The sequence below is a fragment of the Burkholderia sp. IO2 genome, from assembly GCF_029522185.1.
Lineage (GTDB): Bacteria > Pseudomonadota > Gammaproteobacteria > Burkholderiales > Burkholderiaceae > Burkholderia > Burkholderia cenocepacia.
This window is the reverse complement of the sequence record NZ_JAKWFH010000020.1, coordinates 1-54,809: the sequence shown is the minus strand read 5'-3', so window position 1 is coordinate 54,809 and position 54,809 is coordinate 1. Positions and strand designations below refer to the sequence as shown.

Here is a 54,809-nt window from a genome sequence, read left to right as displayed (position 1 = left end):
CGCGCGCGACAGCCGGCTGTTGTCCGCCGCGGAGGCGGCGGAAGCCGATGCGGATGCAACGGCCTGGGACGCCGAATCGTCGTTGACGATCGTGGCCGGTTGCACGGCCGACGCAGCGGACGCGCCGTTCTGCGCGACCTGCGCGGCGGCGCCGCTGGCCGGCGCGGCCTTGTCCGGCGCAGCCGCCGCGGGTGCCGTCGCGGCCGCGACGACCGCGGGCTGCTCGCCCGACGACTGCTGCATGCGCCACGCGCCCCAGCCGCCGACGGCCACGACCAACGCCACGACCGCGGCGATCGGCGCCTTCAGCGAACGGCGCGGCGGCTCGGCGGGCGGCGTGACACGCCCTTCCAGATCCGCGAGAATGCGCGACTGCCGTGGCCCTCCCTCGCCCGCCGGTTTAGTATCGGACAGCAGGCTGGGCGGAGTTTTCGAATTTGAATTTTCCGGCGCACTCATTCAGCGTCTCATTGAATCCTGGTTTAATTCACCGCGATAATATAGCCCGGCCTCTCGAAGCAGCCTGATTCTAAGAGCAAGCATTGCAAAACACAATCAATTCCAATTTCCGGGGATATCGTTGATTGCCGTCGCACTCGTCGCCTATTTCGCCCTTGCCGTCGCCGTTGCGGCACTGTTGCTTTTACCGGGTATCCGCGCGACCGTTTTCGAATCCGTTGCCCAGTTTCACGGCCGTCTTACCCGCCGTGCGAACGATCGCGCCGCGCGCACGCGGAGTCAGATTGTTAAATCGGCAAGCGTTACGCGCGGCGCATTAAACGATGTGCAAAATTTACTGGTTCGGCGGCGCTTGATGATTATGGTATCGGCAGGTATTCTTGCGACGCCGCCATTGGTCGCCATTGCGTTACGCGGCCGGCAATTGTTCCAGTACGACGACACGGCGCGCGTGCCCGACGAGAAGATCGCCGCGCTGCTGCAGGGCGAGCAACTCGTGCCGCCCCCGCCGCTGCCGCCGGAAGTCTTCGCCACCAAGGAAGTCGAACAGGTCCGCCCGGCGCTGAAGGATGCGAGCCGCGACTGGAACCTGCTGGATCCGGATTTCCGTACGCGTTTGCTGCTGGTCTACAAGATCATGCACGAACAGCACGGTTATGAAATGGCGTTGCTGGAAGGTTACCGGAGCCCGGAACGGCAGAACCGGCTGGCGCAGATGGGCAGCAACGTGACCAACGCGGCAGCCTTCCAGAGTTATCACCAATTCGGGCTGGCGGCCGATAACGCATTCCTGCGCGACGGCAAGCTGGTCATTTCCGAGAAAGATCCGTGGGCGATGCGCGGCTACCAGTTGTACGGCCAGGTCGCCGAACAAGTCGGCCTGATCTGGGGCGGCCGATGGAAAATGATGGATCTCGGGCACGTGGAATACCATAAACCCGGTTTTAAACTGGGACGCGGCAGCTAGCCAGGGCTGCCGGACAGGAAATAATGAGGGCGGCATGGGGCTTTTTAATATCCCGGCAGGAAACGATATGGGCGACGCAGAAAATCGGGCATTCCGGTGCGCGATTTTTTCCGGCCGCCGCTTCCGTTTTAAATCTCACAGCGTCCTTTCGTTAATGCGCGCGCCTTCTCCGATGCCGCGGGCGCATTGATGCCAGCCCCCTTCATCCCGTTTGACAGCATGGCGACACATCGCGGCGCCACCCTTGCCGCTCGACGCGCCTGCGTCGCCTCACCGAATCGCACCGGAACCTGAACGTCCTATGCAACGCATCCTCAACGTGCTGACTCATCCGCGTACGCTCTCGATCGTCGGGATCGTCGCGCTAGCGGCCATTCTGTTCATCGTCGCCGACATGTTGCAGCTGCCGCTCCTGTGGGCGGCGACCGCGTTCGCGGCGATCCTCGCGCTGTGGCTCGTGGTCGCGCTGTGGCGCCGCTGGCGCGTGAAGCGTGCGAACCAGCAGCTCGGCCAGGTGCTGGAAGAGCAGGCGGAAACCGGCAAGATCGCCGCGCCGGCCGCTGCCGCGCTCGCACCGGACGCGAAGACCGCCGACCTCGACGTGCTGCGCACGCGCCTGTCGGATGCGGTGAAGACGATCAAGACGTCGAAGATCGGCCAGGTGTCGGGCGGCTCCGCGCTGTACGAACTGCCGTGGTACATCGTGATTGGCAACCCGGCCGCGGGCAAGAGCAGCGCCGTGCTCAATTCCGGCCTGCAGTTCCCGTTCGCGGACAAGAACAGCGCCGTGATCCACGGCATCGGCGGTACGCGCAACTGCGACTGGTTCTTCACGACCGAAGGGATCCTGCTCGACACGGCCGGCCGCTATTCGGTGCACGAGGAAGACCGCAGCGAGTGGCTCGGCTTCCTCGGGCTGCTCAAGCGCTACCGTCCGAAGGCGCCGATCAACGGCATCATCGTCACGGCCAGCATCGCCGAACTCACCGGCAATCGCCCCGAATTCGCGATCAACCTCGCGAAGAACCTCCGTCAGCGCGTTCAGGAGCTGACGGAAAAGCTGGAAGTGTTCGCGCCGGTCTACGTGATGTTCACGAAGGCCGACCTGATCACCGGCTTCACCGAATTCTTCAGCAGCAGCGACAAGCACGAGTACGACCGCGTGTGGGGCGCCACCCTGCCCTACGAGCCCGACGACAAGCGCGACGTCGTCGCGCAGTTCGACACGCACTTCGAGGAACTCTACGAAGGGCTGAAGGAAATCAGCGTCGCGCAACTGTCGCTGTCGCGCGGCAACCAGCTGTCGCCGGGCCAGTTGAGCTTCCCGCTCGAATTCTCGACGATCAAGCCGTCGCTGCGCGCGTTCCTCGCGACGCTGTTCGAGAACAACCCGTTCCAGTACAAGCCGATCTTCCGCGGCTTCTACTTCACCAGCGCGCTGCAGGAAGGCGAAACCAACAGCGCGGCCGCGCAGCGCATCGCGCACCGCTTCGGCCTCGACGGGAATGCGCTGCCGAAACCGCACAGTGCGTTCTCGAAGAACGGCTTCTTCCTGCGTGACCTGTTCTCGAAGGTGATCTTCGCGGACCGCCAGACGGTGCGCCAGTTCGCGAGCCCGACCAAGACGCGGCTGCGCTACGCGACCTTCTTCGGCTTCGTCGCGGCGCTCGCGCTCGCGCTGGGCGGCTGGACCTGGTCGACGATCGGCAACCAGCAGCTGGTCGCGAACGTGCAGGCCGACCTCGACAACGTCACGCGCCTGCAGCAGGGCCGCAACGACCTGCAGTCGCGCCTGCAGGCGATGGACATCCTCGAGGACCGGATCGAGCAGCTCGAACAGTTCCGCCGCGACAAGCCGATGTCGGTGTCGCTCGGCCTGTACCAGGGCGACCGGCTCGAGCAGCATCTGCTGACCGAGTACTACAACGGCGTGCGCCAGATCCTGCTCGCGCCGGTCTCGCAAAACCTCGCGTCGTTCATGAAGGACGTGAACGCGCACCCCGAGCAGCTCGTGCCGATGACGCGCCCGCCCGAATCGGGCGCCGTGCAGGGCGGCACGATACCGGTCTCGACGAACGCGGCAGGCGCCGCCCCGCAGGCGGGCGCCGCGCCGGCCGCGTCCGGCACCGCGCCGGCCACCGCACCGCAACAGGCGGCCGCCCCGCAAGGCGGCCTCTACAGCGACGCGTCGCCAACCAACGTGCAGGATGCGTACAACGCGCTCAAGACGTACCTGATGCTGTCCGACAAGCGTCACGTCGAACAGGCGCACCTGACCGACCAGCTCGCCCGCTTCTGGCGCGGCTGGCTCGAGACGAATCGCGGCAACATGCCGCGCGACGAGATGATCCGGAGCGCCGAGCGGATGATCTCGTTCTACCTGTCCCGCGTGAACGACAACGACTGGCCGATGATCGACGCGAACCTCGCGCTCGTCGACCAGACGCGCGAGAACCTGCGCCGCGTGGTGCGCGGCATGCCGGCCCGCCAGCGCGTCTACGAGGAAATCAAGGCCCGCGCGTCGACCCGCTTCGCGCCGATGACCATCGCACGCATCGTCGGCGACGGCAACCAGGGGCTCGTGGCAGGCAGCTACGCGATTCCGGGCACGTTCACGCGTGAAGCGTGGTTCGACTACGTGCAGCCGGCGATCCGCGATGCGGCGACCAAGGAGCTGCAGGCGAAGGACTGGGTGCTCAACACGTCGACGCAGGACGACCTGACGCTCGAGGGCAGCCCCGAGCAGATCCAGAAGACGCTCGTCGGCATGTACAAGACCGAGTACGCGCAGCACTGGCAGAAGTTCATGCAGGGCATCGCGGTACAGGGCTTCACCAGCTTCGGCCAGGCCGTCGACGGGATGAACCGCCTCGGCGACCCGCAGGATTCGCCGATCCGCAAGATCCTCGAGACCGCGTACGACCAGACGTCGTGGGACAACCCGTCGCTCGCGAACGTGACGATCAAGAAGGCGCAGACGGGCGTCGTGAACTGGGTCAAGCAGCTGTTCTCGCGCTCGCAGGCCGGCCAGGTGGCGGCAGCCAACATCGACATCAACGGCAATCCGGCCGAGGTGCCGATGGGTCCGATCGGCCAGGAGTTCGTCGGGCTCGCGCGGATCGTCGCGACGCACGACGGCACGTCGATGCTGAAGGGCTACATGGAGTCGCTGTCGAAGGTCCGCACGCGCTTCAACGTGATCAAGAACCAGGGCGACCCGGGGCCGGGCGCGCGCCAGCTGATGCAGCAGACGCTCGACGGCAGCGGTTCGGAACTCGCCGATTCGCTGAAGCTCGTCGACGAGCAGATGCTGACGGGCCTGACCGATTCGCAACGCAAGTCGCTGCGTCCGCTGCTGGTGCGGCCGCTGATGCAGGCGTTCGCGGTCGTGATCCAGCCGGCCAGCGCCGAAGTCAACAAGGTGTGGAACGCGCAGGTCTACCAGCCGTTCCAGAGCTCGCTCGCGACGAAGTACCCGTTCGCCGCGAACGCGAAGGTCGAGGCCGGCGCCGGCGAGATCGCGCAGGTGTTCGGTCCGGACGGCTCGATCGCGAAGTTCGTCGGCACGACGCTCGGGCCGCTCGCGGTGCGCCGCGGCGACACGCTCGCCGCCCGCACGTGGGGCGACATGGGCATCGGACTCACGCCGGACTTCACCAACGGCTTCGCCCGCTGGGTCGCGCCGCTCGCCGGCGGCGCGGCCGGCAGCGCAGCCGCGTCGGCCGAGCCGCAGACCGTGTTCCAGATCCTGCCGCAACCGAGCACGGGCACGACGGAATACACGATCGCGATCGACGGCCAGCAGCTGCGCTACCGCAACACGCCGCCGCAGTGGACCAACTTCGTGTGGCCGAACCCGCAGGGTTCGCCGGGCGCGACGCTGTCCGCGACGACCTTCGACGGCCGCACGGTGCAGCTCGTCAACGAGCCGGGCCGCTACGGTCTCGAGAAGCTGATCAACTCGGCGCAGCGCAAGCGCCGTCCGGATGGCACCTTCGACCTGACGTGGGCACAGGGCAGCGTGAACGTGTCGGTGACGATGCGCATCATCAGCACGTCGCAACCGTCGGCCGGTGGCGGCGACCAGCCGCAGCAGCAAAGCCTGCGCGGCCTGCAGCTGCCGTCGTCGGTCGCCGACGCGAGCGCGGGCGCCGCGCAGAACGCGACGCAAGCCGGCACCGGCACGCCGGGCGCCGCGCCGGCGGTCGCGGCCGCCAACGCAACGAATGCACAGAGGGCGCAATGACGCAAACCGTACAGGCGCAAATCGCCTACTTCGGCAAGATTCCGTCGCGCGGCGACTTCGTGAAGAGCGCGCACAATCCGCAACTGCTGCAGACGCTCGATCGCTGGATCGCGCAGGCGCTGGAGCTGCTCGCGGAAGATCCGCGCTGGAAGATCGTCTACGAGGATGCGAAGCCGATGCATTTCGCGTTTCTCGGCTCGCGCAGCAAGCTCGCGATCGCGGGCCACATGGTCGCGAGTCACGACGTGTCGATGCGCCGCTTCCCGTTCCTCGGCGCCACCGCGCTGGAGGTCGACCGGCCGGTCGCGTTCCTCGCGCGCAGCCCGCTCGCGTTCGCGCGGCTGTGGTCGCGCGTCGCCGCGCAGATCCCGCCGCTGCTCGGCAAGGACGAGCCGCCCGGCGCGCTGCAGGCGCTCGGCGACACGCAGGTGCCGATCGACATCGGCGGCCCCGGCACGTCGCATGACGGCACCTTCAACGATTTCGTCGAACACCAGACGCTGCACGGCCTGCAGGAGATGCTGCTCGAAAGCGGTCATCCGGTGCGGCTGCGCGGCGCGATGCTCGCGCTCGGCTCGCTGCTGCGGCCGGTGATGCAGAGCGGTTCGTCGCACATCGAACGCGGCCTCACGCTGCCGCTGCCGGTCGATCCGTTCTACCGCAGCCTCGTCGCCGCGTTCTGGCTCGAGCTGATCGCGCCGTTCGTCGCGCAGGCCGACTTCGAGCTCGCGATCTTCATCGGCACGATCGCCGAACGCGAACGGCTCGTCATCGGCTTCAACGGCGCGTCGGCGAAGACGCTGCTGAGCGTCGTCGACCCGCAGACCTACGCCGCCCACAACATCGACATCGACGATCCCGAGTGGATCGACGCCCATGCGCAAAACGATCACCAGATCAGCAAGCTCGTCAGCTACCTCGACCAACCGCAACTCTCGCTGCGCGTCGCCATCGACGCGTTCCGCGAAGCGTTCATCGGAGGCTGACCGCATGCATCGCACGATTCAGGTCCGGCGCGCACGCTTGTCGGCCGCCGTCTCGCCCGCCCTCGCCGCGCTGTTCGCGGCCGGCCTCGTCGCGAGCGGCGCGGCCTTCGCGCAGAACACCGGTGCGACCGTCACGCCGGTCGGCAACGGCACGGTCGCGACGACCGCGCTGCCGCAGGCCAACCCCAACGCCGGCGGCGCGTCCGGCACGGTGGTGCACGGCACCGCCGGCACGCTCACGCCGCCGCCCGCGAACGCGGCGCCCGGCCAGGTGGTGGTCGGCGGCAAGGTGCCCGACGAGGCGACCAAGGCCGCCGTGCTGCAGAAGCTGCGCGATACCTACGGCGCGACGAACGTCGTCGACCAGATCGAGGTGGGCGACGTCGCGACGCCGCCGAACTGGAGCGCGAACGTGCAGAAACTGCTCGGCGCGCAGCTCAAGCAGATCAGCAAGGGCCAGTTGAAGATCAACGGCACGCAGATCGAGATGAAGGGCGAGGTGCACAACGAGGCGCAGCGCCAGCAGCTCGCGAGCGACATGGCGAACACGCTGAACCCGACGTACACGATCAAGAACGGGCTGCGCGTGTCGGCGTCCGAGCAGGGCGTGCTCGACCAGACGCTCGCGAACCGGACGATCGAGTTCGAGACCGGCAGCGCGACGCTGACGCCGCAGGGCAAGTTGATCCTCGACCAGATGGCGGCCGCGCTCGCGAAGATGCAGAACCGCACGGTCGACATCATCGGCCACACCGACAACTCGGGGAACCGGACGTCGAACATCGCGCTGAGCCAGGCGCGCGCGGATGCGGTGAAGGGCTACCTGATCACGAAGAGCATTCCGCCGCAGCAGATGACGACGACGGGCGTCGGGCCGGATCAGCCGATCGCGCCGAACGATACGGCCGACGGGCGGGCGCGGAACCGGCGGATCGAATTCCGCGTCGGGCAGTAACGGGACCTCGACCGGCCGCCGTCTCCATGACGGAGCGCGGCGGCGGCACGGCATACGACGGGCGGCGGCAGCGATGCACCGCCCGTCTTGCGTTTACGACTGCTCGTCGGGCCGCACGCCCAGCAGTTCGCGAATATGCGACAGCGAGCCGTCGTCCTTCACGACGCTCTCGAGCCACTTGTGCAGCGGCATGTCGGCCCATTCGGCCGCCTTGTCGGCGAGATACGCGACTGGGCTGTGCGGCTCGGTCTGACGGAAATAGCGCGCCACCGCACGCAACTGGTCGACGGCCTGCGCACGGTTCTGGATGCCGGCGATCGTCTGCGTCACCGGAGGACGCGAAGCGGTCTGCTGCTGCACGTGAGTCTCCTCGGTCTGGATCGGTTGGCCGAACACCGGCTCGATGCGCTCGGGCTGGGCCTGCTGCGCCGCCTGCGTGTGCGGCGCGCTGCCGGTATAGCCCTGTTCGCGCGCGAAGCGCTCGGCGAGCCGGTACACGGTCTCGAACGCGTCGCGCGCCTGCCGGAAGCTCGGCGCCGAATCGCCCGCGCGCTCGACGAGCCGCTCCTCGAACGCATCGAGCGCGAATTCGAACGCCTTCAGGTTCGCCAGCAGCGCCGTGTAGAACGCGATCGACGTCACGCGCCGCGACGCGTCGATCTGCTCGATCGACGGCTTGCCGCGCGCGATGTCGTCCGCATGCTCGGGGTCGCGCTTGATCGACTGCGCGACGTGCTGCGCGACTTCCCAGTCGAGCGTGCTGAACGCATTCGATGCACCGTCGGTCAGCGGCACCGCGCGCAGCAGCTCGGCCGTGCGACCGGACAGCCATGCGACGTTGCCGAGCCGGTGCTCGATGTCGTCGTCCTCGGGCAGCGGGTGGAAGGTGTCCCAGAACTCGCGGCACAGACCCTCGAGCAGCGCATAGCCTTCGGTGAGGCCGGTGATGCCGTCCTCGAGCGCGAGCGCCTCGGTCAGCCACACGGCAAGCCGCAGGTCCTTCGTGCGCGTGCGCAGCAGCTCGCCCGCATGGTCGACGACGAAGCCCCAGTCGGCCTCCTTGATCTCGGTCACCCATTCGCCCTGGTCGAGCGTCGGGTCGTCGTAGCGCCGCGCGTCCTGGATCGCGTCGAATTCGTTCGAGAACAGCAGGTCGTCGCCGCTGGGCGACGCCTCGCTGATCGGCGTCAGCAGCTCGGGGAGATTGATCGGCATGGTTCAGTGAATCCGTTGATGCATGAGATGTCGCGTGCGGGGACTCATTCGACGGTGTACGCGAATTCGCCGGCCTCGTCCGCGCGCACCGCGATGCGCGCGATGGCCGCGCCGTCGGCGATCCGGCCCAGCACGTGGCCCGCGATCTCCGGCAGCAGCGTGCCGTTCAGGATGTGGTCGACGTTGCGGGCGCCCGAGTCGACCTCGGTGCAGCGCGCGAGCACCGCGTCGACGAGCGACTCGTCCCACTCGAACGCGGCCTTGTGGTTCGCTTCGATCCGGCGGCGGATGCGTTCGAGCTTCAGCTCGATGATCTCGGCCAGCACGTCGTCGGAAATCGGGTAGTACGGCACGACCTTCATCCGGCCGAGGAACGCCGGCTTGAAGGTCTTGTACAACTGCGGACGCAGCGTCTCGGCGAGCGTGTCCGGGTCGGGCAGTTCCTCGGCCGGCTTGTTCAGGCACGCCTGCATCACCGCGGCCGAGCCGACGTTCGAGGTCAGGATGATCAGCGTGTTGCGAAAGTCGATCTCGCGCCCTTCCGCATCGTCCATCGTGCCCTTGTCGAACACCTGGAAGAACATTTCGAGCACGTCGGGGTGCGCCTTCTCGACTTCGTCGAGCAGCACGACGGAATACGGGTTGCGGCGCACGGCCTCGGTCAGCACGCCGCCTTCGCCGTAACCGACGTAGCCCGGCGGCGAGCCCTTCAGGCCCGACACGCTGTGCGCTTCCTGGTACTCGCTCATGTTGATCGTGACCATCTTGCGCTCGCCGCCGTACAGGATGTCGGCCAGCGCCAGCGCCGTCTCGGTCTTGCCGACCCCCGACGGCCCGACGAACATGAACACGCCGCGCGGCTTGTTCGGATCCTCGAGGTTCGCGGTCGCGGTGCGCACGCGCTGCGCGATCGCCTCCAGCGCATGGTCCTGGCCGATCACGCGCGCGGTCAGCAGCGGCTGCAGGTTCAGCACGGTGTCGATCTCGTCCTTCACCATCCGGCCGAGCGGAATGCCGGTCCACGCGGCGACGATCTCGGCGACCACGTGGCCGTCGACCTGCAGCGGCACCATCGGCTCGCCCCCTTGCAGCGCGTGCAGCGCCGCGACGCGCTCCGCGAGCTTGTCGCGGGTGGCCTGCACGTCGACCGGCTGGCCGTCTTCCGACGGGCCGCGTGCGCGGTCGAGCGCATCGCGCAGCTCGGTGATCTCGGCGACGATCACGCGCTCGGCTTCGTAGCGTTCCTCGTCCTTTGCCAGTTGTTCGAGCGCCGTGTCGCGCGCGCCGCGCAGCTCGCCAAGCCGCTCGTCGTGCGCCGCGCCGCCCGCCGCCTCGCGCTCGAGCGACGCGATTTCCGCATCGATGCGCTCGATGCGCTTCTTGGTGTCGTCGATCGCCGCCGGTGTCGCGCTGTGCGCGAGCGCGACCTTCGCGCATGCGGTGTCGAGCACGCTGATCGCCTTGTCCGGCAGCTGACGGCCGCTGATGTAGCGATGCGACAGGCGCACGGCCTCGGTGATCGCATCGTCGAGGATCCGCACGTTGAAGTGCTTCGCCATCAGGCCCGACATCCCGCGCAGCATCGCGGCCGCGAGCGGCTCGCTCGGCTCCTCGACCTTCACGACCTGGAAGCGCCGCGCGAGCGCCGCATCCTTCTCGAAATACTTCTTGTATTCGCTCCACGTCGTCGCGGCGATCGTGCGCAGCTCGCCGCGCGCGAGCGCCGGCTTCAGCAGGTTCGCCGCGTCGTTCTGGCCGGCCTGGCCGCCCGCGCCGATGATCGTGTGCGCCTCGTCGATGAACAGGATGATCGGATGCGCGCTCTTCTTCACCTCGTCGATCACGCTCTTCAGCCGGTTCTCGAACTCGCCCTTCACGCTCGCGCCGGCCTGCAGCAGCCCCATGTCGAGCACGTGCAGCGCGACGCCGCGCAACGGCGGCGGCACGTCGTCGGCCGCGATCCGCAGCGCGAGCCCTTCGACGACCGCCGTTTTGCCGACGCCGGCCTCGCCGGTCATGATCGGGTTGTTCTGGCGACGGCGCATCAGGATGTCGATCGCCTGGCGGATCTCCGCTTCGCGGCCGATCACCGGATCGATCTTGCCGTCGCGGGCGCGCTGCGTGAGGTTGGTCGTGTACGTGTCGAGCGCGGGCGTCTTCGACGGGCCGGCCGCGGGTGCCATGCCGTCGGCGGCGGGCGCGACGTCGCTGCCCTCGTCGTCCGTCTGGCGCGGCTCGGCTTCGCTCGAACCGGCCATGATTTCGTCGAACTTGTGCTTCAGGTCCGTCACGTTCATTTCCGCGAAGCGCGACGACATCCGTTGCGCGAACTGCGCGAGATCCGGCGCGGTCAGCAGCGCGAGCAGCAGGTGACCCGACCGGATGCGGCCGAGCTGCGAATCGAGCGACGCGATCAGCCACGCCTGCTCGAACAGCGCGATCAGGTGCACGGAGAACACCGGCGTGCGCGTGTTGCCGGTCTTCAGGCGCGTGAGCTCGCGTTCGAGATCGGCGTGCAGCGCATGCGGATCGACGCGGCTCGCGCGCAACGCGAGCGGCAGGTCGCCCGTCGCCTCGTCGAGCAACGCGAGGAACAGGTGTTCCAGATCGACCTCGTAGTGGCCGCGCGCCAGGCACGCGCTCGCCGCCCGCTCGGTCGCGTGGCGGCACAGCGGGTTCAGTTTCGTGATCAGGGTCTTCAGAGGCGTGCTCATGGCGTCGATCTCAGGTTCGATTGCGTGTTGTTGTTAGGGTCTCAGTGAATCACGTGCAGTTCGTAGCGGGCGTCCGAACGGTCCTCGGCCGCGTCGCGCGTGCACAGGAACGCATCCCAGCCGAGCCGCGAGCCCGCGCCGAGCACGCTCGCGCCGACCTCGGTGCGCTTCAGCACGAGCTTCACCTCGTATTCGAGCGTGACGCCGGCGAGCAGCGTCAGCATCCGCTCGAGCGCGACGGCCTGCGCGCCGCCGGGCAGGAACGCCTCGTAGTCGCGCTTGGACAGCGGGCCGACGACGATTCGCGCGCGCATGTCGCGCTGCCACACGCGCTCGCCGACGAGCGCCGTCGCGCCGAGCACCGCATTGACTTCGCCGAGCACGCTCAGCTGATCGGGCGGCACGTCGTACCACTTGCCGACGAACTGGTCGATCTTCACCGGCACGCGGAAGTAATCGGACAGCGTGCGCTGCAGGTAGGCGGCCGACATCGGCCGGTGCCGCGCGGCGAGCGCGTAGCCGGCCACGGCCTCGTCGAGCACGCCGCCCGCGCCGGCCGCGAGGCTGTCGCGCACCTCGTCGCTCGGCACGCCCGCGATCGCGAGCAACAGCGGCAGGTAGCGCTCGTCGCGGTCGAGCTCGTAGTGGAACGGCAGCCGGTATTTCTTCCACGCCGCGTAGAACAGCGCGGTCGCGCGGTTCGAGAACACGTCGAAGAACGCGCGCGCCGCATGGTCGCGCCGCAGATGCTCGCGCGCGACGATCTGCTCGGTGTAGTGCAGCGGCAGCGCGCCCTGCCCGCCGAGCAGCCCGAAGAACGCGGGCGTCAGTTCGACGCGGCCGAGCTCGCCGGCGGCCAGCGCGGCGCCGCGCTGCTCGCCCGAACTCAGCGACGCGCCGTCGTCGTCGAACGAGCGCGCGCCTTCGATCTCGCTCGGCGGAAAGCCGAGCGACAGCGTGTTGCGGAATGCGATGCGCTGCGCGACCACGTCGCCCTGCCGCCACGCGCCGGGCGCATCCGACGCCTGCCGCGCAAACAGCCCTTCGAGCACGCGCACCGCCTGGAAGAACTCGAAGCGGTGCGGCTCGTCGAGCAGCGCGTCGACTACGCCAGGATCGATTCGCCGGTTCGGGGCTTGCATCGAATGATCTCCTCGCCGGTGCGCTTCGACACGACGACCAATTGAACGAAACTGTTGAGGTGGACGTACAGCCCGAAGAAGCTGTCGAGCACGCGCACGAAGGACGCGAGGCTCGCGCCGACGAAGTGTTCCTCGTCGATCGTCAGCCGGATCTCGATGCCGCGCACGAAGGTCGCGAACGGCTTGCCGGGCAGCCACTGCACGGCGCCGCGCTGCTCGACGCCGACCAGGCCGTCGATCTGGCGCATCGACACCGCCGTGCGTCGCAGGTCGTACAGCGTCAGCATTTCCTTCAGCGGTGCGAGGCCGTGCGCGACGAGCGATACGTGGTTGAGCGCGAGGTGCGACACGAGCCGCCAGTGCGCGGCGCGGCCGCGCTCGAAGCGCACGCTCTGCGTCGGGCGACGCAGCAGCGAAATGCCGCTCGTCTGCGCGCCGCCTTCCTGGAACAGGTCGCCGCCTTCGAGGCCGAACGCCAGCATGGCAGGCAGGTCGCGGTTCGTGCAGGTGAGATCGAGGCTCAGCGTGTCGGTCTGCGGCGACGTCGGCTCGAAGTCGATGTCGACGATCGAGATCTCGGTTTCGTAGCCGGGGCTCTTCTGCGCGACCCAGTCGTTGCGCCGCGCGAACCAGTAGTGGCCGATCCGCGCCGCTTCGCCGTGATGCAGCGAATAGAACGGCCGAAACTCGATCACCGATTCCTCGTGCGCCTGCTGCCGGACGAGCTTCACCGAGTCGATCGAGTACACCTCGTACGCGAACGCGCGCCGCGCCTCGGCGATCACCGGATACGACACCGCGCGGTGCGTGATGCGGATCGGCTCGCCGTGCTGGCGGAACAGGTTCACGATCGGCGTGCAGAACAGCCGGAAATGGCTCGCCGTCAGCAATTCGAGCAGGCGCGCGATATGCGAATCGCTGCGCACGTCCTGCAGCACCAGATGCAGCGTCGCGCGCTGGCAGCGGCCCGACGCGCGCGCGATCGCCGCGAGGTCGAAGTCGACGAAATCGAACTTGTCGGGGAACGCGAAGTATTCGGTGAGCAGCCGGTATGCGGGATGCGATTTCGCCGGATAGTCGATCAGCGCGTCGTCCTCGGCGAAGCCGGCCTGCGCGATCGGCAGCTTGCGCAGCGCGGTCCAGCGGCCGTTGCGTTCGGGTTCGACGTACGCGCCGAGCACGTTGACGAACAGGCAGTCGGTGAGCGCGGCGACGAACGACTGCTCGCCGTGCAGGTGCGCGCGCAGCGTCGACAGCTTCAGCGCGCCGAGATCGAGCTGCGCGGCGAGCGATTCGAACGTGATCGAGATCACGCCCGTCGCGTTCGACGGCAGCACCGTCGCGCTCGGCGCGAGCGCGACCGGCGTATAGCGTGCTTCCGAGATGCGGATCGGCGCGAGCGTCACGTCGTAGGCGGTACGGAACCGGCATTGCACGCCGCGGATCGGACGGCTCTTCAGCTCGGTGCCGCGCTCGATCACGACCGGTTCGGTCTGCTGGCCGGGCGAAGCCGGCGTGAACTGCGCGATCGAACACGACGGGAACGGCCGCAGGTAGTGCGGATACAGCACTTCCAGCAGCGCTTCGGTGAATTCGGGGTAGTCGTCGTCGAGCTTCTTGTTGATGCGCGCGCCGAGCAGCGCGAACGACTCGATCATCCGCTCGACGTGCGGATCCTCGCAATGCTCGCCGGACAGCGCGAGGCGCGCGGCGATCTTCGGATAGCGTTCGGCGAAATCTCGCGAATAGCGCCGCAAAAACGATAATTCGCGTTCGTAATACGGCAGCAATTCTTCCATCGACGACCCCGAACCTCAATATTTCCTGCCGGACCTGATTCACCACCGGGCGGTCCGGCCCGCTCGGCGGCTTGATTTACTGCATGCGTGCCGCGCGTGCGCGCGTGACCGAATACTGCAGCGTCGACGGTTGCAGCATCGCGTCGAAACTCACCGGCTCCTCGGCCGGGTGCACGACGAGCAGCGCCTGGATCGCGAAGTACAGCGCGTTGGTGGCCTGCTCGTTCAGCTCGAACGTCACCTGCACCTGCTGCAGGCGCGGCTCGTGGCGCGCGATGGCCTGCTGGATCGACTTGCAGATGAATGCGCGGTCGTAGTGGCTCGCGAGGCTCAGCCCCGCGAAATCGTTCAGCCCGTAGGTCAGCACCGATTTCTGGCATTCCGGCAGCGCGGCCAGCTCGTTCTCGGTATGCGCGATACGGGTGTTGAGGATCGCCTCGACGTCGCGGGCGACCGTGTTCTTGAGCTCGTCCAGCGACAATTGCCGCATCGCGGCCGAGGCCGGCAGATGCGGTTCGTCGTCGAACAGCTTGTCGAGAAAACTGGGTTCGAATCGTTTCATCGGCCGGTGTTGACAGCGAAAACGGCAACGGGACGCCGAGCGCCCCGTTGCCGCAACCGACCTTAGACCGCGTAGGTCTTGTCGTTCTTCGTCAGGCTCCAGGCGCCTTGCGTGTTGCCGCCCTGGTTGCCGCCGATCTTCTGCTGGGTTTGCTTCCACTGCACGGCTGCGTACTTCAGCGAGAACGTCTCGAGGGGCAGACCTTCCTCGCGGACGCTCGGGGCGATGCTCGAGATGATCACGTACTTGAGCTTGACTTCCAGATACTGCACGCGCTTGCCTTCACCGTCCGCGCGCGAGAAATGGACCGTCACTTCGTCGAACGTGGTACCGCCCGAAGCGTGCTGGTACAGCAGCGGGCTCGACGAATCGATTTCCTTCGTGAAGATCATGTCGCCGTGCTCGCAACGCGTCATCGTGTGACCGCCAGCGGTCGATGCGGTTGCCGAACGCGGCTGAACGATCGAGTGATCCCACGATTTCAGTTCGATCCAGCCCTGATGGTCCTTGTCCGCGGATTCGCCCTTCACCGCGGGACTACCAAACTGCAAGTGCATATGTAACATGGCCCTTCGACTCCCCAAAGAGGTGGTTTTAACGTCCTACCCAGGCGGCCCGCCCGGGCGATTTACTCGCTTATGAATTTGCCGGTTTGGGCAGATCAGCGACAAGTCGCAGAGAAATCGAGAGTTCGTCGAGCTGAAAGTGCGGGCGCAGGAACGCGACCGAACGATACGAGCCCGGCTTGCCCGGAATCTCCGACACTTGTATGGATGCCTCGCGCAGCGGGAATTGCGCTTTCTGTTCCTGCGAGGCGTTATCGTCGAGCAGGACGTACTGCGAAATCCACCGGTTGAGGAAAGTCTCCACGTTCTGCGCCGATGCGAAGCTGCCGATCTTGTCCCGCATCATCGCCTTCAGGTAGTGCGCGACGCGCGATACCGAGAAGATGTACTGAAGCTGGGCGGACAGGACGGCGTTCGCATTCGCGCTGTCGGTGCTGTACTTTTTCGGCTTCTGCACCGACTGCGCAGCGAAGAACGCGGCGTAATCTGAGTTCTTGCAATGGACGAGCGGGATGAAGCCGAGGTCGCTCAGCTCCTTCTCGCGGCGATCGGTGATCGCGATTTCGGTCGGGCACTTCAGCGCGACTTCACCGTCGTCGGTCTTGAACGTGTGGGTCGGCAGATCCTCGACGAGGCCACCGCCTTCGACGCCGCGGATCGCCGCGCACCAGCCGAAGTCGTCGAACGCGGCCGTCAGGCGTGCCGCGAAGGCCCATGCCGCGTTGCACCACAGGTACTTGTCGTGGTCGGTGCCGTCGACGTCCTCGACGAAGTTGAAGTTCTCCGCGGTCTGGCCGTCCTTCGGATTGAACGGTAGGCGGCCGAGGAAGCGCGGCAGCGTCAGGCCGACGTAGCGGGAATCCTCGGCGTCGCGGAACGATTTCCACTTCGCGTATTCGACGGTGTCGAACACCTTGCCGAGGTCGCGCGGCTTGCCGAGGTCGGAGAACGACTCGAGGCCGAGCAGCTCCGGCGACGCCGACGCGATGAACGGCGCATGCGCGGCCGCCGCGACGTGCGACATCTGCTCGATGAAATACATGTCTTCCGGCTGGCGCGAGATCTCGTAATCGCCAATCAGCGCACCGAACGGCGAGCCGCCGAACGTGCCGAATTCCTCTTCGTAGACCTTCTTGAACAGCGCGCTCTGGTCGAACTCGCTCGCGCCCTTGAAATCGCGCACGAGGTCGCGCTTCGGCGCGTGCAGCGCCTTGATCTTGATCGTCTGGCCCGTGTTGCTTTCCTTGACCAGATAGTCCAGCCCGCGCCACGTGCTTTCGAGGCGCTGGAATTCCGGCGCGTGCATCACCGCGGAAAGCTGCGTGGAAATCAGGCGGTCGAGTTCCGCGACGCGCGCATCGATCGTGGCCGACAGGTTGTCCGACACGATCACCGTGCCGTCGAGCACCTGGTGCACGAGCTCGCCGATCAGGTCCTTCGCACGCGCATGCTCGGAATCGGATTTCGCGACCTTGCTCTTCTCGACGATGTCGTCGAGCAACGAAGTCCCGGCGGCGTATTCCGCGCCGCTCGCTTGGGCCGCAGCCGTTTGCTGGTTCATCTCAACACTCCGTCGTCATTCGCCGTCTTTGTCGCCGCCGGTGCCCTTCGCGAGCTCCTGCAGCTGCTGCGTGTTCTTCAGCACCTCGGACAGCAGATCCTCGAGCTTGTCGTTGCCGGCGAGCTTGTTGCGCAGGTCGGCGAGCTTCGAGCGCGCCTCGAGCAGGCGGCGCAGCGGCTCGACCTGTTCGACGACTTCGTCCGGGCTGAAATCCGACAGCGAGCGGAACTTCAGGTCGACCGCGAACTTGCCGCCTTCCGGGCTCAGGCGGTTTTCCACCTGGAACGCGGCGCGCGGCTCGATCGCCTTCATCACGTCGTCGAAATTGTCGCGGTCGATATTGACGAACTTGCGGTCGCGCAGCTTCGGCTGCTCGATTTCGGACTGGCCCGCCAGATCGCCGACGACCCCGACGACGAACGGCAGTTCCTTCACCTCGATCGCATCGCCCTTCTCGACCTCGTAGGTCAGCTGGACGCGCGGCGGCCGTATTTTCTGCAAGCTTTTCTGAATGCTTTCTTTCTTGGCCATCTCGACGGCTCCCAGGTTAGTTGTGGTTATCGCGTCAGTTGCGGTTTCAGTTGCGCAGTGCGCCGAACGGATCCGCGCTGCCCTTTTGCGCCGCGGGCGGCGTCGGGGCGGCGCTCGCGGCCGCTTCGGCCGTCGGTGCGGCCGCGGCCTTCGCACGATGGACGACGCGGCGCGGCGGGCGCGGTTTCGCGATCTTGGTTTCTGGCGGAAACAGCGCCGATTCGCCGAGCGTGTCGCGCAACTGCTTCGCGAGCGCCTGCGCGTCGGACTTCGCATCGCCCGCGAGCGATGCATCCTGGCGCAGCTCGCCGAGCGACTGCGTCGCGATCCGCAGGCCGGCGACGGCCAGCACGCTCTTCGCCTGACGATCGGTCGCGTCGCGCTGCAGCGCTTCCTGGGCGGCGACGATCGCCTGCCCGTAATGGTTTTGTGCGAACTGGATTTGCGCGATGCGCGACCACGGTTCCTCGCGCGTCGGGTCCGACTTCGCGAGTTGCTGGTACAGGCCGAGCGCCTTGTCCTGGTCCCCCGCCTTCGCGACGGCGTCTGCATCGGCCAGCGACTTGTTGAACACTTCCGCAGTCGGCGGCGCGGGAGGCTGGCTCGCACAACCGGCGATCACGCCGCAAGCCACCACTACCCCAGACAGTTTTGCGAAGAGACGGTCTTTCATCGTTATATCCACCGGCGCGTGAGTTTTAAATCGTTGAGAATCTGGTTCTTTTGCTTTGCAAGAAGCGCGCGGGTATAGTACCGATCAATTTTTCATAATTCAATCGTCGTGTGAAGAGTAATTCCTTTTAAAACCGGGCGCTACCCCCTCGAATGGCCGCTCGCTGCGGGCTCGCAGCGGTTTTTCTTTCGACCGGAATGCGCAAGTTTTACTGGTTGCACGACGCGCCGCCCGGATGGCGGAAAAAATTTCCGGATGCTCGCCTGACGCGGGCGTGCTTAATAGTTGAACGGTGCAATGTCGGGGATACGCAGCGAACGCGGCAATATCCCGGCAGTTTTGACAGGGATAAAGGCGGCACGCCGGAAAAAACGATGAGATCGTCCATGATTCGCTACGCGCTGCCGCTGCTTGCGTGCGCCCTTCTGGCCGGATGCGCGGCCGCTCCGCTGCTCGGCTCGGCCGCGAGCGCCGTGATGTCCGCGGCCGGCATCGGCAAGCCCGAGGTGCCCGACGCGCAGAAGCCGCCGCGCAACATAGGCCTCACGCTGGCCGCCGCACCGAACCTGAATGCCGCGACCGACAACAAGCCGCTCGCGCTCGTCGTGCGCCTCTATGCGCTGAAAGACCCGACCTCGTTCCAGCAAGCGCCGTTCGACGCATTTACCGACCCGGCCAAGGAAAAAACCGCACTCGGCGCCGATCTGCTGAACGTGCGTGAAATCACGCTGATTCCGGGCCAGCGCTATACGGCAACCGAGAAGGTATCGCGCGAAGCGCAGGCATTCGGCATTGTCGCGCTGTTCCGCGATCCCGCACTGCAACGCTGGAAACTGACGTTCGATCCGGTGAAGTCGGAGAAATCCGGCATAATCATCGGCCTGCATAATTGCGCGATGACGGTCACCGACGGCACGGTCATCGCACCGCAACAGGGTGCGCCTTCGCAACCGCTGAATATGCTGTCTTCGGTCTCCTGCGGTTAAACATGACGCACGAATGTCAATTAACAAGAGTTAACACACTTGGCGATTTAATTCGGGCACGACCAAATCGATTACATCGCAAACGCCACATTAACCGGATTTGACATGAGTTATTCGGCCAAGGTGCTGTGGGGGGAAGGGCTGTTCCTCCGGCCTCAACACTTTCAGCGGCAGGACGCGTACCACGAGGCGCGCCTGTTCGAGTCCATCCAGGCGATCCAGCCATACAACTGGGGCGTGCGCTCGGTGCGCATCGACCGCGACGCGCTCGGCAGCAACGTGCTGCGGGTGGCCGAACTCGCGCTCGTGTTCCCGGACGGCGCGCTGTATGCCGCGCCGCAGGCCGACGACCTGCCGCCGCCGATCGCACTGGATACGTTGCCCGACGGCATCAACGAATTCGTGTTCTATCTCGCGCTGCACCCGCTGCGCGAGAACGGCACCAACTACAGCGACGATCCGGCCGCCGGCTTCATGACGCGGTTCGTCAGCGAGCAGACGAGCGTCGCCGACAACTTCACCGACGCCGCCGAAGCCGACATCACGTTCCTGAAGACGCAGGTCAAGCTGATCGCACACAGCGAGCCGCGCGACCAGTTGCTGTCGGTGCCGCTCGTACGCGTGCGCCGCACCGCGACGTCCGGCTTCGAGATCGACGACAGCTTCGTGCCGCCGTGCCTCGCGATCGAAGCGTCGCCGATCCTGCACCAGCGGCTGCGCCAGCTGGTCGACGCGCTGCAGGCGAAGGTGAACGCGCTGTACGGCTTTCACCGCGAGCCGTCGAAGAACATCATCGAGTTCCGCTCGGGGGACATCGCGTCGTTCTGGCTGCTGCACACGGCGAACGCCGCATTCGCGACGCTCGCGCACCTGCACCAGCATGCGGCGCTGCATCCGGAGCGGCTGTTCCAGGAGCTGCTGCGCCTCGCCGGCCAGTTGATGACGTTCTCGAAGGGCTATACGCTCGCCGACCTGCCCGTGTACCGCCACGACGATCCGGGCCCGAGCTTCGCGCGTCTCGACCTGATGCTGCGCGAACTGCTCGACACCGTGATCTCGACGCGCTATTTCGCGATCACGCTCGACGAGGTGCGCCCGTCGTTCCACCTCGGCCGCCTCGATTCCGGCAAGATCGACGACAAGACCGAGTTCTACCTCGCGGTGTCCGCGGACATGCCGAGCGTCGAGCTCGTCGATGCGGTGCCGGCCCGCTTCAAGGTCGGCGCGCCCGACGACGTCGACAAGCTCGTGCTGTCGGCGATGCCCGGCGTGCGGCTGTCGTACACGCCGCAGGTGCCGCCCGCGATTCCGGTGCGCCCCGGCGCGTGCTACTTCGCGCTCGATTCGCGCAGCCCGCTGTACGAGCGCATGCTGCAGGCCCAGTCCGCGATGATCTACGCGCCGACTGGCATCAATGACCTGAAATTCGAACTGATCGCGGTCACATCATGAGCTACGCGCCTTCCCTGTTCGGCGACAACGCGCCGGCACCGCTGCATACCCCGGCGTCGACGGACTCCGCGTTCCAGGCCCGTTCGCTGCTCGATTTGCTGTACGACGGGTTCTTCATGCTGTTCCTGCTCAAGAACGGACGGGAGCCGGACAGCGCCAGCGAGTTCAGCACGCGGATCCAGGAATTCCTGTCGGATTTCGAGCGCGGCGCGAAGAAGCTGAATATCGCCGCCGAGGACGTGTACGGCGCGAAGTTCGCGTTCTGCGCGGCCATCGACGAGATGGTGCTGTCGTCGCAGTTCAAGATCCGCGCGGACTGGGAACGCCGGCCGCTGCAGCTCGTGTTGTTCGGCGAGCAGCTCGCCGGCGAGAAGTTCTTCCAGTATCTCGAGGAAGGTCGTGCGCAGGGTGCGGCACGGCTGCAGTCGCTCGAGGTGTTCCATATGTGCCTGCTGCTCGGGTTCCAGGGCAAGTACCTGCTCGAAGGGCCGGAAAAGCTCGCGTACCTGACCGCGCGGCTGGGCGACGAGATCGCGCACATGAAGGGCAAGCGCGCGCCGTTCGCGCCGCACTGGCCGCTGCCGGACCAGATCGCGCACCGGTTGAAGCGCGAGGTGCCGGTGTGGGCGATCGGGACCGTGTTCGCGCTGGTGGCGCTGCTCGGGTACCTCGGGCTCAACACGTACCTGAAGGACAAGACGCTGCAAGCGCTCTCGCCGTATTCGCAGGTGATCAAGGTCGGGCCGGAGTCGGCCAACCTGACGATCTCGTTGCCGTAAACAGGCGCGCGTTTTTCGAACGCCGCTTCACGAGAAAAGGACCGCCTGGCGGTCCTTTTCTGCTTTTGCGCGCTTCCTCCGGACAACTGAAAAAGATCGATGGTGTGCCAACGCGTCACGCCATCCAGATGTCTTCATAGCCGGCGTCGTCGATGATGAAGCGTGCGCCGGGCGGCAGCCGCAGATAAGGCAGAACCGACGGCAAATAGGTCGACAGGTGCGCCGCATGCAGCGGCTGATAGAAATCGTCGGCGTCCGAGTATTCGCCGCAGTGGAAGAACCAGCTGACGTTGTCGCCTTCGGACAGCGCGATACGCGTGCCATAAACGGGCATCCGTCGGAGCGTCGACATCGCGACGGCAACCATCTCTTCGGGTTCGACGGCCTGCAGGCCGTAGCGTGCGCAAAGCGCTTCCTGTTGCGTGCGCAATGCTGCCGGATCGTCGGCCATGTTCATTTCCTTTCTGCCGTGCAGCGAGTCAGCCAGGTTGCCAGCATAACCGTGGATCGGCGCCGTGCCGGCGGCGCAGCATCAGAACAGGATAAACGCGTCGTTCTCGACGTAGAAGACAAACGCGTCCAGCAATTGTGCGACGCTCGGCTCGTCGACCTGATCGTGTGCGTTGATCACGATGTCCTCGATCGTCGCGCTGTCGAGCGTGGCTTTCCAGCCGGGTTGGGCCGCGATGGCGGGCGCAACGTCGGCTTCCGCGTCATCGGCGTCTTCGAGGAACGCCCCCTCGGTGTCGAGCGTCCACGGCATCGGCGGCAGGTAAAGCCACCCGGAGAAATCGCCGGGACGTTCGAGAATATGGTGGAGCGACGCTGCGGTCGGGGAGTCGGTCGACATGAGTATTGCGGTGGGATCCGGATTGATGATTGCGTTGCATCGGCCGCGAGCCACCCGCGGCAGGCCGTGATTATGCCAATTCCTCGCCCGCCCGCCTCCCGGCGCGCGTCAGATGACGCATCGCGTCACTCGTTCGCGGTGAAATCGATTGCAATCAGGGCCAATTCGACTTCCGGCGCGGCGCGGTTGCGAGTAGTGTCTACGTGCCCGCATTCCGGCCGGCCCCGGGTCCGACCGATACCCGGCGCTCACCCCACGATACTGAACCCTGGAGATCTGCGATGAAACGTTCGAAGTTCCTGCTGTCGGGCCTCCTGCTCGCGTCGGCCCTCGGCTTCACGGCCGTCGCCGCGCACGCGGACGACCTGCTCGATTCCGTGAAGAAAGCCGGCGTGCTGCGCGTCGGCCTCGAAGGCACGTATCCGCCGTTCAACTCCCGCGGCACGTCCGGCCAGCTCGAGGGCTTCGACGTCGACGTCGCGAACGCCGTTGCCGGCAAGCTCGGCGTGAAGACGCAGTTCATCCCGACCGAATGGAGCGGCATCATCGCCGGGCTGCAGGCCGGCAAGTTCGACGTGATCGTCAACCAGGTCACGATCACGCCGCAGCGCAAGGAAGCGCTCGACTTCAGCGAGCCGTACACGTACTCGGCCGCGCAACTGATTCAGCGCAAGGACGACACGCGCAACTTCAAGTCGCTCGACGATTTCAAGGGCAAGAAGCTCGGCGTGACGCTCGGCACCAACTACGACCAGATGGCGCGCACCGTGCCCGGCATCGAGGTGCAGACGTATCCGGGCGCACCGGAGAAGTTGCGCGACCTCGCCGCGGGCCGGATCGAGGCGACGCTCGACGACCGCCTGATGCTGCCGTACATGATCAAGACGTCGAACCTGCCGCTGCGCGCGGGGGCGGTGCTGAACGGCGGCAAGCAGGAAATGGCGATCCCGTTCCGCAAGGGTAATCCGAAGTTCGAGAAGGCGATCAACGACGCACTCGAGTCGCTGCGCAAGGACGGCACGCTGAAGAAGATCTCGACGCACTGGTTCGGCAGCGACGTGACGGTGCCGGTCGCGCAGTAAGCGGTTCGGCGCGTGTTCAATGCGTCACGTTTTCGCTGCGGCGAAGGCGTGACGCGCAGTTGCAGCGTTCTCCTCGCCTTCTTCCCTTCTTCCCCTTTTCCTTTTTCCTTCAGGCCGCCTCGTCGAAGCGGGCGAGCAGCAACTGGCCGATCGGCGTCAGCGCCGGGCGCGCCGCTATCGCATTCATGCGCACCTGCGCGTCGTCGACCAGCCGCTTTTCGACGAGCACGGCAAAGGCAGGGTTCGCGAGGTCGACACTGTCGGGCGCACGCGCAATGCGCAACAGCATCGAGAATTCATGCGGGCTCAGCATGGTTCGTGTCTCCTGACCGTACGCGATGCAGTTTGATCGACGTCGATCGCGTTTTCGAATGGAATGGATGCGAGGCAGCAGCCAATGCGCTGACGGGAGCGAGATCCCGGGTGAGCCTGCGCGACGCGGGCACGGCGTCGGACGCGGTCACGTACACCCCGATCGCGACAATACTGCCGCGACGGGAGCGTGCAACGTTAGCGGTGCAGCGTGACGCGGGTGTGACGAGAAAAGGGGGATGGGGATGGGGATGGGGATGGGGATGGGGATGGGGATGGGGATGGCGATGGCGCCCGCGCCATCGCGGCGCGCGACTCCATGAACGAAAAAAGGGTTACGGAAAACTCCGTAACCCTTTTTCGGATTTGGTGCCGGCTGCAGGACTCGAACCCGCCACCTGATGATTACAAATCAACTGCTCTACCAGATGAGCTAAGCCGGCGTAGCGCGAGATTCTACCTCATTTCACGATCTTGAGGCGAGGTCTGCTGCCGCCTTTCGAGCCGTCGCCGTCGGTTTTCGGCGGTTCGTCGGCCCCTTCGGACGGCTCCTCGTTCGCACCGCTATCGGCGACCGGCGCCAACGGCGAGACGGACTCGTCACGCTGCGCGTCATCGGCTTGCTCATCGTCGAACGCGCCCGAATCCTCACCTTCGCCCGCGACCGCATCGACCTGGAACGCCATGCCCTGCCCGTTCTCGCGCGCATAGATCGCGAGCACGTTGGCCACCGGAATCTCGATCTTGTGCGCCTTCCCGGAGAACCGGGCCGTGAACTCGATCCACTCGTTGCCCATCTGCAACTGGCTCGTCGCCTCGAAGCTGATGTTGAGCACGATCTCGCCGTCACGCACGAACTGACGCGGCACGCGCGTCGAGTTGTCGACCCTCACCGCGATATGCGGCGTGTAACCGTTATCGGTGCACCACTCGTACAACGCGCGCAGCAGATAAGGCTTCGTTGAAATCTCTTGCATCACAATCCTCGAACCCGGAGCGGGCGCGCGGCACGCCGCGCCACCCGCTCCGTCATGCCTTCATTGCAACATTAACGACGCATGACCTTTTCGGACGGCGTCAGTGCTTCGATGTAGGCCGGACGGCTGAAGATCCGTTCGGCGTACTTCATCAGCGGCGCGGCGTTCTTCGACAACTCGATGCCGTAGTGATCCAGGCGCCACAGCAGCGGTGCGATCGCGACGTCGAGCATCGAGAACTCTTCGCCGAGCATGTACTTGTTCTTCACGAAGATCGGCGCGAGTTGCGTCAGGCGATCGCGGATCGCGAGGCGGGCCTTCTCGTGATTCTTCTCCGCCGCCTTGCCCTTCTCGTTCTCGAGCGTGCTGACGTGGACGAACAGTTCCTTCTCGAAGTTGAGCAGGAACAGGCGCGCACGGGCGCGCTGCACCGGGTCGGCCGGCATCAGTTGCGGATGCGGGAAGCGCTCGTCGATGTACTCGTTGATGATGTTCGATTCGTACAGGATCAGGTCGCGCTCGACCAGGATCGGCACCTGACCGTACGGGTTCATCACCGAAATGTCTTCCGGCTTGTTGAACAGGTCGACGTCGCGGATTTCGAAGTCCATGCCCTTCTCGAACAGCACCAGCCGGCAACGCTGGGAGAACGGGCAAGTTGTGCCGGAATACAGAACCATCATATTTGCGTTTCCTCAAAAAAGCCGAGGGCCGGCACGCGGCGCAACCCCTTTCACGGGTTCCGCCTTGCGCCGGCCCCACGCCGGTCAGGCGTGTTTACTTGATATCTTTCCAGTACGCGGCATTCAGCCGCCAGGCCAGGAAAGTCAGGACACCGAGAAAGATCAGCACCCACACGCCGAGGCGCTTGCGGGTCTGCTGGGCCGGCTCGGACATCCATGTCATATAGGCCACCAGGTCGGCGACCGCAGCATCGTAGTCGGGCGACGAGAGCGTGCCCGGCGTGACCTGCTGGAAGCCGACGAGCACGTGGGCCTTCTCGCCCGTCTCCTCGTCCGTCTTGTCTTCGAATTTGGCAACGCGCTGCCCCTGCAGCTGCCACAACACATGGGGCATGCCGACGTTCTCGAACACCGCGTTGTTCCAGCCGGTCGGCCGCGTATCGTCGCGGTAGAAGCTCCGCAGATACGTGTACAGCCAGTCGCGGCCGCGCGCGCGCTCCTCGACCGACAGGTCGGGCGGCGTGGTGCCGAGCCAGTTCTTCGCGTCGTCGGGCCGCATCGCAACGGACATCGTGTTCCCGACCTTGTCGGTCGTGAACAGGAGATTCGTTTCGATCTCCTTCTGGGATATGCCCAGATCCGTCAGACGGTTGTAGCGCATCAGGTTCGCGCTGTGGCAGTTCAGGCAATAGTTTACAAACAATTGCGCGCCGTGCTGAAGCGAAACGAGATTTTCCGTGTTATCGGGCGCCCGGTCGAGCGGAAAATTACCTTCCGCCCGCACGGCCGGCGCCGCCAGCAGCGCACAGGCGGTCGCCCCGATCAGCGCGAGTGTCGAAAGCAGTTTCTTCATGTCGTTCTCTCCTCGCTCACGTTAATGGGGCTTGAAGCGCACCCGCTCCGGCGGCTGCTTGAACGTGCCAAGCGGCGTCCAGACGGGCATGCCGAGGAAGAACGCGAAGTAGATCAACGCGCAGAACTGCGCGATCAGCGTCGCCGCCGGCGAGGGCGGCCGCGTGCCGAGGAACGCGAGGGTCAGGAACGCCGCGACGAAGATCCCGAGGAACACCTTGTGGAACAGCGGCCGGTAGCGGATCGACTTCACCGGGCTGCGGTCGAGCCACGGCAGGAAGAACAGCGAGATCACCGCCGAGCCCATCACGACGACGCCCCAGAACTTCGACTCCGTCAGGTACATGAACACGACGATCGCGGCCGCCAGCACCGGCAGCCCGACCTTCCACTTGCCGCGCGCGCGGATCAGCGCGAGCACGCCGAGCAGCGCGATCACGATCATCAGCACGATCTTGAACGGGTCGGTGGTCGCGCGCAGCATCGCGTAGAACGCGGTGAAGTACCAGACCGGCGCGATCTCGGGCGGCGTCTGCAGCGGGTTCGCCGGGACGAAGTTGTTCGCCTCGAGGAAGTAGCCGCCCATCTCCGGCGAGAAGAACACGATCAGCGCGAACACCATCAGGAACACGCACACGCCGAGGAAATCGTGGACCGAGTAGTACGGGTGGAACGGGATGCCGTCGAGCGGAATGCCGTTCTCGTCCTTTTTCGCCTTGATCTCGATGCCGTCGGGGTTATTCGACCCCACTTCGTGCAGCGCAACCAGGTGGGCGACGACGAGGCCGACCAGCACCAGCGGAATCGCGATCACGTGGAACGCGAAGAAGCGGTTCAGCGTGACGTCGGACACGACGTAGTCGCCGCGAATCCACAGCGACAGGTCCGGGCCGACGAACGGAATCGCCGAGAACAGGTTCACGATCACCTGCGCGCCCCAGAACGACATCTGGCCCCACGGCAGCAGGTAGCCGAAGAACGCTTCGGCCATCAGGCACAGGAAGATCGCGCAGCCGAAGATCCACACGAGCTCGCGCGGCTTGCGGTACGAACCGTACAGCAGCCCGCGGAACATGTGCAGGTAGACGACCACGAAGAACATCGATGCACCGGTCGAGTGCATGTAGCGGATCAGCCAGCCCCACGGCACCTCGCGCATGATGTACTCGACCGACGCGAACGCGAGCATCGAGTCGGGCTTGTAGTTCATCGTCAGGAAGATGCCCGTGACGATCTGGTTGACGAGCACCAGCAGCGCGAGGGAGCCGAAGAAGTACCAGAAGTTGAAGTTCTTCGGCGCGTAATACTCGGATACGTGCTTCTTCCAGGTGGACGTGAGCGGGAAGCGCTGGTCGATCCAGCCGGTGAAACCTGTGGTGGAGACTTCCTTGTTGTCGGCGGCCATCACGCTTCTCCTTTCTCGTCCTTGCCGATCACGAGGGTCGTCGCCGACGTGAACATGTAGGGCGGGATGTCGAGATTCTGAGGCGCCGGCTTGTTCTTGAACACACGGCCGGCGAGGTCGTAGGTCGAACCGTGGCACGGGCACAGGAAACCGCCCGGCCAGTCGTCCGGCAGGTTCGGCTGCGGACCCGGCGTGAAGCGTTGGCTAGGCGTGCAGCCGAGGTGCGTACACACGGCCATCACGACGAGAATGTTCTTGCGATCGGCCCGCGACCGATATTCGTTGGCGCAATACGCGGGCAACGGCATCGAATACGGGGATTTCGTGGCCGGATCGGCCACTTCCTTGTCGGCCTTGACCACGTCGGCCAGCATCGAATCGGTGCGATTCAGGATCCAGACCGGCTTGCCGCGCCACGGCACGGTGACCATTTCGCCGGGCTTCAGGCCGCTGATGTCGACCTCGACCGGCGCACCGGCCGCTTTCGCTTTCGCGGACGGCGCAAGCGACGCCGCGAAAGGTATGACGGTGGCTACGCCTCCTACGCCACCTGCTACGGATGTCGCAATCAGCCAGGTACGGCGGCCGCTGTCGACGCGTTTCTCTTCCTTGTCTCGCATCACACGCCCCACTTCTGAGTTGGATTTTCCGTCACGACTTTCCATTCCGCCGCTAGTTTGCTCGAATGGAGTCGCCATTTACAAGGCCCGGAGATGAAAATCCCTTCGAAGTGATTGATAGTTAAGGGTTATCCCCCACTATCGGAGCGATTAAATCATTTCACTTTTAAGCGGATGCTACATTGTGAAATTTCGATGCACTGCCGCAAATCCGGCGCTCAGACCGGATTATGAATATCGATAAAAAGGTGTTCGAGATCGAATTCTTCGGACAAGTGGCGCCCAAGCGCCTGGATCCCGTAGCGCTCGGTCGCATGGTGCCCCGCCGCAACGAACGCGACGCCGCTCTCCGCCGCCGCGTGGGTGGTCGACTCGGACACCTCGCCGGTCAGGAACACGTCCGCGCCGGCGTCGATCGCCGCGTCGAAATAGCTCTGCGCGGCGCCCGTGCACCACGCGATGCGGCGCAACTGCGTGTCCGGATCGCCGAGCACGAGCGGCGTGCGGCCCAGCGTGTTCTCGACCTTCGCGACGAAGTGCTCGAGCGTGACGGGCATCGGCAGCGTCGCCATCCAGCCGAGATCGCCTTCGCCGAACCGCTGCTCGCCGATCAGGCCGAGCTTTTCGCCAAGCTGCGCGTTGTTGCCGAATTCGGGATGCGCGTCGAGCGGCAGGTGGAACGCGAACAGGTTCAGGTCGTTCGCGAGCAGCAGCTTCAGGCGCTGATACTTGCGGCCGGTGATCTGCGGCGCCTCGTTGCGCCAGAAATAGCCGTGATGGACGAGCACGGCATCCGCACCCCATTCGAGCGCGGCTTCGAGGAAGGCGACCGACGCCGTCACGCCGGTGGCGATCTTCTCGATCTTGCGGCGCCCCTCGACCTGCAGGCCGTTCGGGCAATAGTCCTTGAAGCGCGCGGTTTCAAGGGTATTGTTCAAGTACAATTCAAGTTCGATCCGATCCATATAAACCTCTAATCCATTCAGATGCTTAGACGCTTCTGGCTGTTCTTCGCGCAGGCGGTGACCGTACTGCTCGCGCTGATGTTCATCGTCGTGACGCTCAAGCCGCAATGGCTGCAACGGCAAGGACAGCTCGGCAAGCAGCTTGCCACGCCGATCGTCGCGCTGCGGGAAGTCGCGCCGGGCATCGGCGGCGCACCGGCGACCACGTCGTATGCCGAAGCCGCGCAGAAGGCGATGCCGGCCGTCGTCAACGTGTTCTCCAGCAAGGACGGCTCGCTGCCGCCCGACCCGCGCGCGAAGGATCCGCTGTTCCGTTACTTCTTCGGCGACCGCAACGCCCGCAAGCAGCAGGACGAGCCGGCCGCCAACCTCGGCTCGGGCGTTATCGTGAGCCCGGAAGGTTACATTCTAACGAACCAGCACGTCGTGGACGGCGCCGACCAGATCGAAGTCGCGCTCGCCGACGGCCGCACGGCCACCGCGAAGGTGATCGGCAGCGATCCCGAAACCGATCTCGCCGTGCTCAAGATCAACATGACGAACCTGCCGACGATCACGCTCGGCCGCTCCGACCAGTCGCGCGTCGGCGACGTCGTGCTCGCGATCGGCAACCCGTTCGGCGTCGGCCAGACGGTCACGATGGGGATCATCAGCGCGCTCGGCCGCAACCACCTCGGCATCAACACGTTCGAGAACTTCATCCAGACCGACGCGCCGATCAACCCCGGCAACTCCGGCGGCGCGCTGGTCGACGTGAACGGCAACCTGCTCGGCATCAACACGGCGATCTACTCGCGCTCCGGCGGCTCGCTCGGCATCGGTTTCGCGATTCCGGTCTCGACCGCGCGCACGGTGCTCGAAAGCATCATCACGACGGGCTCGGTCACGCGCGGCTGGATCGGCGTCGAGCCGCAGGACGTCACGCCGGAGATCGCCGAGTCGTTCGGGCTCCAGCAGAAATCGGGCGCGATCGTCGCGGGCGTGCTGCAGGGCGGCCCGGCCGACAAGGCCGGCATCAAGCCGGGCGACATCCTGGTGAGCGTCAACGGCGAGGACATCACCGACACCACGAAGCTGCTGAACGTCGTCGCGCAGATCAAGCCGGGCACGCCGACCAAGGTGCACGTCGTACGCAAGGGCAAGCAGTTCGACGTGAACGTCGTGATCGGCAAGCGCCCGCCGCCGCCGAAGCAGACGCTCGACGAGCAGGACAGCGATAGCGAATGAGGCTGGGCAGGCGGCGCGCCGCCTGCCGGTTGCGACGCGTCGTGATGCGCCGCGGAAATGGAAAAGGGCAGCCGGCTGGCTGCCCTTTTGCTTTGCTTCAAAACGATGTCGGGTGCCGCGAAGGCGGCGTGGGCACGCGCTGGCCGGAGCCAACCGCAGCAGGTACCGGCCCCTCCAGCTTGACCGGAAAGCCGCCCGGCGCCGCGCCGTCAACCCGCGGCTTCGCCGTTCCCCGCCTCGCCCTCTTCGGCCGGCTTCTTCGGCACGAAGAACCGTGCGGCCAGCAGCCCGATCTCGAACAGCACGACGAGCGGCAGCGCCAGCATCAGTTGCGAAAACACGTCCGGCGGCGTGACGACCGCCGCGACCACGAATGCGCCGACGATCACGTACGGCCGCATCTCCTTCAGCTTCTTCAGGGACAGCACGCCCATCCGGACGAGCAGCACGACGACGATCGGCACCTCGAACGTGACCCCGAACGCGATGAACATCCCGAGCACGAAGCTCAGGTAGTTGTCGATGTCGGTCGTCATCTCGGCCCCGAGCGGCGCGTTGTAGTGCGCCATCACGCGGAAGATCGTCGGGAACACGAGGAAGTACGCGAACGCCATCCCGCACAGGAACAGGAAGTAGCTGCTGCCGACGAGCGGCGCGACGAGCTTCTTCTCGTGCTGGTACAGCCCCGGCGCGACGAACGCCCAGATCTGGTACAGCACGATCGGCAGCGCGATCACGAGCGCGACGAGCATCGTGACCTTCATCGGCACGAAGAACGAGCCGGTGACGTCGGTGACGATCATCTTGCCGTCTTTCGGCAGGTTGTCCATCAGCGGCCGCGCGAGCAGCTTGAAGATGTCCGGCGCCCAGTAGACGAGCCCGAGGAACACGACGATCACGGCCAACCCCGCGCGAATGATGCGATCGCGAAGCTCGACGAGATGGGAAATGAAGGTTTCTTCCGGGGCGTCGCCCGGGTTCTGCTGGGGGTCGCTCACACCGGCCCTCGGTAGGATTGACGAGCGAGCATGCGCTCGACTCAGAAGAAGCGCGTCGGCCGGCGCAGGCTGGCCGGCTGATGACGCGCGACACGCGCGGCGCCCGACTGCACGTGCGTGCGACGGGTCGTCGCGCGCTTGTACCAGACGGGCGCCGCCGCCTGCTTGATGCGCCAGTTGCGGCGCTTCGGCGCAAGCGCGGCCGAACTGCCGCGCCACGACGGCGCCGCGGGCGTATCGGAACCAGCGGAGCCGACGGACCCGGCGTCGCCGGCAGCCCCGTCAAGACCGCCGACCGCGGAATGCCACGTGTCGTTCAGTGCCTTCTCGTGCTCGCGCAAGTTGTCGTGAATCGTCGTCTCGACATTGCGCGCGGCCGATTCGAAATCGGTCTTCATCGTCCGCAGCGCGTCGAGTTCGATTTCGCGCGAGACCTCGGCCTTCACGTCGTTGATGTACCGCTGCGCGCGGCCGAACAGCGCGCCTGCCGTGCGCGCGACGCGCGGCAGGCGCTCGGGGCCGAGCACCACGAGCGCGACGACGCCGATCAGCGCCATCTTCGAAAGACCGAGATCCAGCATCGCGAATGCCTGTCAGCGTGCCGGCGTTACGCCTTGTTCGAATCGGAACGCGTCGTTTCCTTCGCGTTGACGTCGACCGCACCCGAACGCGGCAGTTGCTGCGCATCCGCCGGCGTTTCGCCTTCCTTCATGCCGTCCTTGAAACCCTTCACGGCGCTGCCGAGGTCGTTGCCGATGTTGCGCAGCTTCTTCGTACCGAAAACCAGCGCGACGATCAGCAGCACGATCAGCCAGTGCCAAATGCTCAATCCACCCATGATGAAACCTCTCCTCAACCACGCCGCGTCGCGGCGCAAATCGCCGGCGGCACGCCGGCTTCGACTATCGATGCGGGGAAACGCCCCGCTGCGTCAACCCATTCGCTGCCACGGGCGCGGGCCGGCCAGGATATGCGCGTGCAGGTGGTAGACCTCCTGCCCGCCGCCCGGGCCCGTGTTGATCACCGTACGGAAACCGGTTTCGCCGCCCGTATACGCGACGCCGAGCTGGTCGGCCAGACGCGCGACGAGCAGCATCAGCCGGCCGAGCATCGGCGCATCGGCGTCGCTCGCCGCCGACAGCGTCGGCAGGTGCTGGCGCGGAATCACGAGCACGTGCGTGTCGGCCGCCGGGCGGATGTCGCGGAACGCGACGAATTCGTCGTCCTCGTGCACCTTCGTGCTCGGGATCTCGCCTGCCGCGATCTTGCAGAACAGGCAATTCGGATCGTGACTCATGTTGCTCCTGCAGACGCCCGCGCGCGGCCGGTCAGAACCATGCCTGCGGATCGAGCGCCTTGTTGTCGTTCAGGTACAGCCAACCCTTGATGATACGGTACAGCGTCCAAATCCATGTGACAAACATGATCACGAATCCCACCCCCACGAACAGCAGCGCGATGCCGATCACGTATGCGATCAGCGCGCGCCAGAACGTGCGGATCTGCCACTCGAAGTGATCGGCGTACGGCGTGCCGGCCACGTCGCCGCGCTTCACGTAGTTGATGATGATCGCGATGATGCCCGTGACGCCACCCGTCAGCCAGTGAATCGCATAGAGGCCGTACAGCACGTGGGTCAGCGTGCGCAGCCCGTTCAGGCGTTCGGCATCCGCGGCTCCCGGCACCGCCGGCGTCGGAAACTGGTTCGACGTATCGTTCATGATGCTACCCCCGTTAGATGACAATTCTTACAGCTTACCGCACTGTTGCCACCGCGGCGGGGCGTGCCCGTCACCCGCCGTTTTCCTCGCGCTCGCGACGCTTGCGCAGCGCCTTTTCCTCGATGCCCGACAAGCCTTCGCGACGCTCGAGTTCGGCGATCACGTCGGCCGGGCTCAGGTCGAAATGCGACAGCATCACGAGGCAGTGGAACCACAGGTCGGCCACCTCGCCGACGAGCGCGGTCGGCGCGCCGCCCTGGCGCACGTCCTTCGCGGCCAGCACGACTTCCGTCGCCTCTTCGCCGATCTTCTTCAGCACCGCGTCGTCGCCCTTGTGGAACAGGCGCGACACGTACGATTGGTCGGGGTCGCCGCCCTTGCGGCTATCGATCACGGCCGCGAGGCGCAGCAGCGTGTCTTCGGTCGATTGCGTCATTTGTAGATGTGTTCGGGGTCTTTCAGCACCGGTTCGACCGCGACCCAGTCGCCGCTTTCCACGTTGCCTTCGAATTTCTGGAAGAAGCACGAATGCCGGCCGGTGTGGCATGCGATGCCCGACACCTGCTCGACCTTCAGCAGCACGACGTCCTCGTCGCAGTCGAGCCGCACTTCGTGCACGTGCTGCACGTGGCCCGACTCCTCGCCCTTGAACCACAGGCGCTTGCGCGAACGCGAATAGTAGACCGCGCGCTGCGTCTCGACCGTCTTCGCGAGCGCCTCGCGATTCATCCACGCGAACATCAGCACGTCGTTGGTCGACGCTTCCTGCGCGATCACCGGCACGAGGCCGTTGTCGTCCCAGCGGACCTTGTCGAGCCACGCGGGCAGGGATTTCGTTTCCGTATTCATCACAGCCTCACCGCGATGCCCTGGTCGGACATGAAGCGCTTCGCCTCGCCAACCGTGTGCTCGCCGTAGTGGAAGATGCTGGCGGCCAGCACCGCGTCGGCGCGGCCGTCCTTGATGCCGTCGGCCAGGTGCTGCAGCGAACCGACGCCGCCCGACGCGATCACCGGCACCGGCACCGCATCCGACACGCCGCGCGTGAGCGCGAGGTCGAAGCCCGACTTCGTGCCGTCGCGGTCCATGCTCGTGAGCAGGATCTCGCCGGCGCCGAGTTCGGCCATCTTGCGCGCCCATTCGATCGCGTCGAGGCCCGTGTTCTTGCGGCCGCCGTGCGTGAACACTTCCCAGCGCGGCGCCTCGCCGTCGGCCGACACGCGCTTCGCGTCGATCGCGACGACGATGCACTGCGAGCCGTACTTGTCGGCCGCGTCGCGCACGAGCTGCGGGTTCGCGACCGCCGACGAGTTCATACTGACCTTGTCCGCGCCCGCGTTCAGCAGGCGCCGCACGTCCTCGACAGCGCGCACGCCGCCGCCGACGGTCAGCGGAATGAACACCTGCGACGCGACGGCTTCGATGATCGGCAGGATCAGGTCGCGCTGGTCGGACGTCGCGGTGATGTCGAGGAAGGTCAGTTCGTCGGCACCCTGGTCGTCGTAGCGGCGGGCGATTTCGACGGGGTCGCCGGCATCGCGCAGCTCGACGAAATTGACGCCCTTGACGACACGCCCGGCGGTCACGTCCAGGCAGGGGATGATGCGTTTAGCTAGAGCCATGATGTTGCGCCAAATGCCGCGCTGGGACGGCCGGTTGCGGAAGCCTCGCGCGAGGCTTCCGGTCGGGGCCGCCTGCGGGCAGCCCCGGCGAACGGGACAACCGCGGTTACGCGTTGTCGAGTTCGCCGTTCAGTTCGTCCGCGCGCTTTTGCGCGGCCGCGAAATCGAGATCGCCGGAGTAGATCGCACGGCCGCAGATCACGCCTTCGACGCCGTGCTCTTCCACTTCGCACAGGCTCTCGATGTCCGTGAGGTTCGACAGGCCACCGCTGGCGATCACCGGGATGCCGACCGCCTGCGCGAGCTTCACGGTCGCGTCGATGTTGATGCCCTGCAGCATCCCGTCGCGGCCGATGTCCGTGTAGACGATCGATTCGACGCCGTAATCCTCGAACTTCTTCGCGAGATCGATCACCTCGTGACCGGTCAGCTTGCTCCAGCCGTCGGTCGCGACCTTGCCGTCCTTCGCGTCCAGCCCGACGATGATGCTGCCGGAGAACGCGGTGCACGCGTCCTGCAGGAAGCCCGGGTTCTTCACGGCCGCCGTGCCGATGATCACGTAGGACAGGCCGGCGTCGAGATACTTCTCGATCGTCTCGAGGCTGCGGATGCCGCCGCCGAGCTGGACGGGAATTTCGTCGCCGACTTCGTCGAGGATCGCTTCGATCGCCTCGAGATTCTTCGGCTTGCCGGCGAATGCGCCGTTCAGGTCGACGAGATGGAGCCGCCGGGCGCCGAGATCGACCCACTTGCGGGCCATCGCCGCCGGGTCCTCGGAAAAAATCGTGGCCTGGTCCATATCGCCCTGTTTGAGGCGCACACACTGACCGTCTTTGAGGTCGATGGCCGGAATCAGCAACATAGCAATCGGGTGTCGTCGTGGAAAAAGAAAAGAATCCGGCGCGTACCGGCCAAACCGGTGCCGCGCCGTCTCGCTAGTTTAGTACAACTCTTTCGGCGCTTAGGCGGGCAAGCCCCGTGCGACAGGCCTTTCGGCCAGGGCGACTGTGGCTCGCGCACCACGTTTACGGTTTCCAGTGTACGAAGTTGCGATACAGACGCAACCCGACCTCCGCGCTTTTCTCCGGGTGGAATTGGGTCGCGAAGAGGTTGTCCCGCGCGACCGCGGACGTAAACGGCGCGCCGTAGGCCGTTTCGCCGACCGTGTGCGCCGGGTTGTCCGGCGTCACGTAATAGCTGTGCACGAAGTAGAAATACGCGTCGTCGGGCACGCCGTCCCACAGCGGGTGCGGCTGCGCCTGGCGCACGCGGTTCCAGCCCATCTGCGGCACCTTGAAGCGCGAGCCGTCGTCCTGCACGCGGCCGTCGAGCTCGAAACGCACGACCTTGCCGGGCAGGAGGCCGAGGCCCTTCGTGTCGCCTTCCGCGCTCCAGTCGAACAGCATCTGCTCGCCGACGCATACGCCGAGCAGCGGCTTCGTGCGCGACGCCTCGATCACGGCCTCCTGCAGGCCCGATTCGCCGAGGCAGCGCATGCAGTCCGGCATCGCACCCTGGCCGGGCAGCACGACGCGGTCGGCCGCGCGAATCGCGGCCGGCGTGTCGACGATCGCCACGTCGGCGGCCGGTTCGGCCTTCTTGAGCGCCTGCGCGACCGAGCGCAGGTTGCCCATCCCATAATCCACAATCGCAATCGAAGTTTTCATCTCAGTGCAGGCAGTAGCGCCCTCAGTCCATTGACGATGAATTCCACCGCCAGCGCCGACAGCATCAGACCCATCAGCCGCGTGGCGATGTTGATGCCGGTGCGGCCGATCCAGTTCGCGATCGGCTCGGCGAGCCGCATCGCGACGAAACACAGAAAAGCCAGGACCGCGCCGATCGCGACCAGTCCGGCCCGCTCATACCAGTGATGCGCGTTCGCCGCATAGATGATCACCGTGCTGATCGAGCCGGGGCCCGTGAGCAGCGGAATCGCCAGCGGCACGACCGCGATGTTGTCCTTCAGCTCGGCTTCGTGACGCTCCTCCGGCGTCGATCGGGTGTTGCCGATCTGCGCGTTCAGCATGTTGATCGCCATCAGCAGCATGATGATCCCGCCGCCCACTTCGAGCGATCCGACCGAAATGCCGAAGAAGTTGATGATCTGCTGCCCGAGCAGCGCGGTCACCGTCATCACGCAGAACACCGACACCGATGCGATCCGGATCGTGCGCCGCCGCTCGTGGTCCGTCTGCTGCGCCGTCAGGCTCAGGAAGAACGGCACCGCGCCCACCGGATTGATCAGCGCGAGCAGCGAAATGAACGATTTGAGCAGATCCATCGCAAGCCGGCGCCGCGCGCCGAAGCCGTGAGGTTGTCCCGAGCGCAGTCCGTCCGGACGTTCAGAGGCTGCCTTTCGTCGACGGAATCTGCCCCGCCGCCCGCTCGTCGAGCTCCACCGCCGCGCGCAGCGCCCGGCCGAAGGCCTTGAACACCGTCTCGAGCTGGTGGTGCGCGTTGATCCCGCGCAGGTTGTCGATGTGCAGCGTGACGCCCGCGTGGTTCACGAAACCGCGGAAGAACTCGATCGACAGGTCGACGTCGAACGTGCCGATCCGCGCGCGCGTGAACGGCACGTGGAATTCGAGGCCCGGCCGGCCCGAGAAGTCGATCACGACGCGCGACAGCGCCTCGTCGAGCGGCACGTACGAATGGCCGTAGCGGCGGATGCCCTTGCGGTCGCCGATCGCCTTCGCGACGGCCTGACCGAGTGTGATGCCGACATCCTCGACCGTGTGGTGATCGTCGATATGCGTGTCGCCATGCGCTTCGACCTCGAGATCGACCAGACCGTGTCGCACGATCTGGTCGAGCATATGGTCGAGAAACGGCACGCCGGTGGCCAGCTTCTGCTGGCCGGTGCCGTCGAGATCGAGCTTCACACGGATCTGCGTTTCGCTGGTATTGCGAACGACTTCCGCCACACGCATGGCAATTCCTTGATTGAGTCTGATGTAAATGGGGATTGATCGTCGCGCGCCGCCGCGCCCTGGGCTCAACCGGGCAGCGCGAGTTTCAAGGCGGCCAGCAGGCGGGCGTTTTCGTCGGGAGAACCGACGGTCAGCCGCACGCATTCGGCCAGTAATGGATGCATTTTACTCACGTTTTTGACCAGCACCCGCTCGGTGAGCAGCGCATCGAACACGGCAGCCGCGTCCGGCACACGTACCAGCAGGAAATTGCCGGCGCTCGGGAACACCGTCGCCCCGGGCAGCGCGGCCACCGCCTGCGCGAGGCGCGCGCGCTCCGCACGCAATTCGGCCGCCTGCGCGTCGAGCACGTCGAGGTGATCGAGCAGGAAATCGGCGGTCGCCTGGGTCAGCACGTTGATGTTGTACGGCGGGCGCACCTTGTCGAACTCGTTCAGCCACGCGGGCAAGCCGACGAGATAGCCGAGGCGGATGCCCGCGAGGCCGAGCTTCGACACCGTGCGCATCACGACGACGTTGTCGAACTCGGCGGCGCGCGGCAGCCACGAACGCTCGGCGAACGGCTGGTACGCCTCGTCGATCACGATCAGGCTGTGGCACGCGGCCGCGACGATCCGTTCGATGTCGGCATCGTCGTACAGCGTGCCGGTCGGGTTGTTCGGGTACGCGAGATAGACGATCGCCGGCCGGTGCTCGGCGATCGCCGCGAGCATCGCGTCGACGTCGAGCGTCAGGTCGGCCTGCAGCGGCACGCCGACGAATTCGAGCTGCGCGAACTTCGCCGACAGTTCGTACATCACGAAGCCCGGCACCGGTGCGAGCACCTTCGCGCCCGGCTGCGCGCACGCGACCGAGATCATGCTGATGATTTCGTCGGAACCGTTGCCGAGCAGCACGTCGCAGCCGGCCGGCACGCGCATCGCGTGGCGCAGCTTGTCGAGCAGCGCGGCCGGGCGCGGCGCCGGGTAGCGGTTCAGCGCGACCTGCGCGAGCCGCTCGCCGAGCGCCGCGGCGAGCGGCGCCGGCAGCGGATACGGGTTCTCCATCGCGTCGAGCTTCACGAACCCGCTCGCGTCCGGCACCGGATAGCTGGTCATCGCGAGCACGTCGCGGCGGATGATGTCTTGTGGCGTCGTCATGGTCTCAAGCCGGCGTGCGTCGCGCCGGCGTCAAAGGGTCGGCAGGGCGGCGGCTGCCGCCCTGCACTCGTCTCCTGCCCCGCTCCAAAAATGCGCGGTCAGCCCTTCATCCGGAACTCGGCGCTCCTTGCGTGCGCCTGCAGCCCTTCGCCGTAGGCGAGCTCGGACGCGATCTCGCCGAGCGTCTGCGCGCCTTCCGCGCTGACCTCGATCAGGCTCGAGCGCTTGATGAAGTCGTACACGCCGAGCGGCGACGAGAAGCGCGCGGTGCGCGATGTCGGCAGCACGTGGTTCGGGCCGGCGCAGTAGTCGCCGAGGCTCTCGCTCGTGTAGCGGCCGAGGAAGATCGCGCCCGCGTGGCGGATCTGCTGGCCCCATTGCTGCGGCTCCAGCGCCGAGATTTCGAGGTGTTCCGGCGCGATGTCGTTGGCGATCCGGCACGCCTCGGCCATGTCGCGCACCTTGATCAGTGCGCCGCGGCCCTCGAGCGACGCGCGGATCACGTCCTGGCGCGGCATCGTCGGCAGCAGCTCGTCGATCGCCTTTTCGACGCGATCGAGGAACGCACCGTCCGGGCACAGCAGGATCGACTGCGCGAGTTCGTCGTGCTCGGCCTGCGAGAACAGGTCCATCGCGACCCAGTTCGGATCGGTCGTGCCGTCGCACAGCACGAGGATTTCCGACGGCCCGGCGATCATGTCGATGCCGACCGTGCCGAACACGCGGCGCTTCGCCGACGCGACGTACGCGTTGCCGGGGCCGCAGATCTTGTCGACGGCCGGCACCGTCTCGGTGCCGTATGCGAGCGCGCCGACCGCCTGCGCGCCGCCGATCGTGAACACGCGATCGACGCCGCCGAGCAGCGCTGCGGCCAGCACGAGGTCGTTCTTCACGCCGTCCGGCGTCGGCACGACCATCACGATCTCGCCGACCCCCGCAACGCGCGCGGGAATCGCGTTCATCAGCACCGACGACGGATACGCGGCCTTGCCGCCCGGCACGTACAGGCCGACGCGGTCGAGCGGCGTGACCTTCTGGCCGAGCACCGTGCCGTCGCTTTCCGTGTACTGCCAGCTATGCGTGCCGCACTCGATCTTCTGCTTCTCGTGGTACGCGCGCACCCGCGCCGCGGCCGCTTCCAGCGCCGCGCGCGCCTTCGGCGCGAGGCCGTCGAGCGCCGTCTGCAGCGCGTCCTGCGGCAATTCGAGCGCGGCGACGCTGTTCGCGCTCAGCCGGTCGAAGCGGTTCGTGTACTCGAGCACCGCGGCGTCGCCGCGCGACTTCACGTCGGCGAGGATCTTCGCGACCGATTGCTCGATCGCTTCGTCTTCGCTCGCCTCGAACGCGAGCACGGCGCGCAGCGCGGCGCCGAAGCCTTCGTTCGTCGAATCGAGCTTGCGGATGGTGATGGACATGGGAGTTCCGTTACGGTGATGCGCTCAACCGCCATTCTGCGACGCGCGTTCGAACGCGTCGAGGATCGGCTTGAGCGCCGCGCGCTTCAGCTTCAGCGCGGCCTGGTTCACGACGAGGCGCGACGAGATCGCCATGATCTCCTCGACCTCGACCAGATTGTTCGCCTTCAGCGTGCCGCCCGAGCTGACGAGGTCGACGATCGCGTCGGCCAGCCCGACCAGCGGCGCGAGCTCCATCGAGCCGTACAGCTTGATCAGGTCGACGTGCACGCCCTTCGCGGCAAAGTGTTCGCGCGCCGTTTCGACGTACTTGGTCGCGACCCGCAGGCGCGCGCCCTGGCGCACTGCGTTCGCGTAGTCGAAACCGGCCGGCACGGCCACCGACATCCGGCAGCGCGCAATGTTCAGATCGATCGGCTGGTACAGGCCCGAGCCGCCGTGCTCGACCAGCACGTCCTTGCCGGCCACGCCGAAATCGGCCGCGCCGTATTCGACGTAGGTCGGCACGTCGCTCGCGCGCACGATGATCACGCGCAGGTTCGGATCGGTCGTCGGCAGGATCAGCTTGCGCGACGTTTCCGGGTCCTCGGCCACCTGCACGCCGGCGGCGGCCAGCAGCGGCAGGGTTTCCTCGAAAATCCGGCCCTTCGACAGGGCGAGGGTCAGCGGCGCGGTCATGCTTGGCTCCCGGAAAGGCGGCGCACGTTCGCGCCGACGGCGGTCAGTTTGGCTTCCATGCGGTCGTAACCGCGGTCCAGGTGATAGATGCGGTCGACGAGCGTTTCGCCGTCGGCGCGCAGCCCGGCGATCACGAGGCTCGCCGACGCACGCAGGTCGGTCGCCATCACGTTCGCGCCCGACAGCTTGTCGACGCCCGTCACGAGCGCCGTGTTGCCGTCGATCGTGATGTTCGCGCCGAGCCGGTTCAGCTCCTGCACATGCATGAAGCGGTTCTCGAAAATGGTCTCGACGACCTGCGCGGTGCCCGTCGCGACCGTATTGAGGGCCATGAACTGCGCCTGCATGTCGGTCGGGAACGCCGGGTATTCCGACGTGCGGATCGTCACCGCCGACGGGCGGCGATCCATCTTCACGCGCAGCCAGCTGTCGCCTTCCTCGATCGACACGCCGGCTTCGCGCAGCTTGTCGATCACCGCGTCGAGGATGTGCGGGCGCACGCCCGTCAGCATCACGTCGCCGCCGGCCGCCGCGACCGCGCACAGGAACGTGCCGGCCTCGATCCGGTCGGGGATCACCGCATGACGCGCGCCGTGCAGCCGCTCGACGCCCTGGATCACGAGGCGATCGGTGCCGATGCCGTCGATTTTCGCGCCCATCGCGACCAGCAAGTGTGCGAGATCGCTCACTTCCGGCTCGCGCGCGGCGTTTTCGATCACCGTCTCGCCGTCGGCGAGCGTCGCGGCCATCAGCAGGTTTTCCGTGCCCGTCACCGTGATCATGTCGGTCACGATGCGCGCGCCCTTCAGGCGCTTCGCGCGCGCCTCGATGAAGCCGTGCTCGATGCTGATCTCGGCGCCCATCGCCTGCAGGCCCTTGATGTGCTGGTCGACCGGTCGCGCGCCGATCGCGCAGCCGCCCGGCAGCGACACCTTCGCCTCGCCGAAACGCGCGAGCAGCGGTCCGAGCACGAGGATCGACGCGCGCATCGTCTTCACGAGCTCGTACGGCGCGACGAGGTTGTCGACGCGCGACGCGTCGAGCTGCACGCGGCAGCCGTCGGTCTCGCTCTTCACGCCCATCTGGTTCAGCACCTTCAGCGTCGTGCGCACGTCCTTCAGGTTCGGCACGTTGTCGAGATCGACCGGGTCGGCGGTGAGCAGACCCGCGCACAGGATCGGCAGCGCGGCGTTCTTCGCGCCCGACACGACGATCTCGCCGGACAGGCGGCGACCGCCTTCGATCGCGAGTTTGTCCATCCCCTGTCCCTGCGATTCCCCGTTGGCGGCCGGGTGTGCCGTGGCGACGCTCTGGACGGCGTCGCGCTCGTTGACGGTGACTTGCACTCAGTGATTTCCGTTTATGCGTTCTGCCATTCGGCGGGCGTCAGCGTCTTCATGCTGAGCGCGTGAATTTCCTGCTTCATGCGATCGCCGAGCGCCGCATAGACGAGCTGGTGCCGCTGGATCGGCCGCTTGCCTTCGAAGGCCGCCGACACGATCGTCGCGAAGAAATGCTGGCCGTCGCCTTCGACTTCCAGATGCGTGCAGGCGAGACCGCCGGCGATGTATTGCTTGACCTGTTCGGGAGTCGGCAACATGGTGTAAGGCTCCTGTCGGCGCGCGCCGCCCTGGGGCGGCCGCGGCCTGTCGATATCAATGACGCAGTTTGTAGCCGGTCGCGAGCAGCCGCATCGCGATCAGCGCGAGCAGCACGAAGAAACCGGTGACGATCGCGAGGCTCGCGAACGGGTTGATGTCGGACGCGCCGAAGAACCCGAAACGGAAGCCGTTGATCATGTAGAAAAACGGGTTGAGACGCGACACTTCGCGCCACACGGGCGGCAGCGAATGCGTCGAATAGAACACGCCGGACAGGAACGTCAGCGGCATGATCAGGAAGTTCTGGAACGCGGCGAGCTGGTCGAACTTCTCGGCCCAGATCCCGGCGATCAGGCCGAGCGTGCCGAGGATCGCCGAGCCGAGCAGCGCGAACGCAATGATGAACAGCGGCGCCGCGAAGTGCATCGGGATAAACCAGATCGTCACGACGAACACGCCGGTGCCGACCGCGAGCCCGCGCACCACGGACGCGAGCACGTACGCGCCGAAGATGTCGCGGTACGACAGCGGCGGCAGCAGCATGAACACGAGGTTGCCGGTGATCTTCGACTGGATCAGCGACGACGAGCTGTTCGCGAACGCGTTCTGCAGCACGCTCATCATCACGAGGCCCGGCACGAGAAAGCTCACGTACTCGACGCCCGGATAGACCTCGACGCGGCCCGACAGCGCGTGGCCGAAGATCGTCAGATACAGCAGCGCGGTGACGATCGGCGCGAGCACCGTCTGGAACGACACCTTCCAGAAACGCAGCAGTTCCTTGTAGAACAGCGTGCGAAACCCGCTGCCCGGCACGCGCCGGGCCGTCCCCTCGGACGTCAGCGAACGCAGTTCGCGTGGGGAGTGTTGATTCATGCCAGCCCCTCGATCACCTCGGCCCCGTTCATCACCTGGACGAACACATCCTCGAGGTCGGCCTTGCGGACCTCGATCTCGTCGAACGTGCAGCCGGCCGCGCGGCATTGCGCGAGGATGCGTTCGACCTCGTCGTAGCTCCCGAGACGCAGCAGGTGCTCGCCCGGCGCGCGCGCGGCCGGATCGGTCTCCAGCCCGCGCAGCTCGGCCGGCAGCGCACCGGTCGCGAACCGCAGATACAGTTGCAGGCCCGCGAACCGGCGCAGCAGCGCGTCGGTGCGGTCGAGCGCGACGACTTCGCCCCGGCGCAGCATCGCGATGCGGTCGCACAGCGACTCGGCTTCCTCGAGGTAATGGGTGGTCAGCACGATCGTGTGACCCTCGCGGTTCAGGCGCGAGATGAATTTCCACAGCGTCTGGCGCAATTCGACGTCGACGCCGGCGGTCGGCTCGTCGAGCACGATCACCGGCGGCCGGTGCACGAGCGCCTGCGCGACGAGCACGCGGCGCTTCATCCCGCCCGACAGCGCGCGCATGTTCGCGTCGGCTTTCTCGGTGAGATCGAGATTGGCCATCACTTCATCGATCCAGTCGTCGTTGCGGCGCAGCCCGAAGTAGCCGGACTGGATCCGCAGCGTCTCGCGGACGGTGAAGAACGGGTCGAAAACGAGTTCCTGCGGCACGACGCCGAGCGCGCGGCGCGCATTGCGGAAGTCCTGGACGACGTCGTGACCGCGCACCGAGATACTGCCTTCGTCGGCCCGGGCGAGCCCGGCGAGGATACTGATGAGCGTGGTCTTGCCTGCGCCGTTGGGGCCGAGCAGACCGAAAAACTCGCCTTCCTCGACCGACAGGCTGACGCCCTTGAGCGCCTGAAGCGACTTGTAGCGCTTCTTGACGTGACGGATTTCTATGGCTGACATGACTGTGCGCGACGCCAGGGCCGCGACGCCTATTCTGTGCTTGCTGCGAAAGAAAATGGGGGCCGGACGCCGATTGGCTGCCCCGCAAAACGCTTGATTATAGGGCAAACCGGCTGGGGGAGCCGGCGCCGAGGGCGCGCGGCCTGAAGCATGCGCGCGCCGGCTGGCGCGGCAGGCTTCGGTCGGACAGGATCAATGTCGCCCGGTGCCTTCGATGAGCGCGTCGACGCCGTAGGCGTGCGCGAGGCTGGCGAGCTTCGGAGGGAGATTGAGGATGTCGAGGGTCGCGCCGCGCGCTTTGGCGGCACGTTGCCATGCGAGCAGCACGGCGAGCGCGGACGAGTCGAACTGCGTCAGCGCCGCGCAATCGACGGCGGTTGCGCCCGCACCGATGCGCGCAAGACCGGCCGCGAGCGCGGACTTCGCGCTCGCGACGGTCAGCGAGGAGCCGGCTTCGAAGCCGCTCACGACGCTTGCTTGCCGGCGGCAAGTTGCTGGTTGCGCTGCGTCAGGAACTGGATCAGCCCTTCCACGCCGCTTTGCTGGATCTTCTCGTTGAACTGCTGCTGGTAGGTCTGGATCAGCCATGCGCCGAGCACGTTCAGGTCATACACCTTCCAGCCGTTCGCCGTCTTGTACAGGCGGTAATCGATCTGGACCGGCTGGCCGTTGTTCATCGCGACCGTCTTGACCACGACGTCGGTATCGGCCGGATCCGCACGGAACGGCGGGTACTGGATCTGCTGGTCCGGCTTCAGCTGCGCGAGCGCGCCCGAATACGTGCGGATCAGCAGCAGCTTGAACTGCTCCTGAACCTGCTGTTGCTGCTCGGCCGTCGCCGTGCGCCAGTTGCGGCCCATCGCGAGCTGCGTGGTGCGGCGGAAATCGGTGTACGGCAGGATGTCCTTGTTGACGATCGAGATGATGCGGTTGGTGTCGCCCTGCTTGATCGTCTGCTGCTTGACTTCGTCGAGCACCTGCTGCGTCGCCGTCTTGATCAGCGCCTGCGGGTTCGACTGGTCGACTTGCGCGTGAGCTGCGCTGCCGAACGAGAACAGCGCCGCGAAAACGGGGATCAGGAACAGTTTTTTCATCATAGTGGCCTGCATGAATGAGTCGATGCGAAGGTTGGAGCAGGTAGCTTACGCGCAAGTTCGCGTACGCTACCGACTGAATCGTTTCCGGCTGTAACGAATGTAAGTCCGTCAGTGCAGCCGGATGCTCGGGAACCGGAACCCGCCCGGCGACGGCGGCGCCACCTGCATCGCCGGCACGTTCGTCTCGCTGGCCGGGTTCGGCGATTCGGCCGTGCCCGACGCCGGCGCAGCAACCGCCGCGCCCGATGCGCCCGCCGGCGCCGCACCGCCCACCGCCGCCGCACCCGCGGTACCGGCCGCGCCGGCTGCCGCCGGTGCCGCGCCGTCTTCCGGCAGGTCGTACTTCGGCAGCGCGTCGTTGTTCGACGTTACGGCGGCCTCGCCGCGGGCGTTGCTGATCAGCGCCTGACGGCGCTGCAGGTACGCGTTGCGCACGAACGAATACTTGTCGAGCGCCGCGGCGTCCAGCACGTCGCCCGCGCCGAGCAGGTTCGCACGCGTGTTGACGAGGTTCACGCCGAACAGGCCCCAGCTCAGGCCATCCGGCTTCACGTAGGTAAGCGGGTTGCCGACGTAGTCGACGCCGAGGCCGGCCGTGTCACGCAGCGTGCTCGGGCCGAGCAGCGGCAGCACGAGATACGGGCCCGACGGCATGCCGTAGCGGCCCATCGTGATCCCGAAGTCGGCCGTGTGCTTCGGCAGCTTCGCGATCGTCGCGACGTCGAACAGACCGCCGACGCCGAACACCGTGTTGATCACGACGCGCATGATGTCGCCGACGCCGTCCGCGATGCGCAGCTGCACGATGTTGTTCGCCGCGATGTAGACGTCGCCGATGTTCGAGAAGAAGTTCGTCACGCTGTCGCGCACCGGCTGCGGCACCACGTACTGGTAGCCCTTCGCGACCGGTTTCAGCGCGTACGTGTCGACCGTGTCGTTGAACTTGTACATCGTCCGGTTGAAGCCTTCGAGCGGATCGCCCTTGGTCGGCGTCTGCACGGTCGCGCAGCCGCTCAACGCGGCGACTGCCGCTACCGCCAGCGCGGCGTGCCTGATGCGGATCGTGTGCATGGTCATTACCCTCTTGTTTTCTCTCGTGTGGTTATTGGCCGGCTGAACCGGACACCGCCGACGCCGGCACCGCCACCGGCGCAGGCGCGGCCGGCGCGGCCGATGCGCCGGCTGCCGGCTTCGCACCGCCCGCATCGGCGGCCTTGCTGTACAGGAACTGGCCGATCAGGTTCTCGAGCACGATCGCCGATTGCGTCATCGTGATCGTATCGCCCGCCTTCAGCATTTCGGTGTCGCCGCCCGGATCGAGGCCGATATATTGCTCGCCGAGCAGGCCCGACGTCAGGATCTTCGCCGACGAATCCTTCGGGAATTGGTACTGGCCGTCGACGTCGATCGTGACGAGCGCCTGGTACGTGTTCGTGTCGAAGCCGATCGACTTCACGCGGCCGACCACGACGCCGGCGCTCTTCACGGCCGCGCGCGGCTTCAGCCCGCCGATATTGTCGAATTTCATTCTCACCGAGTAGGTCGGCTGAAACGACAGCGAGCTCATGTTGCCGACCTTCAGCGCCAGGAACAGCACCGCAAGGAAGCCCACCACCACGAACAGGCCGACCCAGAAGTCGAGAGCAGTCTTTTTCATCGTCATCCCAAAATTTGGCTTGGCTGAGGCTTAGCTGAACATCAGCGCGGTCAGCAGGAAATCGAGGCCGAGTACGGCGAGCGACGCGAACACGACCGTCTTGGTGGTCGCGCGCGACACGCCCTCGGGCGTGGGCTTCGCTTCATACCCCTGGTACAGCGCAATGAAGGTCACGGCGAAGCCGAACACGATGCTCTTGATCACGCCGTTGCCGACGTCGGCCCAGACCTGGACCCCGCCCTGCATCTGCGACCAGAACGCGCCCGGATCGACGCCGATCAGCACGACGCCGACGAAATAACCGCCGAGCACGCCGACCGCGTTGAAGATCGCGGCCAGCAGCGGCATCGCGATGATGCCCGCCCACATGCGCGGCGCGATCACGTTCTTGATCGGGTCGACCGCCATCATCTCGAGCGCGGTGAGCTGCTCGCCGGCCTTCATCAGGCCGATCTCGGCCGTGAGCGACGTGCCCGCGCGGCCCGCGAACAGCAGCGCGGTGACGACCGGCCCGAGCTCGCGCACGAGCGACAGCGCGACCAGCAGGCCGAGCGCCTGCTCGGAACCGTAGCGGTTCAGCGTGTAATAGCCCTGCAGCCCGAGCACGAAGCCGACGAACAGCCCCGACACGGCGATGATCACGAACGAATAGTTGCCGAGGAAGTGGATCTGCTTCGTGACCAGCCGCGGCCGGCGCAGCAGCGGGAAGAATTCCAGCACGAGGCGCACGAACAGGCGCGTGCCGTAGCCCGCACGCTCGAGGCCGCCGATGACGTAACGTCCGATCGCGCTGATCATGCGCGCCCTCCGCCGAGCCCGAAATCCGCCGCGAGCGGCGGGCTCGTGTAATGAAATTTGAACGGGCCGTCCGGCGCGCCGTCGATGAATTGCCGCACGCTCGGATCGGTCGACGCGCGCAGCTCGTCGGGCGTACCCTGCGCGAGTACACCGCCATTGGCCAGAAAATACACGTAATCGGCGATCGCGAACGATTCCGGCACGTCGTGCGTGACGAGGATCGACGTCGCGCCGAGCGCCTGGTTCAGCGTGCGGATCAGGTTCGCGGTGATGCCGAGCGAGATCGGATCGAGGCCCGCGAACGGCTCGTCGTACATGATGAGCTGCGGATCGAGCGCGATCGCGCGTGCCAGCGCGATGCGGCGCGCCATCCCGCCCGACACCTCGGACGGCATCAGGTCGCGCGCGCCGCGCAGCCCGACCGCGTTGAGCTTCATCAGCACGAGGTCGCGGATCAGGTCTTCGGGCAGATCGGTATGTTCGCGCAGCGCGAACGCGACGTTCTCGAACACCGACATGTCGGTAAACAACGCGCCGAACTGGAACAGCATGCCCATCTTGCGGCGCAACGCATACAGCCCGTCGCGCGTTTGCGCGCCGACATCGGCGCCGTCGAACAGCACCTGGCCGCGGCGTGCGCGCACGAGGCCGCCGATCAGGCGCAGCACGGTGGTCTTGCCGCAACCCGAGCCGCCCATGACCGCGACGACCTGCCCGCGCCCGAAGCGCAGGTTCAGGTTGGACAGGACGAGGCGGTCGCCGTAGCCAAAGTCGACGTCGCGAAGTTCCAGCAGGGTCTCGGTAGGAGTGGGGCTCACGGAGCTGACAGTCCTTTTACGCAGAACGCCGAATTATAGGGCCTGCATTGGAATGATGTCGTGACGCCGTTCCGGGCCCTCCGGTCAACGATTGTCAAATTGTCCGGCAAAGCACTGCTGCAGTGCAATAAGCGCCGTCCGATAGTCGGCCGCGCCCGTGACCGCGCTGACCACCGCGACGCTGCCGACGCCCGTCGCCAGCACGGCCGGCAGCGCGTCGAGCCCCACCCCACCGATCGCGACCAGCGGCGCCCGCGCGCCGGCGAAGCGCGCGTAGCGGGCAATCCGCGCCAAACCCTGCGGCGGCGCGGCGACGGCCTTGGTCGCGGTCGCGTACACGGGGCCGAGCGCGAGGTAGCTCGGCCGTTCGTGCAGCGCCCGCAACATCTCGTAATAACCGTGGCTCGACAGTCCGAGCCGCAGGCCCGCGCGCGCGATCGCGGCCAGATCGGCCGTTTCGAGGTCCTCCTGACCGAGATGTACCCCGTACGCCCCCTCTTCTGCGGCGATCTGCCAGTGATCGTTGATGAACACGCGCGCATCGGGATAGCGGCGCCCGGCCGCGACCGCGCGCGCGATTTCTTGACGGAGTGCGTCCGGCGTCGCATCTTTCACGCGCAATTGCACGGTTCGCGCGCCGCCATCGAGTACGCGTTCGACCCATTCGGCGCTCGGCACGACCGGATAGAGGCCGAGTTGCGCGGGGCACGGCGGGAACGCCGGCTCCGGCGCGGGCGGCAGCCCGGCGACGCACGGGAATCGCTCGGCATCGACCGGCCATGCGTCGGCGGCGTGCGTCTCGTCGCCGTCGCGCCACGCCAGCGCGAGAACCAGCGCGTCGACCGGTGCGAAGCCGCAATCGAGGAATGCGGCAAGCGCCGCGATCCAGTCGTCCGCGAGCGGATGCGCGGCGTCCAGCGCGTAGCGCACGCCCGCCGCATGCAGCACGGCGCTGCGCTCGTCGAATTCGATCGCCACCGCATCGGGCGACGCTGGCCGCGACACGGCCGACGCACGCGCCTGCGCGGCGCGATCGCCGGCCGACACGATCAGCACGTCGCCATCGGCCGGCACGTCGGGCGCCGCCACGCAGAGCCGCCACGGCGCCGCGCCGTCCGGCCAGTCGCCGAGCCGCGCGCGAATCCGCTCGGCCGCTTCGGCCAGCTCGTCGGCCGGCGGCCAGAACGCATCGGCGAAGCGCGCGCTCATGCGCCGCCTCCGTCTTGGTGCCAGAACGGCATCCCGACGACCGGCGTGCTCGCGTGCGCGGTTTCGCGCGCATCCATCGGGCCGGCGAGATACGCGGCACGGCCGGCCTCGACGCCCTGCGCAAACGCGCGCGCCATGATCTCCGGGTGCGTCGCCTGCGACACGGCCGTATTCAGCAGCACGCCGTCGAAACCCCACTCCATCACCTGGCACGCGTGCGACGGCACGCCGAGCCCCGCGTCGACGATCAGCGGCACGTCCGGCAGCCGTTCGCGCAGCACGCGCAGGCCGTACGGATTCACGACGCCCTTGCCGGTGCCGATCGGCGCGCCCCACGGCATCAGCGCCTCACAGCCGACGTCGAGCAGGCGCCGGCCGATCACGAGATCCTCGGTGCAGTACGGCAGCACCTTGAACCCGTCCTTGACCAGTTGCGCGGCGGCATCGATCAGCCCGACCGGGTCGGGCTGCAGCGTGTAGTCGTCGCCGATCAGCTCGAGCTTGATCCAGTCGGTGCCGAAGACCTCGCGCGCCATGTGCGCGGTGGTCACGGCTTCGGCGACGGTCTGGCAGCCGGCCGTGTTCGGCAGCAGCGGCACCGCGTGGCGCTTGAGCAGGTCGAAGAAGCCGGCTTCGGCCGTGCCGCCCGTCATCTGGCGGCGCAGCGCGACCGTCACCATCCCGGGGCGCGACGCGGCGATCGAATCGGACAGCGACTGCAGCGACGGATAGCGCGACGTGCCGAGCAGCACGCGGCTTGCGAAGGTTTCGCCGTACAGCGTCAGCGTGTCGGCGGAGGTGGGGGACGTCATGTCGTTTTCCTGGAAGAGCGGGGACGAACCGGCGGCGCTCAGCCGCCCGCGACGGGGTGCACGACGTCGAGCCGGTCGCCCGCCGCGAGCGCGCGCGCCGCATGCTGCGTACGCGCGACGAAATTGCCGTTCAGCGCCACCGCGTACGGCGGACGCGCGCCGTACGCGGCGAGCGCGTCGGCCACCGTCGCGCCGTCGGGCAACGTCAGGGTCTGTTGATTGATCTGGATATCCATGAGGCTGGGTCGAATTCGGTCGGCGGCGCGCGTCAGGCCGGCTGGTGCGCGTCGTTGCGGTGATGGAGAAGCGTCGGCCAGCGCGCGGTGGCGCGCCATGCGGCAAATGCGTCGGGATCGCCGAGCGTGCCGCCGAGCGCGGCCTGCGCGCACGCGACGGCCGCCTGCGCGACTTCCGGCGCGATCATGAAGCCGTGCCGGTACAGGCCGTTGACGGCGAGCGTCGATGCGCCGTCCCAGATCACCGCCGGACGATGATCGGGCAGCGTCGGCCGGCACTGCGCGTTGAGTTCGAGGATGCGCGCTTCGCCGAACGCCGGATGCACGGAGAACGCCGCGCTCAGCAGTTCGAGCGCGGAACGCACGCTCACGGGCGACATGTCCTCGCCCTCCACCTCGGTCGCGCCGATCACATAGAGATCGTCCTGCTTCGGTGCGATGTACAGCGGGTAGCGCGGATGCAGCAGCCGCACGGGCCGCGTGAGCCCGATGCCGGGCGCGTGCACGCGCGCGACTTCGCCGCGGATGCCGCGCAACGCGGGCAGCGCGGGTTTCGCGCCGAGCCCGCGACAATCGATCGTGACATGCGCGGCGGGCAGGTTCGCGTCGTCGACCGCCGCGTGCCAGTGCAGCGCGACGCCGCGTTCGGCGAGGCCCGCGGCGAGCGCGCGCAGCGCCTGGCGGTTGTCGAGCTGGCCTTCGCGCGGCAGCATCAGCCCGCGCGCGAAGCGGCCCGCGAGCGCGGGTTCGGCCGCGTCGACCTGCGCACCGGCCAGCGTCACGAAACCGCCGTCGAACAACTCGGCCGGCGCGTTCGCGCGCACGCGCCGCTCGAACAGCGGCGCCTCCGCGCGGTCCGCGTGATGCCAGACGACGAGCGTGCCGCGATGCTGGAAGAAGACGGGTTCGGGCAGTTCCGCGAGCCACTGCGGCCAGCGCGCGAGCGACGCGGCGCCGAGCTCGGTGATCAGCAGCTCCGCGCTCGCCGCTTCCGCGAGCGGCGCGAGCATCGCGGCCGCGATCCACGCGGCCGACTGCTCGCCGTCCGGCCCGCCGCGCTCGTAGAGCGCGACGCGATGCCCGTCACCCGCGAGCCGCCACGCGATCAGGCGGCCGGCGAGGCCGCCGCCGAGTACCGCGAAATCGGGTCGTGCATCCCGGACGTTCATCGCGCGCCCTCCGCGCGGTCACGCGCGACGAGCGTCGACGTGCACGCGCCACCGCATGCGAACGCACGCGACATCGGGCCGGGAACCATGCAAAAGACTGAAGATTGTGCGGTCATCATTCCTTCCGTAACGCGCAATGCGCGTACCCAAAAGGACGAAACCGGCAGCAAAGGCCGGCCGGGCGGGACTCGGGCGCTGACCATGTGGGATGGCGGCCAGCGCGGCCCGGCGGGATCAGAAACTTCCCTCGCCGGTATTACCCGGATCGGGTGCGAAGGGTCTTTCTCAGCCTCGCCGCGCTGCCCGGAACATCTGCCGGCCGCGCCACGAAGCACCCCTGTTTCGTCGTCGGCCATTAGACCATAAAAGCGGAAAGCGCCGCAAACTGTCCCCCTTGCGGCAAATTCGCCGGCGCGCCGCGCCGCTCTGGCACAATGCCCGCAGGCCGGCCGCGCGAGCGGCCGGTTGCCGCGTCACCGCCGGTTTTTAAGTGCCGTTTAAGACGCACGGGCGACCATCCGGACGCCCGCCGTCCGTCGGCGCCGCGCCCCGGCATGCCGTATCGCGGCGCGCGCCCGGTTTCGCCCGGCCCGCGCGCCGGCTCATCATCAGGAAGCACATGACCCAATCGATCGATCCCGTCCGCTCCGCCTCCGACGCGCCGCAGGACGAGCGCCCGGTATCCGCATGGAGCCTCATCAAGCCCTACTGGGTATCGTCCGAATGGAAAATCGCGTGGGGGTTGCTGGTCACGATCATCGCGATCAACCTCTGCGTGGTCTGGATCAACGTCAAGCTGAACAAGTGGAACGCGCAGTTCTACAACGCGCTGCAGTCGAAGGACGTCCACGACTTCCCGAACCTGCTGATGCAGTTCTCCGCGCTCGCGTTCGGCTTCATCATCCTCGCCGTCTACGGCCGCTACCTGCGCCAGATGCTCGGCTTCCGCTGGCGCCAGTGGCTCACCGACCGCTTTCTCGGCCAGTGGCTCGGCGATCGCGCGTTCTACCGGATCGAGCGTGACCGCCTCGCCGACAACCCCGACCAGCGGATCACCGACGACCTCCAGTCGTTCGCGACCACGACGCTCGCGCTGTCGCTCGACCTGCTGTCGACGGTCGTCACGCTCGTGTCGTTCATCACGATCCTGTGGTCGCTCGCCGGCGCGCTGACGTTCACGCTCGGCGCGACGCCGATCGCGATTCCCGGCTACATGGTGTGGGCGGCCGCGCTGTACGCGGTGATCGGCTCGCTGATCATCCAGAAGGTCGGTCATCCGCTCGTGTCGATCAACTACCAGCAGCAGCGCGTCGAGGCCGATTTCCGCTTCGGGCTGATCCGCGTGCGCGAGAACGCCGAGCAGATCGCGTTCTACGACGGCGAGAAGACCGAGGCCGGCAACGCGCAGAGCCTCTTCATGCGCATCCGCGACAACTGGTGGCGCGTGATGAAGTACACGAAGCGGCTCACGTTCGTGCTGAGCTTCTACGGGCAGATCGCGATCATCTTCCCGCTCGTCGTCGCCGCGCCGCGCTACTTTGCCGGTGCGTTCTCGTTCGGCGTGCTGATGCAGATCTCGTCCGCGTTCGGCACCGTCAGCGATTCGTTCTCGTGGTTCATCAACAGCTACTCGACCCTCGTCGAATGGCGCGCCACCGTCAACCGTCTGCGCGAATTCAAGCGCGTGATGGGCACGTCGCACCTGAAGGAAAGCCTGTCGCCCGCGACCGAGCACGGCGGCATCAACCTGCACTACATCGACGCCGCGAAGCTGTCCACGTCGTCGCTCAAGCTCGCGCTGCCGAACGGCAACGCGCTCGCGAACATCGGCGACGTCACGATCGAGCCCGGCTCGCGCTGGCTCGTGGTCGGCAAGTCCGGTTCCGGCAAGAGCACGTTCATGCGCGCGCTCGCGGGGCTGTGGCCGTTCGGCGACGGCGCGATCGACGCGCCGGTCGGTGCGCGGATGATGTTCGTGCCGCAAACCAGCTATTTGCCGATCGGCACGCTGAAGGCCGCGCTCACCTACCCGGCGACGCCCGACACGTTCAGCGACGAAGCATGCCGCGATGCGCTGCGCGCGTGCCGTCTCGAGGATTACGTCGAGCGCCTCGACGAAACCGCGCACTGGACCCGCGTGCTGTCGCCGGGCGAACAGCAGCGTCTGGCCGGCGCGCGCGTGCTGCTGCACAAGCCCGACTTCCTGTTCCTCGACGAGGCGACCAGCGCGCTCGACGCCGACAACGAAGCCCGCCTCTATCACCTGTTCGCCGAACGGCTGCCGAAGGCCGCGATCGTCAGCATCGCGCACCGCGAATCGCTGGCCGCGTTCCACGTCGGCACGATCAACGTCGAGCGCGTGAGCAGCGACGACAAGGTCGCCGCGTGAACGCACGCGCCGCGCACGTCGCCCGGATCGCGCTGATCACCGGCGCGGGGTCGGGGATCGGCGCGGCGCTCGCGCGGCGGCTCGCGGCGCCCGGCGTCGCGCTGGCGCTGCATGCGCGCGGCGCGGACGATGCGGCACGCGCGCGGCTCGCA

The 54,809-nt window shown here is 66.5% G+C and carries 59 protein-coding genes, 1 tRNA gene and 1 riboswitch (1 of these 61 running past the window's edge); of the genes, 11 read left to right on the top strand and 49 right to left on the bottom strand.

Annotated features, from left to right (window positions below; translation table 11 throughout):
* Positions 1-459 carry the 5' end (the start) of a hypothetical protein gene (locus tag MMB92_RS15095; RefSeq protein ID WP_012492311.1) on the bottom strand. 534 nt of this gene lie to the left of the window's left edge, so the window shows 459 of its 993 coding nt (coding positions 1-459); its start codon is at positions 457-459; its stop codon lies off the left edge, out of view.
* A 121-nt stretch (positions 460-580) separates the two neighbouring features.
* On the opposite strand from MMB92_RS15095, the gene MMB92_RS15090 reads away from it, so the two are divergent.
* The 4 genes from MMB92_RS15090 to MMB92_RS15075 all read left to right on the top strand — a co-directional run bounded on the left by MMB92_RS15090 (position 581) and on the right by MMB92_RS15075 (position 7,613).
* Positions 581-1,426, top strand: a complete 846-nt coding sequence (locus MMB92_RS15090; RefSeq protein WP_277562756.1) for a M15 family metallopeptidase — start codon at positions 581-583, stop codon at positions 1,424-1,426.
* A 301-nt stretch (positions 1,427-1,727) separates the two neighbouring features.
* Complete coding sequence (tssM, locus tag MMB92_RS15085) at positions 1,728-5,672, top strand: type VI secretion system membrane subunit TssM (RefSeq protein ID WP_034201072.1); 3,945 nt, start codon at positions 1,728-1,730, stop codon at positions 5,670-5,672.
* On the top strand, positions 5,669-6,658 hold the full coding sequence (gene tagF / locus MMB92_RS15080) for a type VI secretion system-associated protein TagF (RefSeq protein ID WP_006483243.1): 990 nt from the start codon (positions 5,669-5,671) through the stop codon (positions 6,656-6,658). The genes tssM and tagF overlap by 4 nt, the downstream gene beginning before the upstream one ends.
* 4 nt (positions 6,659-6,662) lie before the next feature.
* A complete protein-coding gene (locus tag MMB92_RS15075; RefSeq protein ID WP_006494417.1) occupies positions 6,663-7,613 on the top strand; it encodes an OmpA family protein in 951 nt (316 codons plus the stop codon).
* A 93-nt stretch (positions 7,614-7,706) separates the two neighbouring features.
* On the opposite strand, the gene tssA is transcribed toward MMB92_RS15075, so the two are convergent.
* The 9 genes from tssA to MMB92_RS15030 form a co-directional block, all read right to left on the bottom strand.
* On the bottom strand, positions 7,707-8,828 hold the full coding sequence (tssA, locus tag MMB92_RS15070) for a type VI secretion system protein TssA (protein ID WP_006494418.1): 1,122 nt from the start codon (positions 8,826-8,828) through the stop codon (positions 7,707-7,709).
* 44 nt (positions 8,829-8,872) lie between these two features.
* Positions 8,873-11,542 (bottom strand): type VI secretion system ATPase TssH, encoded by a 2,670-nt coding sequence (gene tssH, locus MMB92_RS15065; protein WP_277562755.1) that lies wholly within the window; start codon positions 11,540-11,542, stop codon positions 8,873-8,875.
* Between the two features lie 41 nt (positions 11,543-11,583).
* The gene (gene tssG / locus MMB92_RS15060) at positions 11,584-12,684 is read right to left on the bottom strand and encodes a type VI secretion system baseplate subunit TssG (RefSeq protein ID WP_058901209.1); all 1,101 of its coding nucleotides are present in this window, start codon (positions 12,682-12,684) and stop codon (positions 11,584-11,586) included.
* Entirely contained in the window at positions 12,648-14,483 is a 1,836-nt protein-coding gene (gene tssF, locus MMB92_RS15055; protein WP_048986026.1) for a type VI secretion system baseplate subunit TssF, read from the bottom strand. Before tssF ends, tssG begins: the two co-directional genes overlap by 37 nt.
* 76 nt (positions 14,484-14,559) lie before the next feature.
* Positions 14,560-15,045, bottom strand: a complete 486-nt coding sequence (gene tssE / locus MMB92_RS15050) for a type VI secretion system baseplate subunit TssE (RefSeq protein WP_006477092.1) — start codon at positions 15,043-15,045, stop codon at positions 14,560-14,562.
* A gap of 62 nt (positions 15,046-15,107) precedes the next feature.
* A complete protein-coding gene (locus tag MMB92_RS15045) occupies positions 15,108-15,611 on the bottom strand; it encodes a type VI secretion system tube protein Hcp (protein WP_006477093.1) in 504 nt (167 codons plus the stop codon).
* A gap of 70 nt (positions 15,612-15,681) precedes the next feature.
* Positions 15,682-17,172 (bottom strand): type VI secretion system contractile sheath large subunit, encoded by a 1,491-nt coding sequence (gene tssC / locus MMB92_RS15040; protein WP_006484397.1) that lies wholly within the window; start codon positions 17,170-17,172, stop codon positions 15,682-15,684.
* 15 nt (positions 17,173-17,187) lie between these two features.
* Positions 17,188-17,703, bottom strand: a complete 516-nt coding sequence (tssB, locus tag MMB92_RS15035; protein ID WP_006484395.1) for a type VI secretion system contractile sheath small subunit — start codon at positions 17,701-17,703, stop codon at positions 17,188-17,190.
* Between the two features lie 46 nt (positions 17,704-17,749).
* Positions 17,750-18,376, bottom strand: coding sequence for a tetratricopeptide repeat protein (locus MMB92_RS15030; protein WP_060263510.1), 627 nt, complete (start codon positions 18,374-18,376; stop codon positions 17,750-17,752).
* 386 nt (positions 18,377-18,762) lie between these two features.
* Between MMB92_RS15030 and tssJ the strand changes: the two genes are divergently transcribed.
* The 3 genes from tssJ to icmH all read left to right on the top strand — a co-directional run bounded on the left by tssJ (position 18,763) and on the right by icmH (position 21,593).
* The gene (tssJ, locus tag MMB92_RS15025; RefSeq protein ID WP_006485335.1) at positions 18,763-19,362 is read left to right on the top strand and encodes a type VI secretion system lipoprotein TssJ; all 600 of its coding nucleotides are present in this window, start codon (positions 18,763-18,765) and stop codon (positions 19,360-19,362) included.
* Positions 19,363-19,467: 105 nt separating this feature from the next.
* Positions 19,468-20,814, top strand: a complete 1,347-nt coding sequence (tssK, locus tag MMB92_RS15020; protein WP_006477098.1) for a type VI secretion system baseplate subunit TssK — start codon at positions 19,468-19,470, stop codon at positions 20,812-20,814.
* The gene (gene icmH / locus MMB92_RS15015; protein ID WP_006494424.1) at positions 20,811-21,593 is read left to right on the top strand and encodes a type IVB secretion system protein IcmH/DotU; all 783 of its coding nucleotides are present in this window, start codon (positions 20,811-20,813) and stop codon (positions 21,591-21,593) included. The genes tssK and icmH overlap by 4 nt, the downstream gene beginning before the upstream one ends.
* A gap of 115 nt (positions 21,594-21,708) precedes the next feature.
* On the opposite strand, the gene MMB92_RS15010 is transcribed toward icmH, so the two are convergent.
* Positions 21,709-22,044, bottom strand: a complete 336-nt coding sequence (locus MMB92_RS15010) for a hypothetical protein (RefSeq protein ID WP_060214786.1) — start codon at positions 22,042-22,044, stop codon at positions 21,709-21,711.
* A gap of 81 nt (positions 22,045-22,125) precedes the next feature.
* A complete protein-coding gene (locus tag MMB92_RS15005; RefSeq protein WP_006485338.1) occupies positions 22,126-22,443 on the bottom strand; it encodes a hypothetical protein in 318 nt (105 codons plus the stop codon).
* A 281-nt stretch (positions 22,444-22,724) separates the two neighbouring features.
* Between MMB92_RS15005 and MMB92_RS15000 the strand changes: the two genes are divergently transcribed.
* Positions 22,725-23,525 carry a transporter substrate-binding domain-containing protein gene (locus MMB92_RS15000; protein ID WP_011546588.1) on the top strand — a complete coding sequence of 267 codons (801 nt, stop codon included), beginning with the start codon at positions 22,725-22,727 and terminating at the stop codon, positions 23,523-23,525.
* A gap of 109 nt (positions 23,526-23,634) precedes the next feature.
* Here MMB92_RS15000 and MMB92_RS14995 read toward each other — a convergent pair whose 3' ends face one another.
* The 8 genes from MMB92_RS14995 to MMB92_RS14960 form a co-directional block, all read right to left on the bottom strand.
* Complete coding sequence (locus MMB92_RS14995; protein WP_006485326.1) at positions 23,635-23,838, bottom strand: hypothetical protein; 204 nt, start codon at positions 23,836-23,838, stop codon at positions 23,635-23,637.
* A gap of 366 nt (positions 23,839-24,204) precedes the next feature.
* Positions 24,205-24,280, bottom strand: a tRNA-Thr gene (locus MMB92_RS14990).
* Positions 24,281-24,298: 18 nt separating this feature from the next.
* Positions 24,299-24,814, bottom strand: coding sequence for a ClpXP protease specificity-enhancing factor (locus MMB92_RS14985; protein WP_059723936.1), 516 nt, complete (start codon positions 24,812-24,814; stop codon positions 24,299-24,301).
* Between the two features lie 71 nt (positions 24,815-24,885).
* Positions 24,886-25,497, bottom strand: coding sequence for a glutathione S-transferase N-terminal domain-containing protein (locus MMB92_RS14980; RefSeq protein WP_006400565.1), 612 nt, complete (start codon positions 25,495-25,497; stop codon positions 24,886-24,888).
* 94 nt (positions 25,498-25,591) lie between these two features.
* Positions 25,592-26,350, bottom strand: coding sequence for a cytochrome c1 (locus MMB92_RS14975; protein ID WP_006477108.1), 759 nt, complete (start codon positions 26,348-26,350; stop codon positions 25,592-25,594).
* A 21-nt stretch (positions 26,351-26,371) separates the two neighbouring features.
* Positions 26,372-27,754, bottom strand: coding sequence for a cytochrome bc complex cytochrome b subunit (locus MMB92_RS14970; protein ID WP_006485333.1), 1,383 nt, complete (start codon positions 27,752-27,754; stop codon positions 26,372-26,374).
* A complete protein-coding gene (gene petA / locus MMB92_RS14965) occupies positions 27,754-28,374 on the bottom strand; it encodes a ubiquinol-cytochrome c reductase iron-sulfur subunit (protein WP_006491868.1) in 621 nt (206 codons plus the stop codon). The genes MMB92_RS14970 and petA overlap by 1 nt, the downstream gene beginning before the upstream one ends.
* Positions 28,375-28,592: 218 nt before the next feature.
* Positions 28,593-29,339: a Nif3-like dinuclear metal center hexameric protein gene (locus MMB92_RS14960; RefSeq protein ID WP_006485336.1), complete on the bottom strand. Its 747-nt coding sequence runs from the start codon at positions 29,337-29,339 to the stop codon at positions 28,593-28,595.
* Between the two features lie 21 nt (positions 29,340-29,360).
* On the opposite strand from MMB92_RS14960, the gene MMB92_RS14955 reads away from it, so the two are divergent.
* A complete protein-coding gene (locus MMB92_RS14955; protein WP_006494427.1) occupies positions 29,361-30,566 on the top strand; it encodes a Do family serine endopeptidase in 1,206 nt (401 codons plus the stop codon).
* A gap of 209 nt (positions 30,567-30,775) precedes the next feature.
* Here the strand turns inward: MMB92_RS14955 and tatC are convergent, their stop codons facing one another.
* The 29 genes from tatC to MMB92_RS14810 form a co-directional block, all read right to left on the bottom strand.
* Complete coding sequence (gene tatC, locus MMB92_RS14950; protein WP_006485341.1) at positions 30,776-31,564, bottom strand: twin-arginine translocase subunit TatC; 789 nt, start codon at positions 31,562-31,564, stop codon at positions 30,776-30,778.
* Positions 31,565-31,605: 41 nt separating this feature from the next.
* Positions 31,606-32,145 (bottom strand): Sec-independent protein translocase protein TatB, encoded by a 540-nt coding sequence (gene tatB, locus MMB92_RS14945; protein WP_058902245.1) that lies wholly within the window; start codon positions 32,143-32,145, stop codon positions 31,606-31,608.
* A 26-nt stretch (positions 32,146-32,171) separates the two neighbouring features.
* Positions 32,172-32,402: a Sec-independent protein translocase subunit TatA gene (gene tatA, locus MMB92_RS14940; RefSeq protein WP_006477115.1), complete on the bottom strand. Its 231-nt coding sequence runs from the start codon at positions 32,400-32,402 to the stop codon at positions 32,172-32,174.
* A 93-nt stretch (positions 32,403-32,495) separates the two neighbouring features.
* Positions 32,496-32,861, bottom strand: a complete 366-nt coding sequence (locus MMB92_RS14935; protein ID WP_006485352.1) for a histidine triad nucleotide-binding protein — start codon at positions 32,859-32,861, stop codon at positions 32,496-32,498.
* Positions 32,862-32,892: 31 nt separating this feature from the next.
* The gene (locus MMB92_RS14930) at positions 32,893-33,285 is read right to left on the bottom strand and encodes a membrane protein (RefSeq protein ID WP_006485332.1); all 393 of its coding nucleotides are present in this window, start codon (positions 33,283-33,285) and stop codon (positions 32,893-32,895) included.
* Between the two features lie 70 nt (positions 33,286-33,355).
* Positions 33,356-33,721, bottom strand: coding sequence for a phosphoribosyl-ATP diphosphatase (locus MMB92_RS14925; protein WP_006485344.1), 366 nt, complete (start codon positions 33,719-33,721; stop codon positions 33,356-33,358).
* Positions 33,718-34,134, bottom strand: a complete 417-nt coding sequence (gene hisI, locus MMB92_RS14920; protein WP_058902244.1) for a phosphoribosyl-AMP cyclohydrolase — start codon at positions 34,132-34,134, stop codon at positions 33,718-33,720. Before hisI ends, MMB92_RS14925 begins: the two co-directional genes overlap by 4 nt.
* Entirely contained in the window at positions 34,134-34,907 is a 774-nt protein-coding gene (hisF, locus tag MMB92_RS14915) for an imidazole glycerol phosphate synthase subunit HisF (RefSeq protein ID WP_006485327.1), read from the bottom strand. The genes hisI and hisF overlap by 1 nt, the downstream gene beginning before the upstream one ends.
* A gap of 106 nt (positions 34,908-35,013) precedes the next feature.
* Positions 35,014-35,769, bottom strand: a complete 756-nt coding sequence (hisA, locus tag MMB92_RS14910; RefSeq protein WP_006477123.1) for a 1-(5-phosphoribosyl)-5-[(5-phosphoribosylamino)methylideneamino]imidazole-4-carboxamide isomerase — start codon at positions 35,767-35,769, stop codon at positions 35,014-35,016.
* 163 nt (positions 35,770-35,932) lie between these two features.
* Complete coding sequence (hisH, locus tag MMB92_RS14905; RefSeq protein ID WP_012492306.1) at positions 35,933-36,574, bottom strand: imidazole glycerol phosphate synthase subunit HisH; 642 nt, start codon at positions 36,572-36,574, stop codon at positions 35,933-35,935.
* A complete protein-coding gene (locus MMB92_RS14900) occupies positions 36,571-37,191 on the bottom strand; it encodes a YchE family NAAT transporter (RefSeq protein ID WP_062884153.1) in 621 nt (206 codons plus the stop codon). Before MMB92_RS14900 ends, hisH begins: the two co-directional genes overlap by 4 nt.
* A gap of 61 nt (positions 37,192-37,252) precedes the next feature.
* Entirely contained in the window at positions 37,253-37,840 is a 588-nt protein-coding gene (hisB, locus tag MMB92_RS14895) for an imidazoleglycerol-phosphate dehydratase HisB (protein ID WP_277562754.1), read from the bottom strand.
* Between the two features lie 65 nt (positions 37,841-37,905).
* The gene (gene hisC / locus MMB92_RS14890; RefSeq protein WP_277562753.1) at positions 37,906-38,979 is read right to left on the bottom strand and encodes a histidinol-phosphate transaminase; all 1,074 of its coding nucleotides are present in this window, start codon (positions 38,977-38,979) and stop codon (positions 37,906-37,908) included.
* A gap of 98 nt (positions 38,980-39,077) precedes the next feature.
* Positions 39,078-40,394: a histidinol dehydrogenase gene (gene hisD, locus MMB92_RS14885; protein WP_006494431.1), complete on the bottom strand. Its 1,317-nt coding sequence runs from the start codon at positions 40,392-40,394 to the stop codon at positions 39,078-39,080.
* 24 nt (positions 40,395-40,418) lie between these two features.
* Positions 40,419-41,072 carry an ATP phosphoribosyltransferase gene (gene hisG / locus MMB92_RS14880; RefSeq protein ID WP_006477129.1) on the bottom strand — a complete coding sequence of 218 codons (654 nt, stop codon included), beginning with the start codon at positions 41,070-41,072 and terminating at the stop codon, positions 40,419-40,421.
* On the bottom strand, positions 41,069-42,418 hold the full coding sequence (gene murA / locus MMB92_RS14875; RefSeq protein WP_006485350.1) for a UDP-N-acetylglucosamine 1-carboxyvinyltransferase: 1,350 nt from the start codon (positions 42,416-42,418) through the stop codon (positions 41,069-41,071). Before murA ends, hisG begins: the two co-directional genes overlap by 4 nt.
* A gap of 14 nt (positions 42,419-42,432) precedes the next feature.
* On the bottom strand, positions 42,433-42,672 hold the full coding sequence (locus MMB92_RS14870; protein ID WP_006477131.1) for a BolA family protein: 240 nt from the start codon (positions 42,670-42,672) through the stop codon (positions 42,433-42,435).
* Between the two features lie 55 nt (positions 42,673-42,727).
* Complete coding sequence (locus MMB92_RS14865; protein ID WP_277562752.1) at positions 42,728-43,549, bottom strand: ABC transporter permease; 822 nt, start codon at positions 43,547-43,549, stop codon at positions 42,728-42,730.
* On the bottom strand, positions 43,546-44,472 hold the full coding sequence (locus tag MMB92_RS14860; protein ID WP_006485348.1) for an ABC transporter ATP-binding protein: 927 nt from the start codon (positions 44,470-44,472) through the stop codon (positions 43,546-43,548). Before MMB92_RS14860 ends, MMB92_RS14865 begins: the two co-directional genes overlap by 4 nt.
* Positions 44,473-44,664: 192 nt before the next feature.
* Positions 44,665-44,940, bottom strand: a complete 276-nt coding sequence (locus MMB92_RS14855; protein ID WP_006485329.1) for an STAS domain-containing protein — start codon at positions 44,938-44,940, stop codon at positions 44,665-44,667.
* Complete coding sequence (locus MMB92_RS14850) at positions 44,937-45,566, bottom strand: ABC transporter substrate-binding protein (protein ID WP_012492305.1); 630 nt, start codon at positions 45,564-45,566, stop codon at positions 44,937-44,939. Before MMB92_RS14850 ends, MMB92_RS14855 begins: the two co-directional genes overlap by 4 nt.
* Before the next feature lie 111 nt (positions 45,567-45,677).
* A complete protein-coding gene (locus tag MMB92_RS14845) occupies positions 45,678-46,640 on the bottom strand; it encodes a VacJ family lipoprotein (protein WP_020979879.1) in 963 nt (320 codons plus the stop codon).
* 31 nt (positions 46,641-46,671) lie between these two features.
* On the bottom strand, positions 46,672-47,232 hold the full coding sequence (gene mlaD / locus MMB92_RS14840) for an outer membrane lipid asymmetry maintenance protein MlaD (protein ID WP_006486221.1): 561 nt from the start codon (positions 47,230-47,232) through the stop codon (positions 46,672-46,674).
* A 24-nt stretch (positions 47,233-47,256) separates the two neighbouring features.
* The gene (gene mlaE, locus MMB92_RS14835) at positions 47,257-48,024 is read right to left on the bottom strand and encodes a lipid asymmetry maintenance ABC transporter permease subunit MlaE (RefSeq protein WP_006486220.1); all 768 of its coding nucleotides are present in this window, start codon (positions 48,022-48,024) and stop codon (positions 47,257-47,259) included.
* On the bottom strand, positions 48,021-48,842 hold the full coding sequence (locus MMB92_RS14830) for an ABC transporter ATP-binding protein (protein ID WP_006477138.1): 822 nt from the start codon (positions 48,840-48,842) through the stop codon (positions 48,021-48,023). Before MMB92_RS14830 ends, mlaE begins: the two co-directional genes overlap by 4 nt.
* Before the next feature lie 84 nt (positions 48,843-48,926).
* On the bottom strand, positions 48,927-50,051 hold the full coding sequence (gene thiE / locus MMB92_RS14825; protein ID WP_077019890.1) for a thiamine phosphate synthase: 1,125 nt from the start codon (positions 50,049-50,051) through the stop codon (positions 48,927-48,929).
* Entirely contained in the window at positions 50,048-50,863 is an 816-nt protein-coding gene (locus tag MMB92_RS14820; protein ID WP_006488530.1) for a thiazole synthase, read from the bottom strand. Before MMB92_RS14820 ends, thiE begins: the two co-directional genes overlap by 4 nt.
* A 38-nt stretch (positions 50,864-50,901) precedes the next feature.
* A complete protein-coding gene (thiS, locus tag MMB92_RS14815; protein ID WP_006488534.1) occupies positions 50,902-51,099 on the bottom strand; it encodes a sulfur carrier protein ThiS in 198 nt (65 codons plus the stop codon).
* A 32-nt stretch (positions 51,100-51,131) separates the two neighbouring features.
* On the bottom strand, positions 51,132-52,268 hold the full coding sequence (locus MMB92_RS14810; RefSeq protein ID WP_058902241.1) for an FAD-dependent oxidoreductase: 1,137 nt from the start codon (positions 52,266-52,268) through the stop codon (positions 51,132-51,134).
* Positions 52,269-52,493: 225 nt separating this feature from the next.
* Positions 52,494-52,617: riboswitch (TPP riboswitch) on the bottom strand.
* A 270-nt stretch (positions 52,618-52,887) separates the two neighbouring features.
* Between MMB92_RS14810 and MMB92_RS14805 the strand changes: the two genes are divergently transcribed.
* Together MMB92_RS14805 and MMB92_RS35265 are read left to right on the top strand one after the other, a co-directional pair.
* A complete protein-coding gene (locus MMB92_RS14805) occupies positions 52,888-54,657 on the top strand; it encodes an ABC transporter ATP-binding protein/permease (RefSeq protein WP_006488528.1) in 1,770 nt (589 codons plus the stop codon).
* Positions 54,654-54,809: SDR family NAD(P)-dependent oxidoreductase (locus MMB92_RS35265; RefSeq protein WP_346828519.1), on the top strand; the 156-nt coding region annotated here is incomplete at its 3' end. The genes MMB92_RS14805 and MMB92_RS35265, both read left to right, overlap by 4 nt.

What these genes read in the sequence shown, in the direction of transcription:
- tssM (WP_034201072.1), top strand. Translation starts at nt 1,728, where the DNA reads ATGCAACGCATCCTCAACGTGCTGACTCATCCGCGTACGCTCTCGATC.
- tagF (WP_006483243.1), top strand. Translation starts at nt 5,669, where the DNA reads ATGACGCAAACCGTACAGGCGCAAATCGCCTACTTCGGCAAGATTCCG.
- MMB92_RS15075 (WP_006494417.1), top strand. Translation starts at nt 6,663, where the DNA reads ATGCATCGCACGATTCAGGTCCGGCGCGCACGCTTGTCGGCCGCCGTC.
- tssA (WP_006494418.1), bottom strand. Translation starts at nt 8,828, where the DNA reads ATGCCGATCAATCTCCCCGAGCTGCTGACGCCGATCAGCGAGGCGTCG.
- tssH (WP_277562755.1), bottom strand. Translation starts at nt 11,542, where the DNA reads ATGAGCACGCCTCTGAAGACCCTGATCACGAAACTGAACCCGCTGTGC.
- tssG (WP_058901209.1), bottom strand. Translation starts at nt 12,684, where the DNA reads ATGCAAGCCCCGAACCGGCGAATCGATCCTGGCGTAGTCGACGCGCTG.
- tssF (WP_048986026.1), bottom strand. Translation starts at nt 14,483, where the DNA reads ATGGAAGAATTGCTGCCGTATTACGAACGCGAATTATCGTTTTTGCGG.
- tssE (WP_006477092.1), bottom strand. Translation starts at nt 15,045, where the DNA reads ATGAAACGATTCGAACCCAGTTTTCTCGACAAGCTGTTCGACGACGAA.
- MMB92_RS15045 (WP_006477093.1), bottom strand. Translation starts at nt 15,611, where the DNA reads ATGTTACATATGCACTTGCAGTTTGGTAGTCCCGCGGTGAAGGGCGAA.
- tssC (WP_006484397.1), bottom strand. Translation starts at nt 17,172, where the DNA reads ATGAACCAGCAAACGGCTGCGGCCCAAGCGAGCGGCGCGGAATACGCC.
- tssB (WP_006484395.1), bottom strand. Translation starts at nt 17,703, where the DNA reads ATGGCCAAGAAAGAAAGCATTCAGAAAAGCTTGCAGAAAATACGGCCG.
- MMB92_RS15030 (WP_060263510.1), bottom strand. Translation starts at nt 18,376, where the DNA reads ATGAAAGACCGTCTCTTCGCAAAACTGTCTGGGGTAGTGGTGGCTTGC.
- tssJ (WP_006485335.1), top strand. Translation starts at nt 18,763, where the DNA reads ATGATTCGCTACGCGCTGCCGCTGCTTGCGTGCGCCCTTCTGGCCGGA.
- tssK (WP_006477098.1), top strand. Translation starts at nt 19,468, where the DNA reads ATGAGTTATTCGGCCAAGGTGCTGTGGGGGGAAGGGCTGTTCCTCCGG.
- icmH (WP_006494424.1), top strand. Translation starts at nt 20,811, where the DNA reads ATGAGCTACGCGCCTTCCCTGTTCGGCGACAACGCGCCGGCACCGCTG.
- MMB92_RS15010 (WP_060214786.1), bottom strand. Translation starts at nt 22,044, where the DNA reads ATGGCCGACGATCCGGCAGCATTGCGCACGCAACAGGAAGCGCTTTGC.
- MMB92_RS15005 (WP_006485338.1), bottom strand. Translation starts at nt 22,443, where the DNA reads ATGTCGACCGACTCCCCGACCGCAGCGTCGCTCCACCATATTCTCGAA.
- MMB92_RS15000 (WP_011546588.1), top strand. Translation starts at nt 22,725, where the DNA reads ATGAAACGTTCGAAGTTCCTGCTGTCGGGCCTCCTGCTCGCGTCGGCC.
- MMB92_RS14995 (WP_006485326.1), bottom strand. Translation starts at nt 23,838, where the DNA reads ATGCTGAGCCCGCATGAATTCTCGATGCTGTTGCGCATTGCGCGTGCG.
- MMB92_RS14985 (WP_059723936.1), bottom strand. Translation starts at nt 24,814, where the DNA reads ATGCAAGAGATTTCAACGAAGCCTTATCTGCTGCGCGCGTTGTACGAG.
- MMB92_RS14980 (WP_006400565.1), bottom strand. Translation starts at nt 25,497, where the DNA reads ATGATGGTTCTGTATTCCGGCACAACTTGCCCGTTCTCCCAGCGTTGC.
- MMB92_RS14975 (WP_006477108.1), bottom strand. Translation starts at nt 26,350, where the DNA reads ATGAAGAAACTGCTTTCGACACTCGCGCTGATCGGGGCGACCGCCTGT.
- MMB92_RS14970 (WP_006485333.1), bottom strand. Translation starts at nt 27,754, where the DNA reads ATGGCCGCCGACAACAAGGAAGTCTCCACCACAGGTTTCACCGGCTGG.
- petA (WP_006491868.1), bottom strand. Translation starts at nt 28,374, where the DNA reads ATGCGAGACAAGGAAGAGAAACGCGTCGACAGCGGCCGCCGTACCTGG.
- MMB92_RS14960 (WP_006485336.1), bottom strand. Translation starts at nt 29,339, where the DNA reads ATGGATCGGATCGAACTTGAATTGTACTTGAACAATACCCTTGAAACC.
- MMB92_RS14955 (WP_006494427.1), top strand. Translation starts at nt 29,361, where the DNA reads ATGCTTAGACGCTTCTGGCTGTTCTTCGCGCAGGCGGTGACCGTACTG.
- tatB (WP_058902245.1), bottom strand. Translation starts at nt 32,145, where the DNA reads ATGCTGGATCTCGGTCTTTCGAAGATGGCGCTGATCGGCGTCGTCGCG.
- tatA (WP_006477115.1), bottom strand. Translation starts at nt 32,402, where the DNA reads ATGGGTGGATTGAGCATTTGGCACTGGCTGATCGTGCTGCTGATCGTC.
- MMB92_RS14935 (WP_006485352.1), bottom strand. Translation starts at nt 32,861, where the DNA reads ATGAGTCACGATCCGAATTGCCTGTTCTGCAAGATCGCGGCAGGCGAG.
- MMB92_RS14930 (WP_006485332.1), bottom strand. Translation starts at nt 33,285, where the DNA reads ATGAACGATACGTCGAACCAGTTTCCGACGCCGGCGGTGCCGGGAGCC.
- MMB92_RS14925 (WP_006485344.1), bottom strand. Translation starts at nt 33,721, where the DNA reads ATGACGCAATCGACCGAAGACACGCTGCTGCGCCTCGCGGCCGTGATC.
- hisI (WP_058902244.1), bottom strand. Translation starts at nt 34,134, where the DNA reads ATGAATACGGAAACGAAATCCCTGCCCGCGTGGCTCGACAAGGTCCGC.
- hisF (WP_006485327.1), bottom strand. Translation starts at nt 34,907, where the DNA reads ATGGCTCTAGCTAAACGCATCATCCCCTGCCTGGACGTGACCGCCGGG.
- hisA (WP_006477123.1), bottom strand. Translation starts at nt 35,769, where the DNA reads ATGTTGCTGATTCCGGCCATCGACCTCAAAGACGGTCAGTGTGTGCGC.
- hisH (WP_012492306.1), bottom strand. Translation starts at nt 36,574, where the DNA reads ATGAAAACTTCGATTGCGATTGTGGATTATGGGATGGGCAACCTGCGC.
- MMB92_RS14900 (WP_062884153.1), bottom strand. Translation starts at nt 37,191, where the DNA reads ATGGATCTGCTCAAATCGTTCATTTCGCTGCTCGCGCTGATCAATCCG.
- hisB (WP_277562754.1), bottom strand. Translation starts at nt 37,840, where the DNA reads ATGCGTGTGGCGGAAGTCGTTCGCAATACCAGCGAAACGCAGATCCGT.
- hisC (WP_277562753.1), bottom strand. Translation starts at nt 38,979, where the DNA reads ATGACGACGCCACAAGACATCATCCGCCGCGACGTGCTCGCGATGACC.
- hisD (WP_006494431.1), bottom strand. Translation starts at nt 40,394, where the DNA reads ATGTCCATCACCATCCGCAAGCTCGATTCGACGAACGAAGGCTTCGGC.
- hisG (WP_006477129.1), bottom strand. Translation starts at nt 41,072, where the DNA reads ATGACCGCGCCGCTGACCCTCGCCCTGTCGAAGGGCCGGATTTTCGAG.
- MMB92_RS14870 (WP_006477131.1), bottom strand. Translation starts at nt 42,672, where the DNA reads ATGTTGCCGACTCCCGAACAGGTCAAGCAATACATCGCCGGCGGTCTC.
- MMB92_RS14865 (WP_277562752.1), bottom strand. Translation starts at nt 43,549, where the DNA reads ATGAATCAACACTCCCCACGCGAACTGCGTTCGCTGACGTCCGAGGGG.
- MMB92_RS14860 (WP_006485348.1), bottom strand. Translation starts at nt 44,472, where the DNA reads ATGTCAGCCATAGAAATCCGTCACGTCAAGAAGCGCTACAAGTCGCTT.
- MMB92_RS14850 (WP_012492305.1), bottom strand. Translation starts at nt 45,566, where the DNA reads ATGAAAAAACTGTTCCTGATCCCCGTTTTCGCGGCGCTGTTCTCGTTC.
- MMB92_RS14845 (WP_020979879.1), bottom strand. Translation starts at nt 46,640, where the DNA reads ATGCACACGATCCGCATCAGGCACGCCGCGCTGGCGGTAGCGGCAGTC.
- mlaD (WP_006486221.1), bottom strand. Translation starts at nt 47,232, where the DNA reads ATGACGATGAAAAAGACTGCTCTCGACTTCTGGGTCGGCCTGTTCGTG.
- mlaE (WP_006486220.1), bottom strand. Translation starts at nt 48,024, where the DNA reads ATGATCAGCGCGATCGGACGTTACGTCATCGGCGGCCTCGAGCGTGCG.
- thiE (WP_077019890.1), bottom strand. Translation starts at nt 50,051, where the DNA reads ATGAGCGCGCGCTTCGCCGATGCGTTCTGGCCGCCGGCCGACGAGCTG.
- MMB92_RS14820 (WP_006488530.1), bottom strand. Translation starts at nt 50,863, where the DNA reads ATGACGTCCCCCACCTCCGCCGACACGCTGACGCTGTACGGCGAAACC.
- thiS (WP_006488534.1), bottom strand. Translation starts at nt 51,099, where the DNA reads ATGGATATCCAGATCAATCAACAGACCCTGACGTTGCCCGACGGCGCG.
- MMB92_RS14810 (WP_058902241.1), bottom strand. Translation starts at nt 52,268, where the DNA reads ATGAACGTCCGGGATGCACGACCCGATTTCGCGGTACTCGGCGGCGGC.
- MMB92_RS14805 (WP_006488528.1), top strand. Translation starts at nt 52,888, where the DNA reads ATGACCCAATCGATCGATCCCGTCCGCTCCGCCTCCGACGCGCCGCAG.